Source organism: Verrucomicrobiota bacterium, assembly GCA_037139415.1.
Classification (GTDB): Bacteria; Verrucomicrobiota; Verrucomicrobiia; order Limisphaerales; family Fontisphaeraceae; genus JBAXGN01.
Genome location: JBAXGN010000048.1, coordinates 1 through 43544, shown reverse-complemented (window position 1 = coordinate 43544; position 43544 = coordinate 1). Strand labels below are relative to the sequence as shown.

40 protein-coding genes are annotated in these 43544 nt (G+C 55.8%); 30 read left to right on the top strand and 10 right to left on the bottom strand.

What is annotated here, in order from left to right; genetic code table 11:
- Window positions 1-306: hypothetical protein (locus WCO56_10600; GenBank protein MEI7730012.1), on the top strand; the 306-nt coding region annotated here is incomplete at its 5' end.
- Between the two features lie 14 nt (window positions 307-320).
- On the opposite strand, the gene WCO56_10595 is transcribed toward WCO56_10600, so the two are convergent.
- Window positions 321-761: a hypothetical protein gene (locus tag WCO56_10595; GenBank protein MEI7730011.1), complete on the bottom strand. Its 441-nt coding sequence runs from the start codon at window positions 759-761 to the stop codon at window positions 321-323.
- Window positions 762-1423: 662 nt separating this feature from the next.
- Between WCO56_10595 and WCO56_10590 the strand changes: the two genes are divergently transcribed.
- From WCO56_10590 to WCO56_10495, 20 genes are all read left to right on the top strand, one after another.
- Window positions 1424-1789 (top strand): metalloregulator ArsR/SmtB family transcription factor, encoded by a 366-nt coding sequence (locus WCO56_10590; GenBank protein ID MEI7730010.1) that lies wholly within the window; start codon window positions 1424-1426, stop codon window positions 1787-1789.
- Window positions 1765-2217, top strand: a complete 453-nt coding sequence (locus tag WCO56_10585; GenBank protein ID MEI7730009.1) for an arsenate reductase ArsC — start codon at window positions 1765-1767, stop codon at window positions 2215-2217. Before WCO56_10590 ends, WCO56_10585 begins: the two co-directional genes overlap by 25 nt.
- A gap of 11 nt (window positions 2218-2228) precedes the next feature.
- Window positions 2229-3101 carry an arsenite methyltransferase gene (gene arsM, locus WCO56_10580; GenBank protein MEI7730008.1) on the top strand — a complete coding sequence of 291 codons (873 nt, stop codon included), beginning with the start codon at window positions 2229-2231 and terminating at the stop codon, window positions 3099-3101.
- A gap of 63 nt (window positions 3102-3164) precedes the next feature.
- On the top strand, window positions 3165-4247 hold the full coding sequence (gene arsB / locus WCO56_10575; GenBank protein ID MEI7730007.1) for an ACR3 family arsenite efflux transporter: 1083 nt from the start codon (window positions 3165-3167) through the stop codon (window positions 4245-4247).
- A 228-nt stretch (window positions 4248-4475) separates the two neighbouring features.
- Window positions 4476-5177, top strand: coding sequence for a protein-tyrosine-phosphatase (locus WCO56_10570; protein ID MEI7730006.1), 702 nt, complete (start codon window positions 4476-4478; stop codon window positions 5175-5177).
- A 12-nt stretch (window positions 5178-5189) separates the two neighbouring features.
- Window positions 5190-6530, top strand: coding sequence for a cytochrome c biogenesis protein CcdA (locus WCO56_10565; GenBank protein MEI7730005.1), 1341 nt, complete (start codon window positions 5190-5192; stop codon window positions 6528-6530).
- 709 nt (window positions 6531-7239) lie between these two features.
- A complete protein-coding gene (locus tag WCO56_10560; GenBank protein ID MEI7730004.1) occupies window positions 7240-7959 on the top strand; it encodes a PEP-CTERM sorting domain-containing protein in 720 nt (239 codons plus the stop codon).
- Window positions 7960-8019: 60 nt separating this feature from the next.
- Window positions 8020-9090 (top strand): hypothetical protein, encoded by a 1071-nt coding sequence (locus WCO56_10555; GenBank protein MEI7730003.1) that lies wholly within the window; start codon window positions 8020-8022, stop codon window positions 9088-9090.
- A gap of 583 nt (window positions 9091-9673) precedes the next feature.
- Entirely contained in the window at window positions 9674-10465 is a 792-nt protein-coding gene (locus tag WCO56_10550; protein ID MEI7730002.1) for a GNAT family N-acyltransferase, read from the top strand.
- On the top strand, window positions 10462-11232 hold the full coding sequence (locus WCO56_10545; protein ID MEI7730001.1) for a lysophospholipid acyltransferase family protein: 771 nt from the start codon (window positions 10462-10464) through the stop codon (window positions 11230-11232). Before WCO56_10550 ends, WCO56_10545 begins: the two co-directional genes overlap by 4 nt.
- A 338-nt stretch (window positions 11233-11570) precedes the next feature.
- On the top strand, window positions 11571-14318 hold the full coding sequence (locus WCO56_10540) for a helix-turn-helix domain-containing protein (GenBank protein ID MEI7730000.1): 2748 nt from the start codon (window positions 11571-11573) through the stop codon (window positions 14316-14318).
- Between the two features lie 8 nt (window positions 14319-14326).
- On the top strand, window positions 14327-18430 hold the full coding sequence (locus tag WCO56_10535) for a filamentous hemagglutinin N-terminal domain-containing protein (protein MEI7729999.1): 4104 nt from the start codon (window positions 14327-14329) through the stop codon (window positions 18428-18430).
- A 22-nt stretch (window positions 18431-18452) separates the two neighbouring features.
- Complete coding sequence (locus tag WCO56_10530) at window positions 18453-19271, top strand: MotA/TolQ/ExbB proton channel family protein (protein ID MEI7729998.1); 819 nt, start codon at window positions 18453-18455, stop codon at window positions 19269-19271.
- A gap of 22 nt (window positions 19272-19293) precedes the next feature.
- Window positions 19294-19701 (top strand): biopolymer transporter ExbD, encoded by a 408-nt coding sequence (locus WCO56_10525; protein ID MEI7729997.1) that lies wholly within the window; start codon window positions 19294-19296, stop codon window positions 19699-19701.
- Window positions 19702-19715: 14 nt separating this feature from the next.
- Window positions 19716-20165 (top strand): biopolymer transporter ExbD, encoded by a 450-nt coding sequence (locus WCO56_10520; protein ID MEI7729996.1) that lies wholly within the window; start codon window positions 19716-19718, stop codon window positions 20163-20165.
- A gap of 2 nt (window positions 20166-20167) precedes the next feature.
- Window positions 20168-20863, top strand: coding sequence for a TonB C-terminal domain-containing protein (locus tag WCO56_10515; protein MEI7729995.1), 696 nt, complete (start codon window positions 20168-20170; stop codon window positions 20861-20863).
- 78 nt (window positions 20864-20941) lie between these two features.
- Window positions 20942-21886: an ROK family protein gene (locus WCO56_10510; GenBank protein ID MEI7729994.1), complete on the top strand. Its 945-nt coding sequence runs from the start codon at window positions 20942-20944 to the stop codon at window positions 21884-21886.
- Between the two features lie 185 nt (window positions 21887-22071).
- Entirely contained in the window at window positions 22072-22758 is a 687-nt protein-coding gene (gene phoU, locus WCO56_10505; protein MEI7729993.1) for a phosphate signaling complex protein PhoU, read from the top strand.
- Between the two features lie 121 nt (window positions 22759-22879).
- Window positions 22880-23563 carry a response regulator transcription factor gene (locus WCO56_10500; protein MEI7729992.1) on the top strand — a complete coding sequence of 228 codons (684 nt, stop codon included), beginning with the start codon at window positions 22880-22882 and terminating at the stop codon, window positions 23561-23563.
- Window positions 23564-23586: 23 nt separating this feature from the next.
- The gene (locus WCO56_10495) at window positions 23587-24657 is read left to right on the top strand and encodes an ATP-binding protein (protein ID MEI7729991.1); all 1071 of its coding nucleotides are present in this window, start codon (window positions 23587-23589) and stop codon (window positions 24655-24657) included.
- Between the two features lie 43 nt (window positions 24658-24700).
- Here the strand turns inward: WCO56_10495 and WCO56_10490 are convergent, their stop codons facing one another.
- From WCO56_10490 to WCO56_10475, 4 genes are all read right to left on the bottom strand, one after another.
- Window positions 24701-25726: a fatty acid desaturase gene (locus tag WCO56_10490; GenBank protein ID MEI7729990.1), complete on the bottom strand. Its 1026-nt coding sequence runs from the start codon at window positions 25724-25726 to the stop codon at window positions 24701-24703.
- 107 nt (window positions 25727-25833) lie between these two features.
- A complete protein-coding gene (ychF, locus tag WCO56_10485; GenBank protein MEI7729989.1) occupies window positions 25834-26937 on the bottom strand; it encodes a redox-regulated ATPase YchF in 1104 nt (367 codons plus the stop codon).
- Between the two features lie 53 nt (window positions 26938-26990).
- Window positions 26991-27344 (bottom strand): translation initiation factor, encoded by a 354-nt coding sequence (locus WCO56_10480; protein ID MEI7729988.1) that lies wholly within the window; start codon window positions 27342-27344, stop codon window positions 26991-26993.
- Window positions 27341-27796, bottom strand: a complete 456-nt coding sequence (locus WCO56_10475; protein MEI7729987.1) for a YhcH/YjgK/YiaL family protein — start codon at window positions 27794-27796, stop codon at window positions 27341-27343. Before WCO56_10475 ends, WCO56_10480 begins: the two co-directional genes overlap by 4 nt.
- A 732-nt stretch (window positions 27797-28528) precedes the next feature.
- Here WCO56_10475 and WCO56_10470 point away from each other — a divergent pair.
- From WCO56_10470 to WCO56_10435, 8 genes are all read left to right on the top strand, one after another.
- Window positions 28529-29200 (top strand): PEP-CTERM sorting domain-containing protein, encoded by a 672-nt coding sequence (locus tag WCO56_10470; GenBank protein ID MEI7729986.1) that lies wholly within the window; start codon window positions 28529-28531, stop codon window positions 29198-29200.
- A 277-nt stretch (window positions 29201-29477) separates the two neighbouring features.
- Window positions 29478-30680, top strand: coding sequence for an outer membrane beta-barrel protein (locus WCO56_10465; GenBank protein MEI7729985.1), 1203 nt, complete (start codon window positions 29478-29480; stop codon window positions 30678-30680).
- A 7-nt stretch (window positions 30681-30687) separates the two neighbouring features.
- Window positions 30688-31317: a polysaccharide biosynthesis/export family protein gene (locus WCO56_10460; GenBank protein MEI7729984.1), complete on the top strand. Its 630-nt coding sequence runs from the start codon at window positions 30688-30690 to the stop codon at window positions 31315-31317.
- Window positions 31318-31325: 8 nt separating this feature from the next.
- Window positions 31326-33548 carry a polysaccharide biosynthesis tyrosine autokinase gene (locus WCO56_10455; GenBank protein ID MEI7729983.1) on the top strand — a complete coding sequence of 741 codons (2223 nt, stop codon included), beginning with the start codon at window positions 31326-31328 and terminating at the stop codon, window positions 33546-33548.
- 95 nt (window positions 33549-33643) lie between these two features.
- Entirely contained in the window at window positions 33644-33988 is a 345-nt protein-coding gene (locus WCO56_10450; protein ID MEI7729982.1) for a hypothetical protein, read from the top strand.
- 237 nt (window positions 33989-34225) lie between these two features.
- Window positions 34226-35590, top strand: coding sequence for a hypothetical protein (locus WCO56_10445; protein MEI7729981.1), 1365 nt, complete (start codon window positions 34226-34228; stop codon window positions 35588-35590).
- A gap of 30 nt (window positions 35591-35620) precedes the next feature.
- Window positions 35621-36526: a metal ABC transporter substrate-binding protein gene (locus tag WCO56_10440; GenBank protein MEI7729980.1), complete on the top strand. Its 906-nt coding sequence runs from the start codon at window positions 35621-35623 to the stop codon at window positions 36524-36526.
- Window positions 36527-36581: 55 nt separating this feature from the next.
- Window positions 36582-37448, top strand: a complete 867-nt coding sequence (locus WCO56_10435) for an iron chelate uptake ABC transporter family permease subunit (GenBank protein ID MEI7729979.1) — start codon at window positions 36582-36584, stop codon at window positions 37446-37448.
- Here the strand turns inward: WCO56_10435 and WCO56_10430 are convergent.
- The 4 genes from WCO56_10430 to WCO56_10415 form a co-directional block, all read right to left on the bottom strand.
- The gene (locus WCO56_10430) at window positions 37436-38221 is read right to left on the bottom strand and encodes a ThuA domain-containing protein (GenBank protein ID MEI7729978.1); all 786 of its coding nucleotides are present in this window, start codon (window positions 38219-38221) and stop codon (window positions 37436-37438) included. The genes WCO56_10435 and WCO56_10430 overlap by 13 nt on opposite strands.
- Window positions 38222-38290: 69 nt before the next feature.
- Window positions 38291-39184: an aldo/keto reductase gene (locus WCO56_10425; GenBank protein MEI7729977.1), complete on the bottom strand. Its 894-nt coding sequence runs from the start codon at window positions 39182-39184 to the stop codon at window positions 38291-38293.
- A gap of 201 nt (window positions 39185-39385) precedes the next feature.
- A complete protein-coding gene (locus tag WCO56_10420; GenBank protein MEI7729976.1) occupies window positions 39386-39811 on the bottom strand; it encodes a YraN family protein in 426 nt (141 codons plus the stop codon).
- A gap of 303 nt (window positions 39812-40114) precedes the next feature.
- A complete protein-coding gene (locus tag WCO56_10415) occupies window positions 40115-41281 on the bottom strand; it encodes a PRC-barrel domain-containing protein (GenBank protein ID MEI7729975.1) in 1167 nt (388 codons plus the stop codon).
- 665 nt (window positions 41282-41946) lie between these two features.
- Here WCO56_10415 and WCO56_10410 point away from each other — a divergent pair.
- A complete protein-coding gene (locus tag WCO56_10410) occupies window positions 41947-42525 on the top strand; it encodes a hypothetical protein (protein MEI7729974.1) in 579 nt (192 codons plus the stop codon).
- 73 nt (window positions 42526-42598) lie between these two features.
- Here WCO56_10410 and WCO56_10405 read toward each other — a convergent pair.
- On the bottom strand, window positions 42599-43544 hold a 946-nt coding region (locus WCO56_10405), incomplete at its 5' end, for a Gfo/Idh/MocA family oxidoreductase (GenBank protein ID MEI7729973.1).

The following is a 43544-nucleotide window of genomic DNA, read 5'->3' as shown; positions in this document are numbered from 1 at the left end:
GCCATGGCGTGGTATGGGCATCGGCCCAGTCTGTGGATCCCCATGCGCACGGAAACGGATTTGGCCGTGCTGCAAAAAAACCGATGGGCGTGTGGCATGCTGCTAACCGGGCGGTCGTTGGATAATCGGTTTGTCAGCCAGTGGATGCATGGCGAAAACCTGGGTTGGGGGGGCTTTCTGGCCAACTTCATGACCCGCCGCGAAGTGCCGTCCGCCTTTCCTTATCCCAAGAAGTTTATCGGGTTGTGGCCCGAGTATGTGTGGTTTTCAGAAACCGAGCGCTGGCGCGCCCCGGAGTATCGCTAAGGCCAAGGTGGTTGTTACGCCATGGCGCGTTCCGGTTGCGAGACGGCGGGCGCTAAATTGTTCCATGCGGGTGCGAATGTGGTCGCCGGCAGGGGAACGGAAAACACGTCGTGGGCCAGTTGCAATAGTAAACGATTGGAAACCCGCACATTCATGCGTTTTCGCCAGAACCCGCGAATGGGATATTGCTGCCGAAAACCGTCGAGTTCCTGCTGAAACTCCATCAGGTCCGTAGTCTGCCCCAGCGCACGGATTAAATGCACATCCTCTTGAAAGAGCAGGGGATTGGCCATCACCATGAACAGGTGCGGTACCCAGGCGGAACGGTGTCGGCAATCCATCAGCACCCGGGCCTCAAAATGGTTTGGCTTGCAACCTGTATGCGCACAAAAGCGCGCTTTAAAAGTGCGGTCATTCGGCTCAGTCTGCGTTGTTTGCGTTGTTGGCATCTTCATGCCAATCATGTTCGCATCAGGGGTGGCAGAATGCAAAATGGCATCTGTTAATTTTAGATGGCGGAACGATGGCGTGTGTGTGCGGATTTTCCATCCTTGGTCCTTTTGGAGTGCGGCGGCAAATTCTGATTTCGGAATGCGGAATTCGGATTGCGGAATGCCGGACCGGTGATGGGGTCAACAGTTATCAGGCGGAAAAGCTGAAAGCAGAGAGCTGAAATGGTGGGGGGCAGAAGAAATGCGGATTGCGGAACCCTCGAATTCGGAATGCGGAATTCGGAATGCGGAATGCCGGACCGGTGTAGGGTATTCTCTGTGTCCATCAGTGTTTATCGGTGGTTTATTCTCCGTTATTTTACCACGGATAAATCGGATGGCACGGATGAAAACCAGCCCATTTTGAATTCGGAATTCGGAATTCGGATTGCGGAATGGCGTTGAAATCCAAAGCGGTGTCGCCCGACGCCCCTTTTTCCCCCGTCGATTGCCACCGAACTCTCCAAAATTTCCCGCGCCGTCGTGTTTGAGTGGGTACGGAACCACTACCCTGCCCACCTCGTATTATTTGTAACGCACCAACGTGCTTGATGCAGCCATGGCCCCCGCAGATTTCATTCAGCCGGGACTTGACATTATTCGTTATATGGCGAACTATTACACAGATGCGCGAGTTCATGAATCTCAGCAAGGCGCTGGCGGATGCCAACCGGGTCCGTCTGGTGCTGGTTTTGCGGGGCGGCGAGTTGTGCGCCTGCCAGCTCACGGAGTTGTTCGGCCTGGCCGCCTCAACCATGTCGAAACACCTTTCCATCCTTTACCAGGCGCGCCTGGTCAACGTGCGCAAGGAGGGCCGTTGGGTGTATTACTCCCGGCCGGGCAAGGAAGCATCCCCTTCGGTTCGTGCGGCACTGAAGTGGGTGGATTTATCCCTGGCGGAAAGTGAGCAAACCGCCGCGGATGCCAAACAACTAAAAAAAGTGCTCAAAATTGACCCCACCGAATTATGCCGAAAACAATGCCGTTGTTGAAAGTCCTGTTCCTGTGTACCGGAAACTCCTGCCGCAGCCAGATGGCTGAAGGGTGGGCCCGCCATCTGAAAGGCAACGTGCTCGAAGCCTACTCCGCGGGTATCGAGAAGCACGGGATGAATCCCCACGCCGTCAAGGTCATGGCGGAAGCGGGGGTGGACATTTCAAAGCACTACTCGAAGACGCCCGCCGAAATCGGGCCGGTGCATTATGATTACGTGGTGACCGTCTGCGGGCACGCCAATGAGAACTGCCCGGTTTTTCTAGGCAAGGCCAAGGTGGTGCATGTCGGCTTTGAAGACCCGCCGAAGCTGACGAAGCATCTGCCGGATGGCGAGGAGAAGCTGGCGGTGTACCGCCGGGTGCGGGATGAAATCCGGCGGTTTGTTGAGACCCTGCCGGAGGCGCTCACTGCGCCAAAACCATAGACTCTATCTATATGAAAAATTCAATTGATGCTGAAAAAGTACGACAGACCGTCCGCGACGGTTACGCTGAGATCGCCCTGAAGGGCAGCGAGCGGCGTCAGCCGAGTTGCTGCGCCGGCATGTGCGACGTGGACGCGGAGAAACTGGCCCAGCAGATCGGCTATTCCCCCGAGGAACTGGCCGCGCTGCCGGAGGGGGCAAACATTGGGTTATCCTGCGGAAATCCGAATGCCTTGGCCGCGCTACGTCCGGGCGAGGTGTTGCTGGATTTGGGCAGCGGCGGCGGCTTTGACGCCTTTATCGCGGGTCCCAAGGTCGGCGCGGCAGGACGGGTGATCGGGGTGGACATGACTGCGGAAATGCTTGCCAAGGCGCGCAAGAACCTGGGACTTTACCGCGAACGCACGGGTCTGGATAACGTCGAGTTTCGGCTGGGTGAAATCGAGCATTTGCCCGTGGCCGACGCGAGCGTGGACGTGGTGATTTCCAACTGCGTCATCAACCTCTCGCCGGACAAGGCGCAGGTGTGGCGGGAAATTGCACGGGTGCTCAAGCCGGGCGGGCGCGTCGCGGTCTCGGACTTGGCTTTGCTCAAACCGCTGCCGCCGGATGTTGGCGAGATGGTTGAGGCACTGGTGGGGTGTGTGGCGGGCGCGGTGCTGGTGAGCGAAAGCGAGCGCATGGTGCGGGAAGCTGGCTTGGTGAATCTCCAACTCAAGCCAAAGGCCGGTTACGTGGATAACCTGGTGGATTGGCAGGACCCGCTATATCAAAAGATCGCGGCCAAGCTGCCGCCCGGAACCAAAGCCAGCGATTACATCACCAGCTTGGAAATCACCGCCCGCAAACCCGCGCCGGTTTGCTGCTGCGGTGGGCAGTCCTGATCAAACACTTATGCTTTCGCGCGCTCAAACTCCATGAATAATCAACCTGCCACCCCCGCCGCAATGCCAACCGTTGAGCCCAAGCGTCTGGCCTTCTTTGAACGCTACCTCACCGTCTGGGTGCTGCTGTGCATGGTCGTAGGCGTGGCCTTCGGCAAACTCCTGCCCGAGTTGACGGCGCGGCTGAGCAAACTGGAGTTCGGGCAAGGCTCGCAAGTCAACGTGCCTATCGGCGTGCTGTTGTGGCTGATGATTTACCCGATGATGCTGAAGGTGGATTTCAGCGCCATCGGCGGCATCGCCAAGCGCCCCAAGGGGTTGATGGTGACGCTCTTTGTCAATTGGCTGGTGAAGCCGTTCAGCATGGCGCTGCTGGCGTGGGTGTTTATGCAACATGTCTTTGCGGCGTGGATCAGCCCAGACGTGGCCAAGGAATACACGGCGGGGCTGATCATCCTGGCGGCGGCCCCCTGCACGGCGATGGTGTTTGTGTGGTCCTACCTGACGGACGGGGACCCGGCCTATACGCTGGTGCAAGTGGCGGTGAATGACCTGATCATGCTCGTGGCGTTCGCGCCCATCGTCATGTTCCTCTGTGGCGTGGCCAATGTGATCGTGCCGGCCAAGGTGCTGATTACGTCAGTAGTGGTGTTCATCGTGATCCCGCTCACAGCGGGCTGGGCGACGCGCACGGTATTGCTGAAATCGCACGGCAAAGATTGGTTCGAGGAAAAGTTTCTGGCGAAGTTCCATCCCGTGATGATTGGGGCGCTGTTGCTGACGCTGGTGCTGATTTTCGCCTTCCAAGCGGAGAACCTCACGAAACGCTGGTTCGCCGTGGTCCTGATTGCGGTGCCCATCCTCATCCAGGTCTATTTCAATTCCGGTCTGGCTTACTTCCTGATGAAGACCATGAAGGTGGAGCACAACGTGGCCGCGCCAGGCGCGTTGATCGGGGCGAGCAACTTCTTTGAATTGGCCGTGGCGGTGGCCATCACCCTGTTCGGCGCGAACTCCGGCGCAGCCCTGGCGACGGTGGTGGGCGTACTGGTGGAAGTCCCGGTAATGCTCTCCGTGTGCCGCATCTGCAACCAGTCGCGTCCCTGGTATCAGCGCGGATTGGCGGGAAAGGGAGTCCAGTCATGATGTAATTCCTGAACTGGAATGAGCAATCCAAAGGCGTGGCCATCGTGAAAGCGGTTTGCGGCGTGCTGGTCATCATGGGTGGCCTGTGGCTGGTTTACAGTGCGCCATGAACGTCCAATCCAAAACCAAAATGGCGATGAGCGGTGAGCCACCCAATTGTCACAGTCGGCGGCTTGACGGGAGTTTCGCCACACCTATAAACCTTTACAAAAATTAATTATGAGAATAATGAAAAATAATAAACTAACATTTTCAACGACGGTCCTTGCTGTGTTGCTGGCTGGTCCGGCGGCGCGCGCCGCCGAAACCAACGTCTTGCAGACCGTGCGCCCTTTGGTTGCCCAGGTCACCAGTGAGTTCGGGCAGATTCCGGTCGAGCGCCAACGCGAACTCAAAAAGATTGCCCTGTTTGTAAAATCCAAAATTGCCGCCAATGAGCCAGCCCAACTGACGTTCATCTGCACGCACAACTCGCGCCGGAGCCATCTGGCACAGGTTTGGGCACAGACCGCCGCTGCCTATTATGACGTGGTGGGGGTGAGGACCTTCTCCGGCGGCACCGAGGCGACCGCCTGCAACATCCGCACCGTGCGCGCCATGCGCCGGGCCGGTTTTTCCGTGGCACTCGGCAAGGCTGGCGCCAATCCGGAGTACCTGATTCAGTATTCTGAAACCGCCGAACCCCTGCATGCCTTCTCGAAGGTTTACAGCCAGGGCGGCAATCCCACGGACAACTATATCGCCGTCATGACCTGCTCCCAAGCCGACAAGAATTGTCCGGTGGTGGAAGGCAGCTCCATGCGCGTGGCCATCCCGTATGCCGATCCCAAGGAAGCCGATGGCAAGCCCGAGGAGGAAGCGACGTATGACGAGCGCTGTAAGCAGATCGCACGCGACATGTTCTACCTCATGTCCCAGGCGAAACCCTAATCATACGGCATCATGAAAAAAACCGGGGCCAGTCTGTTTTGTTGGGTTCTGCTCGCCCAGTCGGCTCGGGCGGGGGATTTCGTGTCCGGGGCCAACGCGTGGATTGAAGGTCGGCTGGCGGCCAGTTCCATGACCGTAACGGCGTTGTTATTCCTGTTCTTGGGCGGACTCTTCGCCAGTCTGCTGCCCTGTGTCTATCCCCTCTATCCAGTGACGGCGACCGTCCTCCGCAACCGTGCTGGTGCAAACAGTCGGAAATGGGTGCATCCGCTGGCCTACTACTTCGGGTTGGCTGCGATCTACTTCCTGTTCGGCATCATTGCGGCGGTATCGGGTGGCGCTTTCAACCACGTGCTTCGCCTGCCGGAAACGAACCTTGCCTTGTCGTTTCTGTTTCTGCTTCTGGCTATGACCACGGCTGGTTTCCTGCACTTGGAATTTCTCCAATCGAACGGCGCCGGAGGCGGTCAAGCCGGGGTGCTCGGTACCTTTCTTATGGGTATGGGGGCTGGCCTGCTTTCCTCCTCCTGCGTGGGGCCGTTCGTGGTGAGCATTCTCGTCAAGCTCGCCGGCACCAGTGAGGCCGTGTCCGCTGTGAGGGTGTTTGCCGCCGCCGGGAAGATGTTGGCGTTCGGCCTTGGACTGGGCCTGCCCTTTCTGTTCATCGCCCTGTTCGGCGTCCGGCTGCCCAAGGCCGGTCGGTGGATGCGATGGGTGCAGTATGCCCTGGGCCTGCTGATCCTCTGGTTTTCCTTCGTTTATCTCGAAAAGGGCTTTTCCAGTCTCGAATTTTCACCGGAAAAAATCCGCCTGATCTTCCTTGGCTCACTGCTCTTGCTGGGTGCCATGTACCGTCTGCAAAACGCCGAGACCGACCCGTTCACCCGCACGGCACGCGCCCTTGCCGGCTTGGTCCTGGTGGTTGGCTTCTGCTGCGTGGAACGCGGCCTTGCGCCTGCGGCCGTGGCACCCTTCGTGGCGCAAGCCACCGAAACGAACATCGAGAAAAAGGGTAATCTCTCATGGTACCGGGACATCGGTGATGCCCTGAAGGCGGCAGCGAAACAGGGCCGCCCGGTGTTTGTTGATTTCTCCGCCCATTGGTGCGCCAACTGCAAAGAATTCGATAAACTCACCCAATCCAACGCATCCTTAAACGGCGCGTTAAGTCGCGCGGTTCTCTGTAAAATTCAGGATACCGATCCTGACTTCAAGAAGTTCCAAGCGGATCCCCGATTTCCAGAACTCAAGGTCGGCCTGCCGTTTCTCGTTGTCATGGATACCAAAGGAAATTTGTTGTATAAAACCTCCGACTTTACCCGGGTCGAAGACATGGTGATGTTTCTCGAATGAAGCACGTCAGGGAACTGCTGGCGGAAGTGCCGGTGATGCTTTCGGTGAGCGAAAGCGAGCGCATGGTGCGGGAGCTGGCTTGGTGAATCTCCAACTCACGCCAAAGGCCGGTCACGTGGATACCGCCTGACGTCATTGGGACGCCGCCGTGGTCTCCCGCGCGTACGCAACTGGACCGAGCAAATCCAAAGCGGTGTCGCCCGCCGCCCCTTTTTCCCCCGGCAGTTGCCACCGCACTCCAAAATTTTCCGCGCCGTCCTGTTTGAGACTCGTTACCTTTCTTTCGGGTAATTCCGCGGCCATGGGAACCCCCGAACCGCCGCTTTCGGCTTGAACCAAACCGAGCTTGATGCAGCCCTGCGGCCTGTGGCTGTTCTACATCGCGCCGTGAGTTCCATCTGCCGCATACAGGACGCTTGTTCGCTTGGTTTTCGCCAAGCGGACCTGCTTTTGCTCATTCTGTTCTGTTACCTCTGGGTAACGACAGTAGAGTTCTGGTGACACCGGATTTATTATGATTCACAACATGCTCACCATAAACAAACTACAAACTATAAACTCGGCGTCCCAAAGACACCAGCGAATGGCCGAATCATGGAAGTAGTTTTGGGGGGCACCCGCTAAAGTTTTGGTGGTTACAGGACATGGCAGGTAACCCGAAGAGTGATAAAAAAGTAAAATACAACCAAGTAGAAAGCAGAAAAACAGTATGACACAGAAAATGAAAAACAGTCTGCGCATGGCGGCACTCACACTGGCGGCAGTGGGAATGCAGCAGAGTGCGCAGGCCTTCACGTATAACGCAACCGACGTGTTCCTGGTGTTTCACAATGAAACCGCCAAGAAAGACATGCTCGTGGATATTGGCGATATCGGTCATTACAACAAGAAGGATGGCAGTCAGATCAATATCAGTTCGTACTACAACGCCACTGATTTCGCTTCCATCGGCCCGGTGGCCCAGGTGACTTGGGGCGCTTACAGTTTTGACGGCACCTCGACCCTCTTCAGCACGGCGGCTCCGGGGGCAGCCACGGCGCGGGCGTCGGCCCAAGGCGCTGCGGGCGCCGTGGTGGGTGGCATTGCCGATGGTTCGGTTTACCCGGTGGGTGGTGGCGCGACGTACACCGGCACCGCCGTGGTGACCCAATACAGCACCAATGATTCGTCATTTACCGGTGCGTTGGCGGTGAACGGGATGTCGAGTTCCTTCGGGTTGGCAGCCAACCGCGACGTCGTGGTGGGTGCCGGCAGCTCCGCCGCGAACTTCTACCAATTCGACCCCCAAACGGCGGGCAACAAACTGGGCACCTTCCAACTGGATGGCGCGGGCGCGATGACCTTCCAAGCTGTTCCGGAACCGGGCACATACGCTCTGCTCGGCTTGGGCGCGCTGGGGATGTATTTTTTCCGTCGGATTCGCAAGTAAACACCAACCAAATAAAAAATAAATTAATCCAATAACAAATAACCTTAATAAAATAAAAATATGAAAATCCAAAATGTATTAATGACAGTGGCGGCGGGGATCGTCCTCGCCCCGGCGGCGTTCGGGCAAGTGGAACTGCGCATCACCGGCGCAACGGCGTTTCGTTCGGCCGTCTATGACCGATTGACCAACTACGTGTTGAATTCGGGTAGCACTATTAAAGCGAGCGGCAACTATCAGACCATCTCGGGCACCTTCTCCGCCAATATGGGGACTCTCTCGGGCCAGGCGGCCCTCATCCGTTGCTCCTTCTCCGGTTCGGCTGAAGGGATGCGGGATGTCGGGTCACAGCTTGCCATTCCGTTTTTGAACACCGATGGCACGACCAACTACACCCTTACTCCTGATATTGGTTTCTCGGATGTCCAGCCCTCTTCGGCGCTGGCTTATGTGCAACCCATGAGCGCGTTTGAATCGGTTGTCCGCGTGGGCGTCGTTCCGTTCGCGTGGATTCGCAACGTTCCAGCCAGCGGCGCGCTGAATGCGGTGACCAATATCAGCCGTGAGCAGGCGTATTTGCTTCAGACCGGCACCGGATTGATGCCCACACGCTTCTTGGGTGGTGCCGATGACGGCAGCGTGGTGCGTTTCATTGGGCGCGACAACATGTCTGGCACACGCATCACCATGCAACGCTGCATCGGTTTTGCCGGTACTCCTAAAATGCAAGACAAGCTGAGCGGTACTTGGAAAGCCACCAACGGGTATTCTTCCGGCGGCTCGATTGGGACGGCCCTGACTAATGGCACGGATTGTATCCTCAGCTACGTCACGCTTGCTGACGGTGCCGCTCGGATCGCCGACGGGAAGGCCGTTTACTTGAGCTATAACGGCGTACCTTATAGCCGCGCGGCAGTTACCAATGGCTATTATAGCTTTTGGACGTTTGAAAGCGCCTATTCCCGCCAGAGCTTGTCTGCGGAAGTGGATAAACAGGCGGTTTATACCGGGCTGCTCGGAGCTATCACCAATGCGGATTACCAACTCACCAATAGCATCTTCAACAACTATGTGCCCATGGGCCAAATGAACGTTGACCGTTACCAAGACGGTGGTTTGATCTATTATTAATTGTTCGTGTCCCTAGTGTTGTTTCGTTCCCAAACCAGCGCGGCGCAAGTCGCGCTGGTTTTTTGTGTCTGCCAAAGGGCGCGTTTTTTTGGTTTCCCGCTGTTTTCGGTGGAATACGCAGTGGAATCCCGAAGTCCGAAATCCGAGATCCGAAACATGAGGGGAGCCACCGATGCCTGTGGCCTTCGCCGGGCTGGAAAAACGCCGCGTTTCAACGTGAAAAGCGAACCGGCCACCAACCGCGTGCCAGCCATCGGATTCCGGCCTCGGAATTCGGTATTCTTTCGGTTTTCGGCCCTCGGTTTTCGGATTTACTTGGCATGAAGCGGGTAGCGGACGTTGAACCAGCCAATGAAACGCAAACTCCAGAATCCACCAGTAGCGTTACTCGATTGTAACTTGGTGCTTATAGTTGCCATCGCAAATTAACAATTGTAACGTAGCCGGCGCGTGAGTAAGGTTCTATATATGCGCATGCAACGGCGGAGTGGTTCCGCCGCCAAAAACTAATGACCGCGACAACCATAATTCCGGTTTTCGCCACAGGGCACGCCGCTCTGCGGTTGAACTACCGCCATGCATTATGAATGCCACCTTATCCAATAACCGAATCGGCCGCCGCATCCTTGGCTGCGGATCGCTCCGCACTGCATACCGCTGTCGGATGGCCGAATCCGCTGAGGATGTCAAAGCCGCTCAAACCCTGCGTTTCCTGGTGTTCAACGTGGAGATGAATGAGGGCTTGGAACAATCGTATGTCAATTGCCGCGATGAAGATCCGTTCGACGCTGTTTGCGATCATTTGCTGGTGGAGGAAATTGCCAGCGGTGACGTGATCGGCACCTATCGTTTGCAGAGCGGCATGCAAGCCGCCGCGCATCGGGGCTATTACAGCGCGCAGGAATTCGATCTGAGCCCCTTTGAACGGGTACGCGGTGAGTTGGTCGAGTTGGGGCGCGCCTGCGTGCATATCCAGCATCGCAATCTGATCGTGCTCGGCTTGTTGTGGCAGGGCATCGCCGCCTATGCCAAGGCGCGGGGTGCGCGTTATTTGGTGGGCTGCAGTTCGCTATCCAGCGTGGACCCCTTGGTGGGTGCCACCGCCTACCAGCAACTGCAGAAGCAGCATTTGGTCCAACTGGACTTGCAGACCACGCCTTGGCCGTCGCTGGCCTGCTCTTTGGGCCAATGGCTGGATACCCCGATTAAAATCCCCAAGCTCTTGAACGCCTATCTCTCGTTGGGGGCGAAAATTTGCGGCCCGCCCGCCGTGGATCTGGAATTCAAGACCATTGATTTTCTAACCTTGTTGGATTTGCAGGCGATGCCGGAAGCGGTGGCTGGACGCATTCTGGGCACTACCCCGTCCGCATGAGTTCTTTGCGAGCGGTGCTCAAGTTATGCTGGCTGGGGGCCACGTTTGCGCTGATTGCGGTGGAATTTGCCTGGCTCGCCCGGCGTGGTTTGCCCGCCCCCGCAGTGCGTGCGCGCTGGTGCTGTAGCAGTGCCCGCCGGTTGCTGCGCTGTTTCGGTGTGGCAGTGCGGCTCGAAGGGGTGCCGCCGGGCGAAGGCATGGTGGTGAGCAACCATTTAAGTTACCTTGACATTGTGCTGCTGGCCGCCATCCGCCCGGCGGTCTTCGTTTCCAAGGCCGAGGTGCGTTCCTGGCCGGTCCTGGGCCGGCTTACCCGTTATGCGGGCACGCTCTACATTCGCCGCGACGCCCGGCATGATGTCCACCGCATGGCGGGCGACATGAAGGCGCTCTTGGCCGAGGGCATGGTCGTGGTGTTGTTTCCGGAAGGAACCAGCTCGGATGGCGCAAGCGTTCTGCCGTTTCATTCCTCCCTGCTTGCGCCGGCGGCGGAGATGGGGTGCCCGGTCACTCCGGCCTTCATTCGTTATGAATTACCGGCGGGCGCGGGGGTGGTAGGGCGTGACGTTTGCTACTGGGGCGAGATGACCTTGCTGCCACATCTGTTCAAATTATTGTCCAAGCGCGGTCTGACTGCCACGGTGCGCTTTGGCGCCTGTCTTACCGGCAGCCACGATCGCAAACGGCTGGCCGCTGAACTGCATCAGCAAGTGCGCCAGTTGGGCGGTTTTGAGGCGCCCGCCAAGGCGAGCGGCAAGGTTCATTGACGATTTGGACCGGCTTCGGCTCGTTCACGTCAACCAGAGCGGCGTTCAAAGAGGTTCTTCGCTGTTTTCAGTGGAATAGGGGCACAGCTAAAACCGAAATCCGAGGGCCGAAAACCGAAAGAATCCCGAATCCCGAAACCGAAATCCGAAGTCCCAAAACACGCGAAATGAAAAACACCGGTAGCACCTGCTGCTGCCTCGATAAGTGACAAATGGGTTACATTTAAAGCAGGATTTGGCGATTTATTGCGACAATTAGGACAATTACTTCAAATTGTTTCTCAATCTTCGCTTTTCCTCCACCAGACCGTCACACAGGCCTGCGACCTTGCACCCGCATGATTTTTCAAAGGCATCTGGCGTTGCAAGAAAGCGTCTGTGAAGCGGCCGGTGAATGGCACGGCATTCCAGACGTGTGGGTCTTTGCGCGCTTGACGGACGGGAAGGCCTATTGGCTCTCCCGCAGCCAGACCTTTGAACCGCTGGCTGGTGATTTGTTGGTGCTGCCGCCCGGCTGTCAGGGGGTGCTTCGCGCCAGCCAGGTGGGGCCGATCAAAGTGCAATTTTTCACGATGAACATTGAAGCGATGAGCAGCTTGTTGACCCTGGCGGAGCGACAGCATCTGGAATCTACTGTGGCCCGAGCCTGGCAAACGGGGCATCATCTGCCTGCCCATCATCCCAGCGCCATGCAGTTTGCCGGGCTGGTGGAAAAAGGGAATGTTTCCGGTTCACTGCCGGATCGTTGCCACGCGCTTGATTTGGCGGCGAACGTATTCAATAGCCAACTTTCTGGTCTGGGTGCCGTCACTGGTGCTGATGCCACCGCGCGCTTTGCAGACATAATCCGCCAATTGACGCCGGACGAACTGGTCCAGCGCTCGGTGGACGACTTGGCGCGGCTGTGCCACTGCAGTCTGCGGCACTTCAGCCGTTTGTTTCATAAACATTTTGGCATTTCGGTGCGCGCCCGGCAAACCGAGTTGCGCCTGCAAAAGGCCCGGCAACTGTTGAGTGAAACCGATGCCAAGATTATTCATGTCGCCTTGGATAGCGGCTATCGGCATCTGGGTTTGTTTAATTCCACCTTCAAGAAACACTTGGGCGTGACCCCTTCGCAATGGCGGCTGCAACAGCAACGCCGTCGGCGTCCGGCCCGCCGCAGTTCCGCCGCCATGGCGTGCGCCGCCGTGCTGGTCGGCTTCCTGATGCTGTGGTTCGGCAACCCGGCTTGCGGCGCGGACACCAACACTCCAGCAGGCAGACTTCCGTTAAGCGCCACCAATCAGCCAACGCTTGAACTGCGCGGTTTCAGAATTGAAGGCAATACGTTGCTGCCGCAGGACGAAATTGACGCCATCCTGAATCCCCATCTCGGCCCGGTCAAAACGTTGGCGGACATTCAAGCGGCCTTGGGCGAGTTGAACATTGCGTATCGCGCGCGCGGTTTCGTCACCGTGGCGGTGGCCTTGCCCAAACAAGAGTTGCCCAAGACCAATGCCATCGTGCGGGTCTTGATCACCGAGGGGCGGCTGTCCAGCATTACGGTGGTCAGCAACCAGCATTATTCAGCCGCGAATATCTTTCGCGCGCTGCCCAGTCTCAAGACCAACGTGGTGCTCAATAATCTGCTGCTGCAACAGGAGTTGGAACGGGCCAACGCCAACCGCGACCGGCAAATTTACCCGCGCATTGTGCCGGGAACGGAGCCCGGTACCTCCGACTTGAAGCTGGTGGTCAAGGATCGGTGGCCGCTGCATGCCCGTTATGATTTCAATAATGCCAGCACGCCGGAAACGCCGGCGTTTCGCACGGGTCTCTCGGTGATGTACAATAACTTATGGCAATACGATCACCAATTTGGCGTCCAGTACTCGATGACGCCGACCCATTTCAAGCACGATGACGTGTTCCCGGCGGTTTACGACAAACCGTTGATCGCCTCGTATAGCGCCTTTTATCGAATGCCGCTGAACCTGAGCGGGGCGGATCGCGCCCAGCATAATTACGGCGTTTCCGACTTCGGTTATGATGAAGTGAGCAAACGCTTTCGTCCGCCGCCGTATTCGGAAAACCCTGAATTGATGTTTTTTGCCTCGCGCTCCTATTCGGACACCCAGGAGAAGCTGGTTTCCAACCATCTCACCCCGACCGTCATTCCGGCCGCCGGGGCGCTGCAAATCAGCGATGCGCTCTACAGCCAGACGCTGACTGGGAATGAGGGCTTGGGGGCGCGCTTGCAACGACCGATTGACTTGGACCAGATTTTTGGCAATGGCACCACGTTGTTCGCCGCTTTGGGGGTGGATTTCAAGCGCTACCGCTCGGATACCCTCCAGCGGCGCATGTTTCAAGCCACGATTTACGTCCCGCCCAATCCGCCTGGTTATGGACCGCCATTCTCGGTGTTCCCCTCGCCGCCGGTGGTGACGACCCGCAGCCTGGAGTCCCATGTGGATTATTTGCCGTTCTCACTCAATTTTGAAGCGAGCCGTCCCGATAAATACGGCAGTACCACTGTGAGCTGGAACAACAGCTTCAATGTCGCCAGTCTGATCGGCAGCCGCGAGGATTTTCGCTCTGCCACCGGCTCGCGCGACACCACGGGTGATTATTACGTCGCCAATTTTGCCATCACCCGGGAGCAGCGCATTTACGGGGATTTGGCGGTGCGGGTGCGCGCGGAAACCCAGTACGCCAGCGAGCCGCTGCTGAGCAATGAGCAATTCGGCATGGGCGGGCAGGCCGGCCCGCGCGGTTATCGGGACGGCCAATTGTACGCCGACCAAGGCTGGCGGGTAATGGTGGAACCCCACACGCGGCTGTTGGATGTCGGCATGGTGGATGGCACGATGCCCATGCTGGTCCGCGCCTCGCTGTTTATGGATTACGGCAGCGGCTCATTTCGCGATCCCCCCAAAGGTGCGTCGCGCTCCGTGGATATGTGGAGTTCCGGCTTCGGTTTCAATGCCACGATTGGTGAACGCTGGGACTTCCGGCTGACCACTGGTTGGACCTTGCTGTCGTTCCAGGAAAAATCCGCCGGGTCCGCGCGCACCGCGTTTTCCGTCTCAGTTATATTCTGAACCATCCTATGCAAACTAAATCACTGAATTCGTGCCTTGGCGTCAGGCTGGCGTCTGACGGGTTCGCGATCCGCGTTCCTGTGTGCGGTGCCGTGGTTCGCAGGTTCAGCCGGCTTGGCGTCGCGCTGGTTTTGGCACTGGCGGATTTCACGCTGCGGGCCAATCCGGAGGGACTCACGGTTAAAAGCGGAACTGCCGCGACCACCCGGAATGGCTCGGCCTTGCAGGTCACGGTCTCCCGCAATGCCGTGCTGGATTGGCGCAGTTTTAACGTTAAGGCGGGTGAATCCACCACCTTTGTCCAACCCTCGGCGCAAGCGGTGGTGTGGAACCGGATTTTTGACCAGAATCCCTCCAAAATTTGGGGGACGCTGAATGCCAATGGCTATGTGGTGCTGATGAACCAAAGTGGCTTTTATTTTGGCCCGAATTCGGTCATTAATGTGGGTGGTTTTTTGGCGACCACGACCCCCGTTACACCGCCGGGTATGGCGGTGGGGCCGTGGGATTTTACGGGTGCTCCACCGACGGCCAGCATCATCAACTACGGTCAAATCAAGACCACCCGTGGCGGTTCCATCTTTTTGTTGGCGGAAAAAATCGAGAATCATGGTGTGCTCACCGCGCCCGACGGCACCTTGGGATTGTATGCCGGCAAGGAAGTACAGATTTCCGATAGCCCCGATGGCCGCGGCCTTTCGGTTACCGTAAAATTGCCGGAGGGTTCCATTGACAATACAGGGAAGCTGATTGCGGATGCCGGGCGCATCGCCCTGCACGCCCAGGTCGTTAATCAGAACGGCCTTATTCAGGCGAACAGCGCGCGCGAGCGGAACGGGATGATTGAGCTGTTTGCCACGGAGTCCATTCAACTTGGCCAGCAATCCGTGATTCAGGCCAAGGGGGGCGGGGAGGGGATCAGTCCTGGCGGAACCGTCATGATTAAATCACAAGGAAGCTTTACAGATGGATCAGACTCCAGGATTGAGGTGGGGGGGGGGACGTTGGGCGGTCAGGGCGGCGTGGTGGAACTCTCCGCGCCGCACATGAATGCTATCCGTTCGCGGCTGGATGCCACGGCAACGGCGGGTTGGACCAGTGGGCGGTTGACGATTGACCCGACGGATATTGTGATTGATGCCAGCGGCAAATATGTCGGCGGACCGGATGCCTTGGTGATCAATCCCAATACTTCGTTTTTGGGTTTTAGCGATATCACGCTCCTGGCGGATCGCAATATTATCATGACTGCGGAGACTCACTGGAACTTGAATGTGAGCACCGGCATCTCTTTGCCGGGCAGCGTTTTGCGGATGGAGGCCGGCCAGGACATTTTTTTTAATGATAACTCCGGGATTACTGCTGGGGCTGGCTGGTCCATCAAAATGGCGGCGGGAGCGGATATTACGCACGGTCCCATGAACGTGCCGGTAGGCGCCACCGTGGGCAGCATTTACTTGAACGGTGGGTCGGTGGATGCCTATGGCAACCTGCCAAATCTGGGCGGTGCGTTGGAGGCGACGGACGGTGCCATCACCTTGCTGGCCGCCAAAGACATTTTGGTAGGCAGTGGTTATATCCGCACGGTTGGGGGCGGCAACATTTCTTTGACCACGCGTGCCGGTGATGTGCATGCCGGGTCCCGTACCGCTTGGTACGCGTTCGCTGCTGCGCCATCCGCCCCCGGGTATCAGGTGGAAGTGGATTCGATGGGGGCGCCGGTGGTGGGTGGCATCGCCACCACGGCGGGCGGCAATATCACCATTCATGCCGGGAATAACATTTCCAGTATTGATCCCACCACCGGTGCTTTGGGCGGGGGCGATGTCTCCTTGACGGCGGGCGGCACGATTTTGGGACGGTTCCTGGTGAGCGATGGCAAAGGCACACTCGACGCCAGGGGTGACATTGGAAGCGCCGGTACGCCCGTCAGCTTGGGCTTGATCAAGGGGACATGGTCCGCCTCCGCCGACAATGACCTTTATCTAAACGAAGTGTTTAATCCCAACGGCTCCCTCAACTTTGAAAAAGTGGGCGGTGTCCGGTTCAAGTTTGACTATGCGGATGACGCCTCGGTTTCACTCAAGGCCGGCCACTCGGTGCAACTGTTGGGTACCCATCCGTCGCGGAATGTCAACAACAAGACGATGTCTTCCATATATGCGCCCCGGCTGGAGATTCAGGCGGGCTCGGGCGGCGTGGTGCTCGGCAATGATGTGACCCTGTATCCCTCAGCGCAAGGTGGGCTTTCGATCAAGACCACTGGTGGTGGCAGCCTCTATGCTGCCAACGGAAAATCCTATCAAATCGTCATGTCTGACAGCGATAGCTCAGACTACAAAACGTTTGTTAATACTCATACCGCCTCGCCGTTAAACTGGGTTAGCGATGATCCGGCACGCCAGGTGCGCTTGGATATCAGCGGGAATCTGATGGATGTACGCCTGCAAGTTCCCAAAAAGTCGGATATTCATGTCGCTGGCGACACTCGGAATTTCTTTTTCATCGGCCAGAACCTGCTGGGTACCGATGTGACGCGCTTCCGAGTGGACGGGGATGTCCGTATTCGCAGTGATTATACCAGTATCCCGATTGCCAGCGTACCGAATTTTAACATTTTTGACTCGACGTCCAGCACGCATCCGGAATTGCGTTTGGATACCCGCCTCTCCTATAACTCGGTTACCAAGCAACTGATCTTCCAAGGGCGGATGTCCATCGAACAACTGACGTTTTTGCTTAGTCCCAGCAAGTTCATGTTGGACCGTTATGGCAACCGGGTGCTGGACAGTAATGGTAATCCCATCGCCGAGCCCGCCACGTTCGCCGATCCTTCAATCCTCCAAGCCCTGTTCACTGCGAGCCAGGATGTGCCGTCGTTTCCCACCACCGGCGGTGGCCTGATCTTTGGTGGACCTGGGCGGGTGGATTTTTCCGCCCGTAATTTGGATTTGGGTGTCACGCTGGGGTTGCGTTCCGTGCTGACCGGGTTGAATCCCGCCCTGGCGTTGCCGCCGGCGTTCAACAGCAAAGCCGATGTGGCCAGCGTTGCGGCTGCCAAAGGGGCGGATTTGGTCATCACCTTGGGTTATCAAAACGGGGATCGTGGCGCCGCCGCCGTGTCTGGCGCCGGCAACCTTGAAATCTCTTCCTCGCAGATTGCCTCGTTTAACGGCGGAGCCATTGACCTTATGGCGGCTGGAAATCTGAACGTCGGTTCCAGTTCGTCGTTGAGCGGTGATTCGGTTCCCAAAGGCATTTACACCGGCCATGGCGGGAGTGTCACCGTGCTTGCCGAGGGGGACATCAATATTAACGGGTCGCGCATTGCCACCTATGATGGCGGTGACGTGAGCATTATTTCACGCCAAGGTAAAGTGGATGCCGGCAATGGTGGCAAAGGGTTCTTCTCCATTAACACGCTGCAATATAACCCGGTAACCCGGTTGGTTGAACCGGTTACGGATCGGTTTTTCGGCAGCGGCGTGGTGACGCTAACCACCAAGAATTCTGATGCCCTGGTTGGTAATATTTACGTGAAGGCGGCTAAAGATATCATCGCCAACGCGGGCGGTATGATCCAACTCGCCTTTAATAAGGTGGATTCTTCCAGTAGCACGTTGGAACTGGATGCCGGCGGCAGCATTTATGCCAATCAATCCGGCATTCTGGGCGCGAATGTCAAACTCAAGGCTGGCGGCAGCATTCAGGGGCTTGTGGTGGCAAATCAAAATGTCGCCATCGAGGCTAGCCAGAATGTCAGCGTCACCGCCCTGGGTGGTGGCAAAGTCAGCGTCTCCGCCGGGGAGGCCGTCAGCGGTACCATTGTCTCGGGCAAGGGCAGCGATGTTTCCGGCGTGTCCGTCAGCGCAACGGTGGTGGCTGCCACGGGTGGCGCGACGACTTCGGGCGACTCGAGTGGGGCCTCGGTGGGTGGCGGTTTTACTGGGGTGGCCTCCGCCGCTCCCGCCCACCAGACGACCACCGAAGCCGACAAGCCGGCGATGGTGGTCAAACGGGACGTAGAGGAAGATCCTGAGAAAAAGAAAAAGAAAACCATTCAGCTCACGCGCACCGTCGGTCGCGTCACCGTAATTTTACCAAACAAATAAAGCATACAATACCTACATTATTATGATCCTGGCACAAATCATCCCTGTTCTGGCTCAGGCTGCGCCTGAAGCTGTCAAGTACCAATCGGCGCTGGAAACCGCGTTCAAAAACCTGACGCCGGAAGGCAAAATCACCATGTCACTGCTGGTGATCTTGTCGCTCATCAGTTGGACGGTGATGATCACCAAGTTCCGGCAGTTGCTGAAGGCCAAGCGCATGAGCCGCCAGTTTTTTACCGCCTTCCGCGCCTCGCGCAATCCGCTGGATATTCTTCAGCAAAAACAAACGTTTGACGGCGCGCCAGCGTATGAGGTGTATATAACGGCCACGGAGGAGTTGGAGTACCATCTGAAGCGCCATCCGGTTGAATCCGGCGGCCGGACCAAAGTCGGCCCGGCGTCGTTTGATTTCATCCGCGCATCCATGGAACGCACCGTCAGCTTCGAGGGCATGAACCTGGAGCGCAGCATGATCATTTTGTCCACGGCGGTGGCGGGCGGTCCGTTCTTGGGCTTGCTGGGCACGGTCTATGGCATTATGGAAACGTTTGCCGGCATCGCGCGCGCCAACGCGGCCACGCTAACCGCCATGGCGCCAGGCGTGTCCGGGGCGCTGATCAACACAGTGGCCGGTTTGTTGGTGGCCATCCCCGCCATGTTTGCTTATAACTTCATGGTTACCCAAATCCGCAACATCACCCAGGAACTGGATGATTTTGCCTCGGAATACTCGACCCAGATCGAAAATATTTACGTGGATGCCTCGGCAACCCATGTCACCATTGAAACCACCAGCGGTCCGGCCCCCGACGCGGCCAAGACCGCTACGGTGAAAGCTTGAACGCCCGCTTCAACCAACGCGCATGAAACGGTTCTCCAAGTCCAATCATCACGCGATGAGCGAACTCAACATCACGCCGTTGTTGGACCTCGCTTTCGTGTTGCTGGTGATTTTTGTCATTACCACCACGCCGCTGATTGAAGATGTGAATTTGGCCCTGCCCAAGGCCGCATCGCATCCCAAAGACCCACCCAAGAAGCCCAACTTTATCAGCGTGGACAGAGCAGGACAGCTCTTCTTGAACATGAAACCGATGGATTTGCCCGGGTTGTACAATGAAATTGTCGCCATGCGCACCAAAGACCGGGATTTGAGCGTGATCATCCGCGGTGACAGTGCCATCCCCTACCAGCATGTGGTCAATGTTCTGGAGGTGTTGCAAACGGCCAATGTCATCAAGGTCAGCCTGGCCACGATACCCGCAAAGTAACTTGTATTTGTGTTATGGCGCTGAAAAAATATTCCAAATCGCATCACAGCACGATGAACGAGCTGAACATCACGCCGCTCTTGGACTTGGCGTTTGTGCTGCTGGTGATCTTCATCATTGCGACGGCTCCGATGGTGAACGACATTGACTTGAATCTGCCTTCAAAACAGACTCCCCCTCAACAGAAGGCGGCCGCCAAACGCCCCAATTTCATCATCGTGGAATCGGATGGCCGGATTTTTCTGAACGGCAAGGAGCTTCAGCCTGACGCGTTGACGGCTGAGTTGAAACTGCAGCGCCGCCGCGATAAAGATACCAGCGTTGTGGTGCATGGCGATAGCGCCGTGATGTACCAGGTGATGGTGAGTGTGTTTGACATTTTACAGCGTGCCGACATTCAAAAAGTGGGGTTGGCCACGGATCGTCCTTCTGCCGCCATGATGTCTAAACCTTTGAGCAACTGATTATGGAAACCATTTCGCATCGTTCCACCCGCCGCAAGTCCAGTGCCACCAAGACGAATATCATCATCTCCGTCGTCGTCCACGTCATCCTGTTTCTCGGCGTGGGTTTCTGGGCGGCCAGCCAAGGGTATTTCGGTGAGAAAGCCAAGGATTTGAGTGTCTCGCTGGTGCGTGGCGAGAAAGAAAAAGTAAAAGCCGCCAAGAAGGACGAACCCAAGGAGGTAGTCAAAAAGGTGGATGTGGCCAAAGTCATTGAGCAGGCCAAAGCTGCTGCTCCGACGACGGCCCGTTTTGTGCCGCCGCCGCCGCCGGTGGATTTGGGCAACGCCGCGCCACCGCCGCCAGTGATTGACTCGGGTGCCTTTGTGTTTGGTGATGAAATATTGGGCAGTGCTGATCCGGTGGCCAATTACAAAACCCAGATTGAAAATGTGCTGCGCGCCAAGTGGCAACGGCCGGCGGATGTCGCCGACAACGGCTTTGTCGCCGAGGTCGAAACCCGCTTGGACACGGCGGGCAAAATCGTGAGTTACGAATGGAAAAAAGGCTCGGGCAACGATCGTTGGGATACCTCAGTGAAACAAGTGATGGCTGGCGCCACCACCGTCGGTAAAGCACCGCCCAAAGGGTTTCCAGACAAAGTGGTGATTCGTTTTGATGTGGTTGAAGAAAAAGAAATTCCCGTCGGCATGCAGTAGCCATGCCCGGCGGGAAGGAAAGGCCGCCCGGTGTCTTTTGTGAAAACATCCTCAAAAAACGCAATTCATTGGGTGGGAATGGAACTGGATGCATGGCAGATCCAGTCGGCTGTGTATGATGCCAATCTCGGCCAACGAGCCACCGTGCGCCTTAGCACGAAGGCGGATCGTGGCGTGGACGCCGTATTAGGCCGGATTGAGCGCAGTGTGCGCGAGGCGGTGGACGAAGCGGACTTGCGGCTGGAGAGTATCGCCGGGGTGACGGTAGGCGTCCCTGGCGTGGTGACAACGACTGCGGGTCCAGTTACCCAATGGCGCTTGTTTGGATGGCCAACCTTGGAATTAGTTCAAGCATTGTCCTTGCGGCTGGGGTTACCGGTCCGGATGGAAAATACGGGCAATCTGGCGGCGCTGGGAGCGAGTGTGGCGGATGTCAAACCCTCAAGCGGGCGGTTGTTGGCCATTTTCATTGGGCATGGAGTTCATGGCGGCATAATCGAAGCAGGCCGGATCGCCTATGACTCGGCGGTGACCTTTCCATTGATCAGCCATGGTGTTGTATCCGCGCAAGGGCCGGGTTGTCCTTGCGGGCAAAGCGGCTGTGTGGATTCCCTAGCCAGCGGACGCGCCATTCTCCAACAAGTGAAAGCCGGTTTGAAAAACGGTGCTGATTCAATGCTGGCGGGACAAGAAACGGTGGGATTGGACGATTGGCGCAAGGCGATAAAGCAGGATGATCCGCTGGCGGTATTGGCGGCTCGTGAGGCGGCGCGGCACTTGGGCACGCTGCTTGTCTTGCTCATCCAGCGTTGGCAACCGCAGCAAGTGGTGTTAGGCGGACCAGTGGTGGATGCCGCCGAAAAACTCATCCAGGCCGAAATTCAAGACATTTTGGCCAAGCACCTCAATTCCTTGGATCAAGGGGTTCCGCCCTTGGTGTATTCGCAACTGGGCAAAGCCGCCTGCACGTTTGGCGCAGCCGTTATTATGCGACAGGAACTGCAAGCAGACGTGGAGCGATAGTTGACGTTTGCGATGATACTAGCGATTGGTAATTATGGATAGAGATATTAACTGGCTGCGGATTGCCCGGTGCTTGCTGAGATTGAGCTTGGCGACCGTGGCCGTGATTCAGCCAAAGGCGTCACAATGATCGCAATCCCTTTTGCAAACGAGCAATTCGGTGGTAAGTATTGAGTGGTAAACGCATGAAGAAGCAGATCGAACCAGCACAACGACATTTTGATCAGGAACTGATGGGGTTGAAAGAAAAGCTCCTGACCATGGGTATATATGCCGAGCGCGCGGTCACCCAGGCGGTGAAAGCTCTGGTGGATCGTGATGAGGCCATGGCCAACCAAGTGGAGCAGGAGGATTCATTGCTGGATGAACTCGAGAAGGAAGTGGATGAACTGGCCATTAAACTGCTGACGGAGGCGCCGCTGGCCACCGATTTACGCCTGATCACTGTGGCGATGAAAATTTCGCGTAATCTCGAACGGGTAGGCGACGAGGCCACCACCATCGCCCGCCGCGTTCGGGAATTAAACAAAACGCCTCAGTTCCATTCTCTGGTTGAGTTGGTGCGCATGTCCGATCTGGCCATGGATTTGCTCAAGCCCGCGCTTGACTCTTTTCTTAATAAACAACCGGAATTGGCGCGCGCTTTGATTCCGCGTGACAAGGCGGTGGACGCCATCCACAAGCAGGTGCAACGCGATATGATCGTGTATTTGACTGACCATCCAAAGGCCATTGCGCCCGGTTTGAATTTGATCGTGATTTCCAAATGCCTGGAGCGCATTGCGGACCACGCCACGAATATTGCCGAGGACGTGGTGTTCCTGTGCGAAGCGTGCGACATCCGACATACGGGCAAGGCGGTTACCGAGTAATGTTTTCTGCTGGATTTTGTCACGCAATTGTAACATTTTAGACAAGTGAATGTCGCGAACGAGGCGCAAAGTGACCACGGTTTGGGAGAAAGTCCTGATCCTGAAATTGCAGTGCTAATATATGAAACCTAAAATTCTGGTGGTGGACGACGAGCCAGATGCCATCGAACTCATTGAGTTTAACCTGCGTTCCGCCGGGTTTGACGTAGTTACTGCGGCAGATGGCGCGGAGGCGCTCCGCAAGGCGCGGGTGCTGATTCCCAACTTGATTTTGCTCGACTTGATGTTACCCGAGGTGGATGGCATGGAAGTCTGCAAAACCTTGCGCCGGGATCCGCTCACGGCTCGTGTTCCCATCATCATGCTCACTGCCAAAGCGGCGGAAATTGACCGGGTGTTGGGGCTGGAGCTTGGCGCGGACGATTATATTACCAAGCCTTTTAGTCCGCGCGAACTGGTGTTGCGCGTCAAAAAATTGCTGCGCTGGACCGAAACCACCGATGAGCCGCTGGAAAAGTTTAAGTACGGCGACCTGTGCATTGACATCTCGCGGCACGAAGTATTGGTGCGGGGCAAGCCGGTGGACCTGACCATCACCGAGTTCAAGCTGCTGATTACTCTGGCGCAGCGGCGCGGGCGAGTGCAATCCCGGGATCAATTATTGCGGGACGTTTGGGAGTATGATTCCATGATTGACACCCGCACGGTGGATACTCACATGCGGCGGCTCCGGAGTAAAATTGGCGCGGCGGACAAATACCTCGAAACCATTCGCGGGGTCGGCTATCGTTTTGTTGAAAGATAGTCTGATCCGATTTTCATTTACTTATGTTCGATCTGTCTGCCAGTTCCAACCCGATGCCTGATTGCGACAATCGTTGGTTGCAAACTCTCTTTGACAGCATGACCGAAGGCGTGCTGTTGCTGGACGGCGGTGGTCGGGTGCGGCTGCTGAACACGGCCTTGGCCGGTTTGCTTGGCGTCACAGACAATCCTTGCTGCCGCACCGTTTCCGAAGCGTTTCATTGGGAACAACTCGACCTTTTGGTGCAACAGGTACTGGCGGGACGGAGTATTAGTGGCGCCGAATTGAAATCAGTGAGCAAACCGGATCGCATTTTGCAGGTGAACGCCTCCCCGTTTGGCGGGACGCCCGGTCAGCCGGAGGGTGTGCTGCTGGTATTCCATGACGTTTCGCGGATGAAACAGCTTGAAAACACCAGGCAGGAATTCGTGGCCAATGTGAGTCATGAATTACGCACGCCCCTGTCGCTCATCAAGGGCTTTGTCGAAACCCTGCTTGATGGCGCGGTCAACGATCCCCAGCTCGCCCGCCGCTTTCTCCATACCATTGACAAACATGCCGACCGCCTCACCTTTCTGATTGAAGATTTACTGACGATTTCCCGATTGGAATCCGGCCAGATCGCTCTCAACCTTCAGGCGGTGGATTTGCGCTTGGTTGCCACCCGTGTGGTGGATGACCTTGATGCCCGATCACGGGAAAAACAAACCGTGATTACCAACCGAATACCAGAGCTTTTAGCCGCCATGGCGGATGCTGATCGCCTGCAACAGGTGCTTTTCAACCTGGTGGAAAATGCCATCAAGTATGGTCGTTCCGGCGGCAGCGTCGTTGTGGGGGCCCGCCTATGTAACGGTAGCAGGGTGGAAATCTGGGTGCAGGATGACGGTCCGGGAATTCCCCCGGAAGCCAAAGCGCGAGTGTTTGAGCGTTTCTATCGGGTGGATCGCGCCCGTTCTCGCGACGCGGGCGGCACCGGGCTGGGGCTCGCCATCGTCAAACACATCGTTCAAGCTCATGGCGGCGAAGTGTGGTTGGAGAGTGAATTGGGTAAAGGCGCCGTGTTCCATTTCACCCTGCCTAAGGCGTCCTGATCCCTACTTCCGGTAAGCGCTGGTGATCTCCACGAACTGCTGGTTACTTTTGCAACGTGCGCAGGTAATTGTAGCCTACGAGGCGACGGTTTTTTTCGTCCCAAAGACGGTATCTGAGTGATTTTAAGCTGGCGAATAGCGTGACGGGCTTGACCGTCTGAAACAGCGGCTCCGCATGATGGCATTTTTCCAGATGGTAATTCGGAATCAGTGGACTCAAATGATGGATGTGGTGAAAACCAATATTGCCGGAGAACCATTGCAGAACCCTGGGCAGCTTGTAGAAGGAGCTGCCTTTTAACGCCGCCGTAGCATAATCCCATTGCTCACTGCGTTCCCAATAGACGCCTTCAAATTGATGCTGCACATAAAACAGCCACACTCCGGCTGAGCAGGCTACCAGCACTACGGCGGTCATGAGCAGCAGGCACGTCCCCAAACCGAAGATCGAACTGAGTCCAAGGATCATTCCCAAAATTCCCAGATTTGTCCAATGCACCGAATTCCGCTCCCGCTTCGCCGCCTTGGCGGCGGGATACCGGTGTCGGACGAGAAACAAAAGCAACGGGGAAATCCCGAATAGGACGACGGGATGGCGGGCCACTCGATATCCAAACCGTTTCCAGCGTGAGGCCGCCTGGTATTCAGTCACCGTCATGGTCCACACATCCCCGGAACCGCGCGCATCCAGGTTGCCCGCCGTCGCGTGATGCAGGGCATGTTCATGACGCCAGTGGTAATACGGGGTGAAGGTCAGCACGCCGCAGATAAATCCCAAAATGTCGTTGGCCTTGCGTGATTTAAAAAATGCGCCATGTCCACAGTCATGGAAAATGATAAATATCCGGATATGAAATCCGCCTGTCAGGATCACCAGCGGCACTAAAAGCCAGTACGATACCGATAGGATGAGATACATCAAATACCAGAGGAGTGCGAACGGCACGAGGGTGTTGACCACCTGCCAAATACTGCGCGCGAGCGTTGGCTGTTGATATTTGGCCACGATCGCTTTCCACGCCTGTGTTTCAACCGGGCACTTCACCAATTCGGAATCCACGTTCATCATGCTGTTGTATGTAAAATCATCAACGATGGAAGACCAGAAATTGGAAGCTTGCCATCAAACCATAATATAAACCGGATTGGGCGATACGCAACTTTTTCTAATCGCCTTTATACGTTAAACTTAAACAGCATCACATCCCCGTCTTCCACCACGTAGCCCTTGCCTTCCATGCGGTAGAGGCCTTGTTCCCGCGCGGCGGCCACCGAACCACAGGTCACCAAATCCGTGTAGGCCACCGTCTCGGCCTTGATGAAGCCGCGTTCAAAATCAGTATGGATAACTCCGGCCGCCTGTGGTGCCGTATCTCCGGTGCGGATGGTCCACGCGCGTGTTTCTTTTTCCCCGGCGGTAAAATAGGTCCGCAAACCCAGCAAATGATAGGTGGCGCGGATGAGTTCTCCCACCCCGGACTCCTTCACGCCAAGCTCTGCCAGGAAGGTTTTGGCTTCTTCCAGCGAGAGGTCGATCAACTCGCTCTCGATGTGCGCACTGATGACCACCGCTTCGCAGGCCAGGTGGGTGCGGGCATATTCGCGCACCTTTACCACATAGGGATTGCGGTCGGCTGTGGCCAATTCGTTTTCTTTGACATTACAGGCAAAAATCGTCGGCTTGTCGGTGAGCAGGAATAGCGGTCGGGAAAGAACCTTATCTTCCGGGGTGAGGTCTGCCAGAATCGCCGGTTTGCCCGAGTCGAGCACTGGTTCGAGCTTTTGCAGCACACCTTGTTCGGCGAGGGCGGCTTTGTCACCGCGCTTGGCGTCCTTCGCCACGCGTTCCAACCGCTTCTGCACCGATTCCAGATCGGCCAAAACCAGCTCCGTGTTGATGATTCCAATATCCCTCACCGGGTCCACCGTGCCAGCCACGTGATGGATGTTGGCATCCTCAAAGCAGCGCACCACCTGTACCAAGGCGTCCACCTCGCGAATATGGCTGAGAAATTTGTTGCCCAGACCTTCGCCTTGGGCCGCCCCCTTCACCAATCCGGCGATGTCCACAAATTCGACGGCGGCGGGAATAATAACGTTTGTCCCCGCAATCTTGGCCAGCACGGCCAGCCGGTCATCCGGGACGGTAACAACCCCCACATTGGGATCAATGGTACAAAAGGGATAATTCGCAGCCTCCGCCTTACGGGTGCGGGTGACTGCGTTAAACAGGGTGGATTTGCCGACATTGGGCATTCCGACGATACCAGCTTTCAACATGCGGGCGGGATTTAACCAGATGCCGCCCGTTTGCCCAGCAAAAAAGCAAACTATTATCCGCCGGCAAAGACCGGACGGAAACCGGCTTCGGTCAGGATGCGGGCAACCTCCGGCCGCTTATCTCCCTGGATTTCGATCCGGCCATCCTTGACCGTACCGCCAACCCCACAAGCTTTTTGCATCTTTTTGGCGAGCATCTCCTTCTCAGGCAGACCAATGCCCATAAAGTTGGCAACCACCGTTACCGTTTTGCCGCCGCGCCCCGCCTTTTGGCGCAGAATATCCACCCGACCGCGATTCTTGACCGGCGCTTTGGTGTTTCCCGTTGGCCCGGGCGGCAAACCGACGCTGCTCAACGAGGCAAAGGGATTCGGTCCCAAGCTGGCATGGTCAGCAGAGGTATTCACACGCGCACCTTTAGAACCACTTTGAGTACTTCGCCAATGCCGCCCCACTCGAGGCCTGGCGCGTGGCCATCTTCTGGAAAGAACACGGCAAATTGCCCGGCGGCCATATTCAGGGGGATATGGGAGGTCGGCGGTGCGCAGAACAGGATGTCCTTTTCCGCATTGTAGGCCTCGGTTACCGTGGGCAACGACGCCAACGGCACCCAGAGAATCCGCTCCCGCCCGGCCACGATGAATTGTACGTCGGCATAGCGGCGGTGTGCTTCAAATTTGAACTGATCAGCGGAGCGCGTTGGATAGGCGGACACCATGGCGAAGAGTTCCTCCCCTTCGAGATCGTAGCGACCCAACGGGGTATCTGGGCTGACCGTTTCCAAGTAGTGGAAGGCTTTTTCAAAGCGGGTTCCAAGCGCTGTGTACCGGTGCCATTGACTGAGATTGTCCAAAATCATGCGGTCGTTATAGGTTTCGGCGTCGTACAAGTCAAGGAACTGGAGAGCATGAAGTCAGGATAGTGGGAAAACAACCGAGGGTTTGTTAAAAAACTCAGTTAGCAGATACGGTGTGCCGGTCCGGCGGTTGGTGCATGGAAGTAATCGCTACCACTTCCCCATCAGGTAACGCGAAGTAGTCAGAAACTACCACCTTTGTCATAATTCATTCGGGTAGTCGTTATTCCCAACGTGCCGCGTCTGCAAGCTTATGTTGCCCTGCCGTCCAAGCATTTGTTAAAATCCTCCTGATGCAGTGTTCGTGCGTGTTTTGGTATAGACGCCGTCCGTTTTGTGGAAAAGACGTATTTCCGAAGATTACTTACTACTGGCGATTGCCTAAAATCTTTCTTTTCACTGCGAATGTCGCGTCTGATGACGGCAGCCGTGTGTTTTGCGTGGCGACCAGCCTTGATATGAGTTTCATCCATGCAGAATGTAAGAATGACGCGAATATGGTAAAAAATGTAACGCTTACATCAAAAAATGCAGCGTTTGATGAAATATCTTGTCATTCAGTACCTTTTCGTGTGAGGCTATGCTCGCAGGTTATGATGGAAGTGAACAAGCAGAGAACATGGACAACGCATGTGCCGAATTCAGACAAAATTTCGGAGGATTTTCATTTTCATGGTCTTGCAGTGGCACTGCAAAAAACTCGGTAACGTTTACTAATTTTAGCATTTAAAATTTATGAAGAGCATACATTTCTACTTTTCCGATGTCGTAATGACTGTCGGAATCATGGCGGTTGGGGTGCTTTCGGCATCCGCTCAGACCACTCTGTATTCAAACACGGCCAACGATTTGGCGACTCGCTTTAACACGGAGACTTCTGAAGTGGGTAATCAGGTTATCTTGGCTGGCGGGCTGCCAGCTAAAATAACCAGTTTCTCATTTGAATATTGGGGAGTGAATTTTAGCGGCGGCGAACAAGCTCAGGTTCGTTTCTATGCCAATGACGGTGTCAACTGGGATTCCACATTTAAGATGCCCGGATCGCTGTTATTTGATAGCACCCCCTTTGCTGTTAGCGCCACATCCAAGAGTTTGCTGATTTTCGACACTGATTTTGGTTCCGGGTTGTTGGTGCCGAACAGTTTTACTTGGACGGTTCAGTTTTCAGGATTGGGCGGCGGGGCTACTGCCGGTGTGGACTTGTTCTCGCCTCCCACCGTAGGCAACACATTGACGAGTTATTGGATTAACAATGGTAGTTCGTGGGGTTTGCGTACCAGCACGAATTCCATGAACATAAATTTTGGCGCGGAGTTTGCTGGGACATCGGTGCCGGAACCGGGCGTCTATGCCTTGAGTGGTTTGGGGCTAGCGCTGATGTTCTGGTTCCGTTCCAAACGGCGGTAACCCGGCTTGGTTGTATTGCCCTGTTCGTGGTTATCGACCAAGGAAGGTGCAATCTTGCAATCCGCTTTAAGGCAGCGTTGTAACGGTGAGCTGTTTTTGCAGCTAGTGGTGAGGATGACCGGTGGGATGGTGCATTGTAACTCTGCTTGCTGGAATTTAGCTCAATATTTTCGGAGCAAGGAGTCGGGATAAATACCGATTTACAGGAGACAGATTAGCTGCTATATACGTGCTTGATGCAATTGATGAATCATAATTTTAGCATTTCATTACGGTAATGGCAGCTACCACGCGAAGTCTTTTTTATTCGTTGGCTGCTTTTGCCGTGTTTGTGGCTCACGCACAATATACTTTGCCGCAGTATGTTCCCTTGGAGCTGCTTGATCCCCAAAAAACCGGTAACTTCATTGCGCTTGGACCGTTTGAATTGCGCCCCGCTTTTTCGACGGGCATCACGTTTGATGATAATGCGCACGGGAGTGCGGGTGTCAAACAGCCGGATTTTATCTGGAATTTTTCCCCGTCGTTTGATCTCTCGTATGGTGGCCCCATTGCGGCAGGGAGAAAAATGTTGCAGATTGCTTATGCGCCTAATGGCGAAGTTTTTATGCATGATTCGAGATACAATACGTTTAACTTCGGCCAATTTAGCGGATCACTGTTCTGGCCTTTCTCCAAATTGAATTTACAATTGCAGCAAAGTTACAATAACTCAACTCTGACAGCCATGCAGACCGGCACACGGGTGAACCAAGACAGCATCGCCACCACCCTCAATGCGACGTACTCAGCCACTGAACGCACCTCGCTTTCATCCAATTTGCGCTACAGCAAATCCGGATTCGGCTCAAATTCGGGACTTATTGGATCCCAAGATATGGGCAACGACAATTGGGTGAACTACCGGCTCACCGAAAAATCCAGTGCGGGGATAGGTTTTTCAATTGGTGAGCAGCTGCCGAACAGCCAGCCCGGCCAGATTTATAAGCGGCTCCTGTTCAATTATGGCTATACAATTTCGGAAAAACTGACGGCTGGTTTTAGCGTGGGCAGTGAATGGCGCCAGTACCAGACCAATTATCCCTCCTCCTTGGGCTTCATGTTCAGTTTAAATGGGAGTTGGCGGATGACGGAGAGATCATCCCTCAGCCTGTCAGCTTCCCGGGGAGATAGCTCCTCGGCGCTGGCTGGCAACCAGAATTCGACAGGAACAGATTTCAGCTTGGGGCTTACGCAAGGGCTTACAGAAAAATTATCCGCGAGTTTGACCGCTGGCTATGGCATCAATGACTACCGCACTTTGTCGAGTGGCAGTTCCGTTCGCAGTGATAATAATTTCTTGCTTAACGCCTCGTTGAATTACATGATAGACGCGCACTTGTCATGCGGGTTGGTTTATGGGTTCCGGAAAAACAATTCAAGTGCCCAGTTTGGATTTGATAATAACAGGATCGGGTTCACCGTCTCTTGGCGATTGTAAAATGATTATGACATACCGATGTTTCAGTCTGTCAGTCTTCGCCGCCTTGGCTAGTGCCTTGGTGGCGATGGCGCAAACCAATTCCCTTCCACCCGCCAGCGAGCGGGTCAAGGAAACCGTCCAATTAATTCGTCCCGGACATACCATCCAGATGCGGGTTTATCCCGAGGACGACCTGGCCACCAGAACGGTGGTGGATTCAAAGGGCATGGTCAATCTGCCGCAACTGGGATCAGTGCAGGTGGGCGGGTTGACTGTCGAGGATGCCGCCAAGCTCATCCAAGAACTGTATGCCAAAGGTTACTTGGTAAATCCCCAGGTGGACTTGCAGCTAGTGCTCGGTGAAGCTGCCGCCGCTGCTGTAAAACTCAGTCATTTTTCGGTTTTAGGCCAGGTCGCAAAGCCCGGCACCATTGATTTGCCACCCGAGGAAAGTGTCAATCTCCTTCAGGCCATCGCCATGGCTGGCGGCTATACCCGCTTGGGTTCACCTGCCAAAATCACGCTCGTCCGCATGGAAAATGGGCAGCCTAAAATTTACAAGCTCAACGCAGATAAAATGCTTAACGACCGTAAAAACAAGCCGTTTGAGATCCTTCCCAACGATATTATCACCGTCGGCGAAAAACTCTTTTAAAATCACTTATGCTGCCTGTCGAAATGCCCCCGCCCGCCCCTGCCGCTGCTGAATCCGCGCACCAGGACCACTCCAGTGATCTGCGTGGTATTATCTATACCGTCTTGGATAAAGCTTGGATATTGGTATTGTGTGTTACCATTGCTGCTCTCTATGCGTCGTATCACGTCAAACATGCGCCCCGCATTTACGAGGCCACCGCCACCATTCAAGTCCAGACCGAGGAAAATAAACTCGTCAAGGTGGAACGCGTGATGCAGGAAGATTTACGCAATTATGAAGTGCTTAACACCATCGTGCAGAAATTCTACAGTCGTTCCCTCATGGAACTCGTTGTGGATGATCTAAAACTGACCCAGCATCCGGCATTTGTCACGCCGGGCTCAAAGGAACCGGCCAAACGCGAAAATGTCGTGGGTGCCATCTCGGGAATGGTGCGGGCCACTCTCCGCCGTGGGACCCGCCTGATTGACATTTCCGTCTTAGGCATCTACCCGGAATTGAACGCGAGCATCGCCAATTCACTCGTCGAACAGTACATGGCCCAGGATTTCCAGTTTAGTTCTTCCACCACCAAAGGCGCCTACACTTATCTGCGCGATGAGTCGGAACGGCTTAAGAAGAAATTGGAAGCCTCCGAGCAGACCTTGCAGAAATACCGGGAGGAAGCGGGTACGGTTTCCTTCCAGCAGGGGCAGGATGTCGTGGGCCTGCAGTTGAAAGATACGAGCGCGAAATACCTCTATGCTCGTGCCGACGCCGCCAACCGGGAAACCACTTACAAGCAATTCAAGAATATCGGACGCAGTGTCTCGGAATTGCTGCTGGTTCCCCAAATCATCGCTATGCCATCGGTCATGGAATCTCGCGCCCAAGCCGCCCGGCAGGAGCAGGAATTTAAGGTCTTATGTTTCCGCTATCGGGAAAAGCACTCCAAATACGTGGTCGCTGCCTTCCAGTTGGAGGAGGCGCGCAAGGCTTTCACCAACGCCGTGCTGGATGCCGCCGAAATGTTAAATAACAATCTGCGCATGGATTTTGAAAACGCCAAGAAACAAGAGCTTATCTTCGAGAAGGAACTGCGTGAGGCCGAGGCGGCGGCCCTCGCGTTTAGCCGACAGGCGATTCATTTCAGCCTCCTCTCCCGCGATGTGGACTCCGACCGCGCCCTCTTTGAAACGGTAATTAACCGGCTCAAGGAGACCTCCCTGACCACCGATCTGAAGCCGGAGAAAATCCGTTCGATCCAGGCGGCACTTCGTCCACAGGTGCCCGTCTCCCCGAACGTTCAACGCATCTACATGACGGCGATCCTCGCCGGTTTTATGGCCGGGCTGATGTTTATCTTGGGCTTAAACGCCATGGATTCCTCCTTTAAGTCCGTCGAACAGGCCGAGTCTGCCCTCAACCTGCGTGTGCTGACGGTTATTCCCAAGCTCAAGGAACTCAGAGGAATCACCAATCGAGTCGTCGCTGCGGAAGGTTCTGTCTCCACGGGTGCCGAATCCTTCCGCACGCTGCGCACCTCCTTGTCCATGCTCGGGCACCCGGAAGATCGCCGGAGCTTTCTCTTCACCAGCGCATTTCCTCAGGAAGGTAAAACGTTTACCTCCATGAATTTTAGCGTCAGTCTCGCCCAACAGGGGTTGCGCACCATCCTCATTGACGCCGATCTGCGCCGTCCCAGCGTCGAAGAGTTCATCACTGGCAAGCATGGTCAGTGTCCCGGCGTGACTGACTATCTGCACGGTACGAAAAAACTTTCGGAACTGGTTCAAAAATCTAATACCATAGAAAACCTGTTTTGGGTGCCTGCTGGCAAAGTGGCGCCCAACCCCTCCGAACTGCTGGCGCAAGGCGGCTTCTTCAAAGTGCTGGATGAAGCACTGCAAAACTATGATTGTGTCGTTGTCGATTCTGCTCCCATCCAGGCGGTCAGTGACACATTGCTCATTGTCAAACGAATCCAGACAACGGTGCTCGTGTTGCGCGGCCAAAAATCACCCCGCAAACCCGTCCAGCGTTCGGTGCAATTGCTTGCCAACGCTGGCGCCCGCTTGGGTGGGGTTGTGCTCAATTTCGTGACGTTGCGCGGCCGTGGCTACTATTACAACGGCTATTATGAAGGCTACTATGCCAGCTATGGCTACGGCTACGGCAAGGATAGAAAATCATCTGGCAGCAAATCAGGCGTCGAAAAAACTGACGACTCGAAAAAAGCGGGGAAATAATCCCCTATACTTGCGCAGGCTCGGGTTCGACACGACCACAATTTGGCAAAACGCACGGGATATGCCATATTGTAACGTTGCGATGTAAAAGGAACATGGCGGGATTGCGCTTGGTTGGCCGTGCAATGGTCGTTGCGCTGCTAACGGTGATGCTTTTGCTGTCGTCTTTTGCTGTGGTGTGTCCGTCGCTGCATGGGGCAATGCATGCGGATAGCGGTCAGGGGGATCCGGCTCAAAGACCATTTTCCAAACACCAATGCGCCATCACCATGCTGGCCAAGGGCGCAGTAGAACTCTCCAGTTCCGGAGTATTTTGGATCGGCAACACCGCTGATGCTGTTTTTGAATTACCGGTTACTCCCCGTATTCATTGGTCCCATATTCCGTACCGGTTGCTGCCGGAACGGGGGCCACCCGGCAGGTTCACCTCCCTCGTTTAGTCATTCCGCCGGCCAAGCGCTTGTCGGCCTTCGTATGCACCATATTATAACCCGGTGATGTACCGGAATGTCGCATCACCAATCATTGAACCTATGAAATTTAAATTATTGATTATTGGATTTGGAGTCGCCTGTTTCAGTGCCGGATTGGCACCAGGGCAGACATCGGATTCGAACCAGCAAATTCAGCAGCTACAGAAACAGTTAAAAGCGACTCAGGAAAATTTTGAGCGGGTCATGCATGAACAACGACGCGCCATGGAGTCATTACAGCAACAAATCGAGGTTTTGAAGGCACAGGCAGCCTCGCCTACAGCGTCTCGCCCAGCCTCCCCGCCGCCCGTCGTTTCCGAGCCACCATTGCTGTGGGAGAAGAAAGGGGCCTTGACGGATGGCATCCGGGTGCAAAGTGGGCGGGCCTATATGGACATCGGGTTGGTGGGCGATCTGGTGATGGGCATCTCGACCGCCAAGGATATTGAAGGTCACTTGCAGCAGGATGGTCATGACCCATCTCAACGTGGCTTCACCCTGCAAGGGTTGGAAGCCAACTTTACCGGTGCGGTGGACCCGTACTTTCGCGGCAATGCCAACGTGGCTTTTCAGATCAATTCCGCCGGAGATTCCGCGTTGGAATTGGAGGAAGCCTGGCTGGAAACCACCTCCCTACCGGGTAATTTACAATTGCGCTTGGGCCAATATCTCACCGATTTTGGCCGGGCGAACACCACCCACCCGCATACGTGGTCCTTTGTGGATTCGCCGCTGGTGTCTGCGCGTCTGCTTGGGCCGGACGGCGTGCGCAACCTGGGCGCGCGTCTCTCCTGGTTGGTGCCCACGCCATTTTACTCCGAACTCTTCCTTGGGATGCAAAACAGCCACGGCAGCACCGCTTACAGTTTTCGATACGATCATGGCAACCAAGTGTATCTTGGGCGTCCCAACCTTTCGCGTAATGTGAACACCCTCGGTGACATGCTCTTCTCGCCGCGCTACACCGCCTCGTTTGATATTGCGGATCGCCAGACACTCGTGCTTGGCATCTCCGGTGCCTTTGGCCCGAATGCTTCCGGCCAGGACGGTTATACACGAATTTATGGCGCGGACCTGTATTGGAAATGGAAGTCCTCCCATCAGGATGCCGGGTTCCCGTTTGTTTCCTTCCAGACGGAAACCATTTGGCGGCAATACCACGCCTCGGTTTATTCCAACGCCGCCGATGACCTGAACCATAGCGGCGCCATTGATGGCACGGAACGAAATGTGTTTGGCGATAGTACCGTGCGAACCTTGCCGGGTGAAACCCTCCTGGATTACGGATTGTATTCCCAGATTAGCTGGGGATTCACCAAAGGCTGGGTGGTCGCGCTGCGCGGCGATTGGGTCAACTCCAGCATGAGTCGTTATGAATCCATGTATGGACGGGATCCCGAGCGCGCCGCCCGCTGGCGCATTTCCCCCAACCTCACTTGGTTTCCGACCGAATTCTCCAAAATCCGGCTGCAATATAACTATGATGAGCGCGCTTTGCTGGATAACGCCCACTCCATCTGGCTCCAATTTGAGTTCTTGTTGGGTGCTCACGGTGCGCATAAATTTTAACCAAAGCTTTAACCTCATCCAATGTTTGCTATGAAATCAACTCTTCTACTTGCCTTAATCACTGCCTTGGGATGCCTGCCTACCCAAGCGAAACTTAATGTCGTTGCCACCACGCCGGATATCGGGGCCATCGCCCGGGAAGTCGGCGGCAACCTGGTGGAACTTTCCGTGCTGGCGCGGCCCACCGAAGACCCGCACTTTGTGGATGCCAAACCTAGCTTTGTGCTCAAACTGAATCACGCCCAAGTGCTGCTGGAAGGCGGCGCGGAATTGGAATCCGGCTGGCTGCCCGCGTTGCTGGACCAATCGCGCAACCCGCGCGTCGCTGCTGGCGGCCCCGGTCGCGTGGCCTGCAATCGCGGGATTGCCATGAAGGAAGTGCCGACCACTCTGGACCGATCCCAAGGCGACATTCATGCCGGTGGCAACCCCCATTACCTCGTGGACCCGGTCAATGCCGCTATCGTGGCGAATAACATCGTTGACGCCTTCTGCCAGGCTGATCCCGGCAATAGCGCGATCTATCGCGATAACCATAAGAAATTCATCACCCAGCTTGAGACGAAATTGGGCGCGTGGAAGAAAACCCTGAGTCCGTTTGAAGGTCGGCACGTTGTTGCATACCATAATTCATGGATATACTTTGCCGATCGGTTCGGATTGAAAATCGAATTACATCTGGAACCGAAACCCGGCATCCCTCCCACGCCCACCCACTTGGCGGCAGTGATTGAGCGCATGAAAAAGGACAAGGCCAATGTCATCATCGTGGATCCCTATCTCAACCGGCGCACGGCCGAAAAAGTAGCCAGTGAAACCGGCGCGAGCATCGTGGACGTTTCCCAATTTCCGGGCGGCGTGAAAGGCACCGACGGGGGATATATCGTCCTGATGGATTACCTGATCAACTCCCTGGCCAAGGCGTTGGCCAAGTGAGTCGCCTTCACCAAATTACCCAGCAAACATCTAAGACCAACTTGTCGAAAATAATATGAACGAAACCCTCGAAATCCTTTCCCTGATGCGATGGCCCTTGCTGGCCTGCCTGCTGCTGCCGTGGCTGCTGGTGTATCTGGGCCTGCATATCGTGGAACGCCAGGTCATTTTTGTGGACCTTGCGCTGGCGCAGATCGCCTCATTGGGCAGTTGCCTGGGATTACTCTGCGGATATGATCCTCATGACTGGCAAAATTACGCGCTGTCGCTCGGGTTTACCTTTGTAGGGGCGGTGATGCTGACCTTTACGCGTAAACTGGACCACCGCGTTCCCCAAGAGGCGTTGATTGGCATTCTCTATGTCGTCGCCGCTGCTGCCGGGGTATTGGTGTTAAACCGCACCACGGGCGGACAGGAAGAACTGCAACGGTCCCTGGTGGGTGAACTGCTCACCGTCACGCGCCGGGAAATATTACAGACCATTGCGTTGTTTGCCCTGGTCGGAGTCGTTCACTTCGTGTTTCGCCGCAAATTCCAAGCCATTTCGCTGGATCCAGTGAAAGCCGCTGCTGATGGCGTTTCGGTCATCGCTTGGGATTTCCTGTTTTACATCCTCTTCGGTTTGGTGGTCACCAGCTTTGTGCATATTGGCGGGGTATTGCTGGTGTTTTCCTATCTCATTATCCCAGCAGTATGCGCCGTGTTCCTGGCGAAGTCGTTCAAGATGCGTTTCCTGGTGGGGTGGCTGGTGGCCACGCTGGCCAGTGGCGCCAGCCTGGTGGTTACCGCCCGCAAAGACCTTCCGTTGGGGGCTGCCATTGTGTGCGGCCTGGGTATCTCCCTCGTACTGGTGATGATCTACAGCGCCCTGCGACGCCGGTTTGCCGGTGCCCCGGCTCTTGATTCAACTCAGGGCCGGTAAATCACCGCATTTAACACCATCCGTCCGTAGCAGGCATCCTTGAAATCTCGGGCGCTGTGGCCGGCCATCAAGTACACAATGTAACCCTTGCCGGCGGATTTGGTCCACCCGGCCCGGTCCTGCATATAGACTTTACCCGTCTTGGCATCGGTGTACTTGAATCCCAGTAACACCGTATGCGGTTCGGTCCAAACATGATTCAGGTACACTTCCGTCTCGTGCAGGGTGAACCCGGTCACTGACTGTTCCGGGCCGGTGACATCCTGCCGGGTGTACGTCACCGTTTGGGGAAAAGTGATTTTGTTTGTGGTAATAAAATGACTGGGGGCGAGGTTTGCAATCTCCAACGTGACCCCTTCGATCCATTTATAACCACCGACGGCGAACTCTTTTTGCGGCAGTTCCACGCCCAGAAATGGCAGCCAATCCGTCGTCTTGCGCTTGCCGGAACTGATGGTGTGGTGCAGGGCCACCAACTTGCCGCCATTGCGGGTGTAATCCATGATGGCCTTGGCGGGCGCGTCCTTCAGGTTCCCATGCACATACACCACCACCGCCTGGTAACCGTCCAATTGGGCGGGCATATTCGTCTGCGCGACGATCTGGCATTCGAGCTTCTCCTGCGCCTTTAGTTGGCCGGCCAGTAATTCCATGGCCGGAAACTCATCCGCCACAATCAATACTTCGGCGGCAGTGACCAGCGAATGGCTCATGGCCAGCAGTAAGGTCAGCGCCAATATTCCAAACCAACGTTTTTGGATGCGGTTATTCATGGGATGAGTGTTTGCATGATGGCCTCGATGCTCAAGTGTAAAATGCAGAAGACGCTTCAACTCTCCACTTCACGTCAACGCGGCATTCATGCGCTGAATGGCTTCATCAATCTCCGCCTTGCTCTTGAAACCAATCACCACCGAGTGAATTTCCGGGCGGGACATGGCGAAGCGGATGGATTTTTCCCGATCTTCGGCGTTGGTGAATTGGCCATTGCCAATAATCTTCATGCCGATGATGCCACGGCCCTTGGCGTGCATGGCCTTGAGTTCGGCCATCACCGGATCAATATTATCGCCCGATTTGTTAACCGCCTGTTCCGGGCCGTCAATCCACACCGCCTGCGGGTTGACGCGCACCAAATGTACTTCCGTCCAGGACGATTCATTGGCCGCCCGCAGCGCTGGCAGGCTGTGACAGGACACGCCCTTGGACCGAATCCACTTTTTCTCCTTGGCCTCGTTGAAGCCGTCCATGATGCGTTTATACCCGTCCGTCCAGCCATCCTTGATCATGCAGTGAATGAGCAGGCTGTCCACATAGTCGGTATTGAAGGTTTTGCGGTGGTTGTCAATCGCCGCCAGGATATCCTTGGGTTGCCCGCCAATTTTGGACTGAATCAATACCTTCTCGCGCGGCAAATCCTTGATGGCGTCGCCAATCCAGCCGAAGGTTTTGTAACTTTGGGCAGCGTCGAAATACGTGATACCCTGGTCATAGGCGTAGCGGATTAGCTTGATAAACTCCTCCTTGCCCAGATTAAACTGAATATTGCCGCTATTGCTGCCGGTGCCAAATCCCAGCCGGCTGATCATCAGTCCGGTTTTCCCCAAGGGTACCTGGTCGGTTGCCGTGCGTTTGCCGACGGCCAGTGTTTGGAGCGCGGGAGCAAAGCAGGCCAACCCCGTATAGGCTGCGGCAGTCCCGATGAAGTGACGGCGACTAAGCGTTATCTTTTTCATAAGCATTTACAGGCGTTACACTGGCTCGAAGATGCCATAAGTGGGGTCATGACGCAAGGCGGGATTCGTAAAACGACCATGGCAACGCGCCCGGCGCAAAAAGCGCCCCCTTGAAAAACACTGCATGATCTGCCCCGCACGCTATCGGGAGACACCGGGCTGGATGCACGGTCAGCCATTGGCCGGGCTGGTAGTCGGCCGCTACTTCCGCCGCCAAGTGGGCGCATGGAAGGCGGCCGGTAAATGGCGCACCTCTCGCACAGCGCCATCCTTCATCAACACCTCCACGATATCGAACCGGTATTTCACGCGCGGATCTTTCAATTTGCGCATATAATCACGGGCTGTCTGTGTGACGAGGCGCCGCTTGTCCAGGTTCACCGCCGCTGCCGGGCGAGTCCAGTCTTCGGAGGAACGGGTCTTTACCTCAACGAAGATAAGGCAGTCAGCCTCCCGAAATATCAGGTCAATTTCACCCTTGCCGGATCGAAAATTTGCGAGGAGAAACTTGAGCCCTTGCCCTTGCAGATATTTCTTGGCAGCCTGCTCGCCGCGTTTACCCGTGCGTAGATGTTCGGGTTCCGCTTTGCCGGCAAAGAACGCCTTGACCTTTTCATAAAGTTTCACCAAGCCCAGATTGGGCCATAATCACCTTTCCAGGCAATCTCATTCAGCACCACATTTTCCGGGCTTCAGGTCAGGTCTGGGCTAGGTTTTAGCTCTGGTCGCCGTGGCTGGAGAGCGGCGCAGGATTTCACTGGTCGCGTTACGGTAAGCTTCTGTCTGTTTTTTTCGCTGCTGGAATCGCAAAGCAGACGGGTTTTGGCAAGCCGATTGGCTATCACCAAAACCCGTCATCCGTTCATTCGATTTGAATATTCCTATGCCTGATCTTAGGCCACCTTTGATCAGGTGGGAATTTCAATCGGCCTAGTTCGCGTTGTAGGTGAGGGGAACCGGTCGCACTTCCAGCAGGTTACTCACGTTTTCCGGTTTCCCAGCCTGTTCCGCGATATCGCCAATAGCACGTTTGCCGGCTTCGCTGTTGACATGGCCACGCAAGGTGGTTCGCCCGTTAAGGGTGCCGACTTCCACGTTCTGGGCGTTCTTTGACAGGCTGGCATCCGCCTGCATGGCGGAGTAAATGCGGTGGGTTTTGTCCACATCGCGAAAGCTGGTGCCTTGCGCCAGCGGGATATAGGAACTCACAATGCCTTCGTCCACATTTTGCTTGGTATTGGTGCCAAGGTTGGCCGCCACTTTACGGTTTACATACGCTTCCTGTTTAAAATCGCCAGAACCTGGGTTCTCGGTCCACTGAAAACGAGGCCGGTCGCGGAAAGCCTGGGTGGAGATGTCAAGACACAGCGCGTCGTGCGTGGCATTGAAACGTAACGCGCGGGTTTGGATGATGCTCTTGGTCGGGAAAACTCCGGAAGCCTGGACGACGGTGTGGATGACATATCCTTGTCGAAGATCGAACATGAAGGCGTTTACCGTGCCCAGCCGCTTGTCCGACGCGTTATTGACAGGGAGGCCAATGAGCTCGCTGGAACGTTGGAAATAGCCCAGGGGTTCGGTGGCGGTATTGCCCGTCTGGCTGTTCTTGCCGTCCGCCGCAAAGTAAGGTTCCTGGCCGAAATAGCGATAAGCCGCTGCCACGCGCGGGCTCTGGCAGTGCTCCTCCCACTTGGACAGCGAGAAGGCAGTCGCGGCCTGGAATTTCGCCTTGGACACGTTGAGGCTGACCGTTTCACCGGCCACGTCAAATTCAAATGCGCCAGGCGGCACCGCGACGATTCGTTGCCCCCAGCCAAGAAAGCCGCCCGAGGCCACGATCACCTCAACAATGCGTCCATTTTCCAGGTCCAGGGCGAGGTCTTTGATTTTTCCCAGCGGTTGGTTCTGAGAATCCTTGACCTCCAGGCCAATGAGCTCTACCGATTGTTGGATTGCTCGAAAATCATCATGGGTGGCGGGTTCCGCAGCCGGCGCGGCCATGGGCAACGTGCCGAGGGCAAAAATCCATGCAAGTGTTTTAAGCGTTTTGCCCGTGGCGGCTAAGCTCACGAACGAGTAATTTGATTTTATTTTCATTTTCATTTTTCTTTTGATTACGGTGTTTTGGTTTCAATCACAATGAACACAGTAAGCCGCGCCCGGGCTTTTTGCTATGGGGTGTTACCCCCATAGAGCAGTCACCCCATCTTCCCTGGAAAGCCTGTGCAGGTCATCCACAATCAGCGTAGTGCCCCTGGGTATATCGTCTCCTGGCGGATCAGCCAGGCCCGGCTGCCTTGCCATCCAGCCCTGGCTGGACACTAGAAAAAGGTCGTTCAAAACGAGTAAAAGGTCATTTGGAACGAGTTAAAACACGTTCGGAACGAGTTAAAACTCGTAAAAAGTGAGAAAAGGTGGTTTTGGGCCAATTAATTCCCGTTCCGAACAGGTAAAAGGTCGTTCGGAACGGGTTAAATTTCATAATTAACGAGTTAAAGCTCGTTCAGAACGTCAAAAAGCTCGTTCAGAACGTGTAAAAGGTCGTAAAAAGCGAGTAAAAGGTCGTTCGGAACGAGTAAAAGGGAGATTGAAGGTCACTTGCTGGACACCTCCAAGTGGGTAACAGAACCTTGGGAATTATCCCCCGACGATCTCAACACCGAGCGCCCTCACCGGCGCTCTTTTTATGTGGATTGGGGGGAAGCCCGTTTTTCCAGATTGGCGCTTGACGGGGAGCCTTGGGAAATTACTGAATAGGACCTATGAAAGAAACCGAACCAGCAGTACCCGCGAACGCTTCCCGCGTCTCCCGCCTAGCCCGCGCCAGCCTTATACTGGGGGGTGGCAGTATCCTGTTACTTGGGGTTTCATTTATCCTGGCTCGGCTTGGCCCGCACGGGTCATGGTCGCCAGTGCTGCTGGATATGTTGTCCTTTGTGGTCGGTCTGGCGGCGGTCGTGTTGGCGGCGGTTGCAAACTACCGGATTCGCCGGCTCCCCGAACTACTGCAAGGCCGGTCCCATGCGCAGATTGGCTACTGGACAGGGATGGCAGGAGCGTGTTTGGTAGTTCTCCTATATTGTCCCGATCTGTTCCTGAATGAACACCACACGGATCACAGAAAAGGCCAATGCATCAGTAATCTGCACCAGCTCGATGGGGCCAAGGAACAGTGGGCGCTTGCAAACCACAAGACCGCCAAGGATACGCCGGCCATGACCGATCTGGCCGGCACCGACAAATACGTTCCATGGCCGCTCAGTTGTCCTCTGGGCGGGACCTACACGCTGAATACTTTGAGCAACAAGCCCACCTGCACCGTCAGCGATCACACGTTGTAGTGAGCGCGGCTGACTGCAAACCCTTCGGGTTTGATTTTTGATCTCGGCTTTATCTGTCCCCCGGTTTGGCGCCTCAATACTTCCAAGGCGCGCGCATGGGACGGCTCAACAGGCTTGCGGCCTCGGCGTCGCCCAAGATTTGCTCGGTCTTCGGGTCGAACTTGAATTTCCGCTTGAGCTGCATGGCGATGTTGGCCAAGTGGCACAGGGCGGAGACGCGGTGTCCGGTTTCCACCGGTTCCGCGCCGTCTTTGCGCGATTTCACGCAGTCGAGGAAGTTGCGGTAATGGTTTTCGCTGATGTAGAGCCGCTTTTCGTCCGGGCCAATCACGGAATCCTTGAGGATGGCCGGACTGGTTTCGAGTTTCCGGGTGCCGAGTTCCAGCCAGCCATCGGTGCCCTCGAAGCGGGCGCCAAAGCTGCGTTTATCCGTGTGGCAGAACAGTTCCACGCCGCTGGCGTACCGGGCGCGGAAGGAAACCTTGGTGGGGGTCGTGAACAGGTCGCCGGGTTCGGGATATTCGCTGCCGGCATCCTCGAACTCGACGGGCAGGGGACCGTCCCCAAGTGCCCATTGCACCACGCCGTTGGAGTGATGGCCGAAGTTGGTGGTCTGGCCGCCGCTGTAATCCTTGATGAAACGGAAGCGGTAGAAACAGCGGTCCTTGTGGAAGGGGGCCGTGGGGGCGGGCCCCAGCCAGAAATTGTAATCGAATCCTTCCGGCACAGGCATTTCCTTCCAGCCGGGGCCGGGACCGGTGAAGTTATTGGGGGCGACGAAGGATTCAATGCGCTGAAGTTTGCCCAGGCGGCCGTTGAGGATGAGTTCGCAGGCCTGGCGCATGAGAGGCGTGGATCGCCACTGGCTGCCGGTTTGCAGGATGCGCTTATGTTGGCGGACGGCGGCGATCATTTCCTGGCCGTCCCGGACGGTGAGCCCGAGCGGCTTCTGGCAGTAGATGTCTTTGCCGGCCCGGGCCGCCATGATGGTTTGCACCGCGTGCCAATGGTCGGGAGTG

What these genes read in the sequence shown, in the direction of transcription:
- WCO56_10585 (MEI7730009.1), top strand. Translation starts at nt 1,765, where the DNA reads ATGCCGAAAACAATGCCGTTGTTGAAAGTCCTGTTCCTGTGTACCGGA.
- WCO56_10530 (MEI7729998.1), top strand. Translation starts at nt 18,453, where the DNA reads ATGATCCTGGCACAAATCATCCCTGTTCTGGCTCAGGCTGCGCCTGAA.
- WCO56_10455 (MEI7729983.1), top strand. Translation starts at nt 31,326, where the DNA reads ATGCTGCCTGTCGAAATGCCCCCGCCCGCCCCTGCCGCTGCTGAATCC.
- WCO56_10435 (MEI7729979.1), top strand. Translation starts at nt 36,582, where the DNA reads ATGAACGAAACCCTCGAAATCCTTTCCCTGATGCGATGGCCCTTGCTG.
- WCO56_10565 (MEI7730005.1), top strand. Translation starts at nt 5,190, where the DNA reads ATGAAAAAAACCGGGGCCAGTCTGTTTTGTTGGGTTCTGCTCGCCCAG.
- arsM (MEI7730008.1), top strand. Translation starts at nt 2,229, where the DNA reads ATGAAAAATTCAATTGATGCTGAAAAAGTACGACAGACCGTCCGCGAC.
- WCO56_10460 (MEI7729984.1), top strand. Translation starts at nt 30,688, where the DNA reads ATGACATACCGATGTTTCAGTCTGTCAGTCTTCGCCGCCTTGGCTAGT.
- WCO56_10545 (MEI7730001.1), top strand. Translation starts at nt 10,462, where the DNA reads ATGAGTTCTTTGCGAGCGGTGCTCAAGTTATGCTGGCTGGGGGCCACG.
- WCO56_10525 (MEI7729997.1), top strand. Translation starts at nt 19,294, where the DNA reads ATGAAACGGTTCTCCAAGTCCAATCATCACGCGATGAGCGAACTCAAC.
- WCO56_10555 (MEI7730003.1), top strand. Translation starts at nt 8,020, where the DNA reads ATGAAAATCCAAAATGTATTAATGACAGTGGCGGCGGGGATCGTCCTC.
- ychF (MEI7729989.1), bottom strand. Translation starts at nt 26,937, where the DNA reads ATGTTGAAAGCTGGTATCGTCGGAATGCCCAATGTCGGCAAATCCACC.
- WCO56_10535 (MEI7729999.1), top strand. Translation starts at nt 14,327, where the DNA reads ATGCAAACTAAATCACTGAATTCGTGCCTTGGCGTCAGGCTGGCGTCT.
- WCO56_10495 (MEI7729991.1), top strand. Translation starts at nt 23,587, where the DNA reads ATGTTCGATCTGTCTGCCAGTTCCAACCCGATGCCTGATTGCGACAAT.
- WCO56_10410 (MEI7729974.1), top strand. Translation starts at nt 41,947, where the DNA reads ATGAAAGAAACCGAACCAGCAGTACCCGCGAACGCTTCCCGCGTCTCC.
- WCO56_10425 (MEI7729977.1), bottom strand. Translation starts at nt 39,184, where the DNA reads ATGAAAAAGATAACGCTTAGTCGCCGTCACTTCATCGGGACTGCCGCA.
- WCO56_10550 (MEI7730002.1), top strand. Translation starts at nt 9,674, where the DNA reads ATGAATGCCACCTTATCCAATAACCGAATCGGCCGCCGCATCCTTGGC.
- WCO56_10475 (MEI7729987.1), bottom strand. Translation starts at nt 27,796, where the DNA reads ATGATTTTGGACAATCTCAGTCAATGGCACCGGTACACAGCGCTTGGA.
- WCO56_10520 (MEI7729996.1), top strand. Translation starts at nt 19,716, where the DNA reads ATGGCGCTGAAAAAATATTCCAAATCGCATCACAGCACGATGAACGAG.
- WCO56_10430 (MEI7729978.1), bottom strand. Translation starts at nt 38,221, where the DNA reads ATGAATAACCGCATCCAAAAACGTTGGTTTGGAATATTGGCGCTGACC.
- WCO56_10500 (MEI7729992.1), top strand. Translation starts at nt 22,880, where the DNA reads ATGAAACCTAAAATTCTGGTGGTGGACGACGAGCCAGATGCCATCGAA.
- WCO56_10490 (MEI7729990.1), bottom strand. Translation starts at nt 25,726, where the DNA reads ATGATGAACGTGGATTCCGAATTGGTGAAGTGCCCGGTTGAAACACAG.
- arsB (MEI7730007.1), top strand. Translation starts at nt 3,165, where the DNA reads ATGCCAACCGTTGAGCCCAAGCGTCTGGCCTTCTTTGAACGCTACCTC.
- WCO56_10560 (MEI7730004.1), top strand. Translation starts at nt 7,240, where the DNA reads ATGACACAGAAAATGAAAAACAGTCTGCGCATGGCGGCACTCACACTG.
- WCO56_10540 (MEI7730000.1), top strand. Translation starts at nt 11,571, where the DNA reads ATGATTTTTCAAAGGCATCTGGCGTTGCAAGAAAGCGTCTGTGAAGCG.
- WCO56_10445 (MEI7729981.1), top strand. Translation starts at nt 34,226, where the DNA reads ATGCATGAACAACGACGCGCCATGGAGTCATTACAGCAACAAATCGAG.
- WCO56_10570 (MEI7730006.1), top strand. Translation starts at nt 4,476, where the DNA reads ATGAAAAATAATAAACTAACATTTTCAACGACGGTCCTTGCTGTGTTG.
- phoU (MEI7729993.1), top strand. Translation starts at nt 22,072, where the DNA reads ATGAAGAAGCAGATCGAACCAGCACAACGACATTTTGATCAGGAACTG.
- WCO56_10515 (MEI7729995.1), top strand. Translation starts at nt 20,168, where the DNA reads ATGGAAACCATTTCGCATCGTTCCACCCGCCGCAAGTCCAGTGCCACC.
- WCO56_10440 (MEI7729980.1), top strand. Translation starts at nt 35,621, where the DNA reads ATGAAATCAACTCTTCTACTTGCCTTAATCACTGCCTTGGGATGCCTG.
- WCO56_10595 (MEI7730011.1), bottom strand. Translation starts at nt 761, where the DNA reads ATGAAGATGCCAACAACGCAAACAACGCAGACTGAGCCGAATGACCGC.
- WCO56_10450 (MEI7729982.1), top strand. Translation starts at nt 33,644, where the DNA reads ATGGCGGGATTGCGCTTGGTTGGCCGTGCAATGGTCGTTGCGCTGCTA.
- WCO56_10465 (MEI7729985.1), top strand. Translation starts at nt 29,478, where the DNA reads ATGGCAGCTACCACGCGAAGTCTTTTTTATTCGTTGGCTGCTTTTGCC.
- WCO56_10415 (MEI7729975.1), bottom strand. Translation starts at nt 41,281, where the DNA reads ATGAAAATAAAATCAAATTACTCGTTCGTGAGCTTAGCCGCCACGGGC.
- WCO56_10470 (MEI7729986.1), top strand. Translation starts at nt 28,529, where the DNA reads ATGAAGAGCATACATTTCTACTTTTCCGATGTCGTAATGACTGTCGGA.
- WCO56_10510 (MEI7729994.1), top strand. Translation starts at nt 20,942, where the DNA reads ATGGAACTGGATGCATGGCAGATCCAGTCGGCTGTGTATGATGCCAAT.
- WCO56_10590 (MEI7730010.1), top strand. Translation starts at nt 1,424, where the DNA reads ATGCGCGAGTTCATGAATCTCAGCAAGGCGCTGGCGGATGCCAACCGG.